At 65.7% G+C, this 47,197-nt stretch carries 30 protein-coding genes and 1 tRNA gene; 11 read left to right on the top strand and 20 right to left on the bottom strand.

The genetic code is table 11. The annotated features are described in order from the left end of the window. Positions 1–404 precede the first annotated feature (404 nt). On the top strand, positions 405–1,160 hold the full coding sequence (locus AC1AYX_RS09585) for a Sir2 family NAD-dependent protein deacetylase (RefSeq protein WP_476503260.1): 756 nt from the start codon (positions 405–407) through the stop codon (positions 1,158–1,160). A gap of 218 nt (positions 1,161–1,378) precedes the next feature. Here AC1AYX_RS09585 and ilvA read toward each other — a convergent pair whose 3' ends face one another. The 5 genes from ilvA to AC1AYX_RS09560 all read right to left on the bottom strand — a co-directional run bounded on the left by ilvA (position 1,379) and on the right by AC1AYX_RS09560 (position 7,937). Then, on the bottom strand, positions 1,379–2,644 hold the full coding sequence (gene ilvA / locus AC1AYX_RS09580) for a threonine ammonia-lyase (RefSeq protein WP_476503259.1): 1,266 nt from the start codon (positions 2,642–2,644) through the stop codon (positions 1,379–1,381). Positions 2,645–2,748: 104 nt separating this feature from the next. After that, positions 2,749–4,587: a glycoside hydrolase family 13 protein gene (locus AC1AYX_RS09575; protein WP_476503258.1), complete on the bottom strand. Its 1,839-nt coding sequence runs from the start codon at positions 4,585–4,587 to the stop codon at positions 2,749–2,751. Positions 4,588–4,794: 207 nt separating this feature from the next. Further along, positions 4,795–5,667, bottom strand: a complete 873-nt coding sequence (locus AC1AYX_RS09570; RefSeq protein ID WP_476503257.1) for a carbohydrate ABC transporter permease — start codon at positions 5,665–5,667, stop codon at positions 4,795–4,797. A 5-nt stretch (positions 5,668–5,672) separates the two neighbouring features. Beyond that, positions 5,673–6,596, bottom strand: coding sequence for a carbohydrate ABC transporter permease (locus AC1AYX_RS09565; protein ID WP_476503256.1), 924 nt, complete (start codon positions 6,594–6,596; stop codon positions 5,673–5,675). Positions 6,597–6,614: 18 nt separating this feature from the next. After that, complete coding sequence (locus tag AC1AYX_RS09560) at positions 6,615–7,937, bottom strand: ABC transporter substrate-binding protein (protein WP_476503255.1); 1,323 nt, start codon at positions 7,935–7,937, stop codon at positions 6,615–6,617. 263 nt (positions 7,938–8,200) lie between these two features. Here AC1AYX_RS09560 and AC1AYX_RS09555 point away from each other — a divergent pair, with 263 nt between their 5' ends. Beyond that, a complete protein-coding gene (locus tag AC1AYX_RS09555; RefSeq protein ID WP_476503254.1) occupies positions 8,201–9,457 on the top strand; it encodes an ROK family protein in 1,257 nt (418 codons plus the stop codon). Here the strand turns inward: AC1AYX_RS09555 and AC1AYX_RS09550 are convergent, their stop codons facing one another. The 6 genes from AC1AYX_RS09550 to AC1AYX_RS09525 all read right to left on the bottom strand — a co-directional run bounded on the left by AC1AYX_RS09550 (position 9,458) and on the right by AC1AYX_RS09525 (position 17,737). Continuing rightward, complete coding sequence (locus AC1AYX_RS09550; RefSeq protein WP_476503253.1) at positions 9,458–11,815, bottom strand: alpha-galactosidase; 2,358 nt, start codon at positions 11,813–11,815, stop codon at positions 9,458–9,460. A 554-nt stretch (positions 11,816–12,369) separates the two neighbouring features. Beyond that, positions 12,370–12,822 carry a nucleoside deaminase gene (locus tag AC1AYX_RS09545; RefSeq protein ID WP_476503252.1) on the bottom strand — a complete coding sequence of 151 codons (453 nt, stop codon included), beginning with the start codon at positions 12,820–12,822 and terminating at the stop codon, positions 12,370–12,372. A gap of 83 nt (positions 12,823–12,905) precedes the next feature. Continuing rightward, entirely contained in the window at positions 12,906–14,978 is a 2,073-nt protein-coding gene (locus AC1AYX_RS09540; protein ID WP_476503251.1) for a Na+/H+ antiporter, read from the bottom strand. 93 nt (positions 14,979–15,071) lie between these two features. After that, positions 15,072–15,932: a sulfite exporter TauE/SafE family protein gene (locus AC1AYX_RS09535; protein ID WP_476503250.1), complete on the bottom strand. Its 861-nt coding sequence runs from the start codon at positions 15,930–15,932 to the stop codon at positions 15,072–15,074. A 204-nt stretch (positions 15,933–16,136) separates the two neighbouring features. After that, on the bottom strand, positions 16,137–16,817 hold the full coding sequence (locus AC1AYX_RS09530; protein WP_476503249.1) for an alpha/beta hydrolase: 681 nt from the start codon (positions 16,815–16,817) through the stop codon (positions 16,137–16,139). Next, positions 16,814–17,737, bottom strand: coding sequence for a hypothetical protein (locus AC1AYX_RS09525; protein WP_476503248.1), 924 nt, complete (start codon positions 17,735–17,737; stop codon positions 16,814–16,816). The genes AC1AYX_RS09530 and AC1AYX_RS09525 overlap by 4 nt, the downstream gene beginning before the upstream one ends. Positions 17,738–18,207: 470 nt before the next feature. Between AC1AYX_RS09525 and dcd the strand changes: the two genes are divergently transcribed. After that, positions 18,208–18,789 carry a dCTP deaminase gene (dcd, locus tag AC1AYX_RS09520; RefSeq protein WP_476503247.1) on the top strand — a complete coding sequence of 194 codons (582 nt, stop codon included), beginning with the start codon at positions 18,208–18,210 and terminating at the stop codon, positions 18,787–18,789. A gap of 287 nt (positions 18,790–19,076) precedes the next feature. Continuing rightward, positions 19,077–21,287: a hypothetical protein gene (locus AC1AYX_RS09515; RefSeq protein ID WP_476503246.1), complete on the top strand. Its 2,211-nt coding sequence runs from the start codon at positions 19,077–19,079 to the stop codon at positions 21,285–21,287. Positions 21,288–21,436: 149 nt separating this feature from the next. Here AC1AYX_RS09515 and AC1AYX_RS09510 read toward each other — a convergent pair whose 3' ends face one another. The 4 genes from AC1AYX_RS09510 to AC1AYX_RS09495 all read right to left on the bottom strand — a co-directional run bounded on the left by AC1AYX_RS09510 (position 21,437) and on the right by AC1AYX_RS09495 (position 28,955). Next, on the bottom strand, positions 21,437–24,403 hold the full coding sequence (locus tag AC1AYX_RS09510; protein WP_476503245.1) for a cation-translocating P-type ATPase: 2,967 nt from the start codon (positions 24,401–24,403) through the stop codon (positions 21,437–21,439). A gap of 321 nt (positions 24,404–24,724) precedes the next feature. Continuing rightward, a complete protein-coding gene (locus AC1AYX_RS09505; protein WP_476503244.1) occupies positions 24,725–26,125 on the bottom strand; it encodes a DUF4032 domain-containing protein in 1,401 nt (466 codons plus the stop codon). 69 nt (positions 26,126–26,194) lie between these two features. After that, positions 26,195–27,190, bottom strand: coding sequence for a 23S rRNA (guanosine(2251)-2'-O)-methyltransferase RlmB (gene rlmB / locus AC1AYX_RS09500; protein ID WP_476503243.1), 996 nt, complete (start codon positions 27,188–27,190; stop codon positions 26,195–26,197). Positions 27,191–27,827: 637 nt separating this feature from the next. Further along, positions 27,828–28,955: an ABC transporter ATP-binding protein gene (locus tag AC1AYX_RS09495; protein ID WP_476503242.1), complete on the bottom strand. Its 1,128-nt coding sequence runs from the start codon at positions 28,953–28,955 to the stop codon at positions 27,828–27,830. Positions 28,956–29,275: 320 nt separating this feature from the next. On the opposite strand from AC1AYX_RS09495, the gene AC1AYX_RS09490 reads away from it, so the two are divergent. Together AC1AYX_RS09490 and AC1AYX_RS09485 are read left to right on the top strand one after the other, a co-directional pair. Beyond that, complete coding sequence (locus AC1AYX_RS09490; RefSeq protein WP_476503241.1) at positions 29,276–29,992, top strand: LytR/AlgR family response regulator transcription factor; 717 nt, start codon at positions 29,276–29,278, stop codon at positions 29,990–29,992. After that, positions 29,992–31,332 (top strand): sensor histidine kinase, encoded by a 1,341-nt coding sequence (locus AC1AYX_RS09485; RefSeq protein WP_476503262.1) that lies wholly within the window; start codon positions 29,992–29,994, stop codon positions 31,330–31,332. Before AC1AYX_RS09490 ends, AC1AYX_RS09485 begins: the two co-directional genes overlap by 1 nt. Before the next feature lie 202 nt (positions 31,333–31,534). Here the strand turns inward: AC1AYX_RS09485 and AC1AYX_RS09480 are convergent, their stop codons facing one another. Together AC1AYX_RS09480 and AC1AYX_RS09475 are read right to left on the bottom strand one after the other, a co-directional pair. Then, positions 31,535–32,035 (bottom strand): GtrA family protein, encoded by a 501-nt coding sequence (locus AC1AYX_RS09480; protein ID WP_476503261.1) that lies wholly within the window; start codon positions 32,033–32,035, stop codon positions 31,535–31,537. Between the two features lie 61 nt (positions 32,036–32,096). Next, the gene (locus AC1AYX_RS09475) at positions 32,097–34,622 is read right to left on the bottom strand and encodes a glycoside hydrolase family 3 C-terminal domain-containing protein (RefSeq protein WP_476503240.1); all 2,526 of its coding nucleotides are present in this window, start codon (positions 34,620–34,622) and stop codon (positions 32,097–32,099) included. Between the two features lie 266 nt (positions 34,623–34,888). On the opposite strand from AC1AYX_RS09475, the gene AC1AYX_RS09470 reads away from it, so the two are divergent. After that, the gene (locus AC1AYX_RS09470; protein ID WP_476503239.1) at positions 34,889–36,304 is read left to right on the top strand and encodes an ATP-binding protein; all 1,416 of its coding nucleotides are present in this window, start codon (positions 34,889–34,891) and stop codon (positions 36,302–36,304) included. A 201-nt stretch (positions 36,305–36,505) separates the two neighbouring features. On the opposite strand, the gene AC1AYX_RS09465 is transcribed toward AC1AYX_RS09470, so the two are convergent. Both AC1AYX_RS09465 and AC1AYX_RS09460 read right to left on the bottom strand, forming a co-directional pair. Beyond that, positions 36,506–37,360: an ATP-binding protein gene (locus AC1AYX_RS09465; RefSeq protein WP_476503238.1), complete on the bottom strand. Its 855-nt coding sequence runs from the start codon at positions 37,358–37,360 to the stop codon at positions 36,506–36,508. Next, a complete protein-coding gene (locus AC1AYX_RS09460) occupies positions 37,336–38,034 on the bottom strand; it encodes a response regulator transcription factor (RefSeq protein WP_476503237.1) in 699 nt (232 codons plus the stop codon). Before AC1AYX_RS09460 ends, AC1AYX_RS09465 begins: the two co-directional genes overlap by 25 nt. Positions 38,035–38,274: 240 nt before the next feature. Here AC1AYX_RS09460 and AC1AYX_RS09455 point away from each other — a divergent pair, with 240 nt between their 5' ends. Then, complete coding sequence (locus AC1AYX_RS09455; protein ID WP_476503236.1) at positions 38,275–39,792, top strand: hypothetical protein; 1,518 nt, start codon at positions 38,275–38,277, stop codon at positions 39,790–39,792. A 226-nt stretch (positions 39,793–40,018) separates the two neighbouring features. Here the strand turns inward: AC1AYX_RS09455 and AC1AYX_RS09450 are convergent, their stop codons facing one another. Further along, on the bottom strand, positions 40,019–42,904 hold the full coding sequence (locus tag AC1AYX_RS09450) for a beta-glucosidase (RefSeq protein WP_476503235.1): 2,886 nt from the start codon (positions 42,902–42,904) through the stop codon (positions 40,019–40,021). Positions 42,905–43,108: 204 nt separating this feature from the next. On the opposite strand from AC1AYX_RS09450, the gene AC1AYX_RS09445 reads away from it, so the two are divergent. The 3 genes from AC1AYX_RS09445 to AC1AYX_RS09435 all read left to right on the top strand — a co-directional run bounded on the left by AC1AYX_RS09445 (position 43,109) and on the right by AC1AYX_RS09435 (position 46,869). Further along, the gene (locus tag AC1AYX_RS09445) at positions 43,109–45,460 is read left to right on the top strand and encodes a serine/threonine-protein kinase (protein ID WP_476503234.1); all 2,352 of its coding nucleotides are present in this window, start codon (positions 43,109–43,111) and stop codon (positions 45,458–45,460) included. Between the two features lie 126 nt (positions 45,461–45,586). Continuing rightward, entirely contained in the window at positions 45,587–46,564 is a 978-nt protein-coding gene (locus AC1AYX_RS09440; RefSeq protein ID WP_476503233.1) for a DsbA family protein, read from the top strand. 231 nt (positions 46,565–46,795) lie between these two features. Continuing rightward, a tRNA-Thr gene (locus AC1AYX_RS09435) sits at positions 46,796–46,869 on the top strand. The last annotated feature ends 328 nt before the right edge of the window (positions 46,870–47,197 follow it).

Raw genomic sequence — 47,197 nt, 5'->3', positions numbered from 1 at the left:
CGGGAATCGGACTGGCAATCATTGACTATAAAGAAGTAAGTAGTACAACACACTCTTGAGTTCTCAAACCACCACCACGCCGACAGGCAGACCAACCCAACCAGAAGAAGGGGAATCAGCCCGCCGCGCCGAGCGGCAACAGACGAACAATCTACATGAACTCCCACCACAACGCAAACCCGCATGACAAAACCACGCCGAAATCGTTGCAACGACGGCGTTCCACCGGCGTGTCGCAACACGCACGAAACCACGCCGGAACCATCCTCCGACGCGCTCCGCGCGCCACCTCCCGCCAGCGGGAGGAAACACACCAACACACCACCCACAGAATAAACCCACGACGAGCGGCCCCACACACACAGTCCACACCACGGACACACCACGGGCGTATACCTGTGGGTATGACGAAGAAGATCGCAGTCCTGACCGGCGCAGGCATCTCCACATCCGCCGGAATCCCCGATTTCCGCGGTCCGGATGGCGTGTGGACCAAGCATCCGGATCAGATGAGCGTGTACGACATCGACGCGTTCCTCACCGACAAGGAAGCGCGCGAATACTCGTGGCGCTGGCAGAAGGAGTCGCCCGTGTGGAACGCACAGCCGGGCGTCGCGCACAAGGCGCTCGTCAAACTCGAGAAGGCGGGCATGCTCACGCTGCTCGCCACGCAGAACTTCGACGCGCTGCATGAGAAGGCCGGCAACAGCCCAAGCATCATCGTGAACCTGCACGGCACCATCGGCACCTCGCACTGCATGAAATGCCATGCGAAGTACAGCACGGCGGACATCATGGCCCGTCTTGACGAGGAACCGGATCCGCGCTGCCACCGCACGCTCAAATATCAGGGCGACATGCCCTGCAACGGCATGATCAAGACGGACGTCGTCTACTTCGGCGAGGCACTGCCCGACGGTGCGATGGAGAAATCCTACAAGCTCGCCTCGCAGGCCGACGAGCTGTGGGTGATCGGCTCGACGCTGGAGGTGTTCCCCGCCGCGAGCATCGTACCGGTCGCCGCGCAGGCGGGCGTGCCGATCACCATCATGAACATGGGCCGCACGCAGTACGACCGTCTCGCCGACCGCCTTATCCACGACGACATCGCCGTCGCGCTGCCGAAACTCGTCGACGAAACGATCGCCGCGAACAGCTGAACCACCGCAGACCGTATATCAACGCGTTTCTTAGGTACATACGACGTTCCCTAGGTAGGTGAATCGGCAAGAGGGGTGTTGCAACCATCACGTTGCAACACCCCTCCGCGTATGGAGCCGGACAGAACCTAGGAAACGGCCAACCTACCTAAGAAACGACATCGCTCCCAGCCAGCTCTCCCCAGTCGGCTCAGCCGACGGCCCAACCGCAATCGCACTCAGTAGATGCGCTTCGGCTGGAAGCCTTCGGCGCGCAACGCGGCGAGGATGCGGTCGATGTGGTCGGGGCCGTTGGTCTCGACGGTCACGCCGAGCGACACCGCGTTCGTGTAGTGGCCGGAAGCCTTGAACTGGTCGTGGTCGAGCGCGATCACGTTGGCGCGTTCGCGCGCGAGCAGCGAGGCGACCTTGACAAGCTGGCCCGGCGTATCCGGCAGCTCCACCTCGAAGTTCATGATGCGGCCGCGGGCGATCATGCCCTTCTGGATGACCGCGCCCATCGTCACCGTGTCGATGTTGCCGCCGGACATGATCGGCACGACCACGTGCGGGCCGGGAGCGGAGGCGAACTTGCGCGAACGCAGGTTGAGATGTTCGAGCGCGGCGAGCGACACCGCACCTGCCGCCTCGACGACCAGCTTGTGCTTCTCGAGCATGAGCAGAATCATCTCGTTGATGTCGCGCTCGGTGACGGTGACGAGATCGTCGAGGAACTCGTTGAGCAGCGCATACGGCAGATCGCCCGGATGCTTGACGGCGACGCCCTCGGCGGAGGTGACGACCTGATCCGCCTCGGTGACTCGGCCTGCGGCGAACGAGTTCTTCCACGCGGGGCTACCTTCCGGAATCGCGCCGATCACGCGCACTTCCGGCTTGAACGTCTTGATGGCGAGCGCGACGCCGGCACCGAGACCGCCGCCGCCAAGCGGCACGACCACGTCGGTCACGTTCGGCACGTCTTCGAGGATCTCCAGACCGATGGTGCCCTGGCCGCAGATGACCTCGTAGTCGTCGAACGGCGGCACGTAGATCATGCCTTCCTTCTCGCTCAGTTCGGCGGCGTGTGCGGCGGCCTCGTCGAAGACGTCGCCGTAGAGGACGACGTCGGCGCCATACGCCTTGGTGGCGTCCACCTTGAGCGGCGGGGTGATGGTCGGCATGCAGATCGTCGCTTTGGCGCCACGTTCGCGCGCCGCGTAGGCGACACCCTGCGCGTGGTTGCCGGCGGAGGCGGTGACGATGCCGCGCGCCAGCTCCTCGTCGGAGAGGGAGGCGATCTTGTTGTACGCGCCGCGGATCTTGAACGAGCCGGTGACCTGCAGGTTCTCCGGCTTGAGCAGAATCTCGTGTCCGGTCATCTCGCTCAGCGCGGGAGACGGGATGATTTCGGTGTGGCGCGCGGTCCCCTTCAACCGCTCGGCGGCCTTCTTGAGTTCGGCCGCATGGTCACGCTGCAATGCTTTGAGGACGTCTTTCTGTTCCATAGTGCGTATTGTAGGCGGGCACACGGCCGGAGCATGGCCGTGTGCCCGCCTAGCGAATCGACGCGAAATCGACGAGGAATCGACGGCGAACCGTCAAAGAACCGTCAGAGCCGCACGACGACGCCTTCCCACGGGTCGAGCTCGCGGTTGGCGAGCGAGACGACGGCGTGGGACGCGCCATAGGTACTGATCACGATGTCGTGCTCGGTGACGCCGTTGTCGACCAAGGCATACGCTTCGGCCGACAAATCGACGGTGCGGCCAGACAGGTTGACGGCGACGAGCAGCGTGCCGCCAGCCACTCCCGGTGCGCTTTCGAGCGAACGCGTGAACGCGTAGACGTTCGGGTCGTCCGCGTCGATCAGTGTCCAGTCGCCGGCCGCGACGACCGGATCGTCGTGCCGCAACGCGATGAGCCGCTTGTAGAACGCGTACACGGAGTCGGGGTCGTCGAATTCGGCGGCCGCGTTGATGCCGACATGGTTCGGATTGACGCCGATCCACGGTTCGACCGGGGCGTCGGGCGTGGTGAAGCCGGCGTACTTGGACGCATCCCACTGCATAGGAGTGCGGGCGTTGTCGCGGCTGATGAGTTCCAGCGACGCCATCATCGATTCGGCGGATTGGATCTTCGCTTCCTCGACGCGCTGACGGAACGCGTTAATTGATTCGAGATCCCTGTACTGGTCGAGCGACGTGAAGTGCGCGTTGGTCATGCCGAGCTCTTCGCCCTGGTAGATGTACGGGGTGCCGCGGTGCATGTGCAGGAGCAGGCCGAAGGCCTTGGCGGAACGCACGCGCGCCTCCTCGCTGGTGTCGTCGCCCCAACGGGACACGATGCGCGGCTGGTCGTGGTTGCAGAAGAACAGGCTGGCCCAGCCGGCGTTCCTGACGGCGGCCTGCTGGTTCGCCAGCACGCCGCGCAGCCACGGGGTGCGGAACGGGACGAGCTCCCACTTGGAGCGTCCTTCGCCTTCGCCCATGTGGTCGAAGAGGAAGAGCATGTCGAGTTCCTTGTTCGCCGGGTTGGTGATGTGCTCGTTGCGTTCCGGGGTGATGCCCGGCGCCTCGCCGACGGTCATGAAGCCGTCGCGCCCTTCGAACACCTCGCGGCGCATTTCGGCGAGGAACTCGTCCTGACGCGGACCGTCCGCGCAGAACGGGTTCGGGCTCGAGTAGCCTTCCTCGCCGACCGGAAGGTCCTCGAGTTCGGAGCCGGCTTCGCCGGGCAGGCGTCCGGACGCGTCGGTGCGCTTGGAGATCAGGGTGATGACATCCATACGGAAGCCGTCGATGCCGCGATCGAGCCACCAGTTCATCATGTCGTACACGGCATGGCGCACAGCCGGGTTCTCCCAGTTGAGGTCGGGCTGCTTCTTCGAGAACTGGTGCAGGTAGTATTCGCCGCGTTCCGGGCAGTACTCCCATGCGGAGCCGCCGAAGTAGGAGCCCCACTGGTTCGGTTCGGCACCGGGCGTGCCGGGCTCGAAGCCCGGACGCGCGGGACGCCACCAGTACCAGTCGGCGTGCGGGTCGTCGGGGTTCTTGGAGGCTTCGAACCACGCGTGCTCGTCGGAGGTGTGGTTGACGACGAGGTCCATCACGATCTTGAGACCGCGCTTGTGCGCTTCGGCGAGCAGCTCGTCCATGTCGTCGAGCGTGCCGAACAGCAGGTCGATGTCGCGGTAATCGGAGATGTCGTAGCCGTTGTCGTCCTGCGGGGACTTGTAGACCGGGGAGAGCCACAGCACGTCGACGCCGAGGTCGGCGAGATAGTCGAGGCGTGAGGTGATGCCCTTGAGATCGCCGAAGCCGTCGCCGTTCGTGTCCTGGAACGAACGCGGGTAGATCTGGTAGACCACGGCGTTCGTCCACCACGGGTTCGGGGTGGCGCCGTTCGTGCGGATGGCGTCGGGCAGGTTCTCACGGTTGAAAGCGGTCATCGTCGACTCCTTGGTAGGTTGCGTTCCTACCGAACAGGATAGGATTCCACGATTTTCATTCCCATCGGAAAGTCTTCCGGGCGCGGCGGAAAGAAATAGCGACAGGGCGTTCATGCGACGATGACCTCTCGCCGAAGAAGTCGGCGAGAGGTCATCGTGGTCTGAGGCGTCGTCCACTCCCGACACCCTTCGATTGCGGGTTCTCCGCTACTTGACCGCTCCACGCATCACGCCACCGATTACCCACTTCTGGGCGAAGACGTAGACGATGATGATCGGAGCCATGGCCATCAGGTAGCTGGAGAAAGCCATCGGATAGTTGGTGGCGAACTGGGAGCTGAAGACGTACTGAGCCAGCGGGATCGTCTGATTGGACTGGTCGGTCAGGACGATGAGCGGCAGGAGGAAGTCGTTCCACGCCCACAGCGCGGTGGTGATGGCGATCGTGGCGTTGATCGGGCTCATCAGCGGGAAGATGATCTTCCAGAAGATGCGCCACGTACCGGCACCGTCAATACGTGCGGCCTCCTCGAGCGAAACTGGAATCGACCGGATGAAGCCCGTCGCAATGAACAGGTTCGTGCCGAGACCCAGCACCATGTACAGCAGGATCAGGCCGACCTGATTGTCGAGATGCCACGAGCCCATCTGCTTGGCGATCGGCAGCATGACGACCGGGAACGGCACGAACATGGCCGCGATGAAGAAGTAGTACAGGAAGCGGAAGAACCGCTTGTCCATGTTACGGGCCACCGCATACGCAACGAACGTGTTGGTCAGAAGGGTCAGCACGACGGCGGCGACGGTGATGATCGCCGAGTTGAGCGCGGCCTTCGGATAGTTGACCTTGGCGGACGCGTCGGCGAAATTGTGCCACTCCCACGTGGTCGGCAGCGAGAACGTGCCGGCCTCGGCGGGGGTCTTCAGTGCGGTGACGATCGTGAAATAGAGCGGGATCAGGATCGTCAGGGACAGGACCGCGACGGCGGCCGTGAGCCACCAGTTGATGTTGTGGTCCTTGCGGAACTTCTCGGACTTGACACCCGACTTGACGGCGGATTCAGACACTGCGGCACTCATGACACTCACACCTTTTCCTTGCTGCCGAAGAACTTGAGCTGGATGAACGCGATGATCGCGAGGACGATGAAGAAGAGCACGGCGTTAGCGGTCTGGTACGCGTACTCGCCACCGGTCAGGCCGCCCTTCCAGATGAGATAGGTCACGGTCTCGGTGGCGGAGTTCGGACCGCCGTCGGTCAGGGCGACCACCTGGTCGAACGTGCCGAGCGCGTTCTTCATGGACAGGACGAGGTTGATGGTGAAGAACGGTCCGATCAGCGGGAAGGTGATCTTCCAGAACTTCTGCCAGGCGTTGACGCCGTCAAGCGCCGCGGCCTCGTAGATTTCGTCGTCGATTGTCTGCAGGCCGGCAAGGTACAGCAGCACGGAGTAGGCGACACCCTGCCAGACGGCGAGGAAGACAATCGGCACCCACGAATACTGCTCGCTGGTGATCAGCGATTCGGACAGCCATGCGATGCCAAGGGTTTTACCCAGGGCCGGCAGCGGGTTCATGAAGATGTACTTGAACACGTAGCCGATGACCAGCACGGACAGCGTGTAGGGCACGAAGAAGATCGCGCGGAAGCCGTTCTTGAACGCGATCTTGCCGTTCAGCGCGACCGCGACGAACATCGCGATGACGTTGATGAGGATGGTGATCGCCACGGCGATGAGGAACGTGAACAGATAGGCGTGGCCCACGCGGTTGTCTTGGAACAAGGCGATGTAGTTCTTGATGCCGATGAAGTCGTAGTCACCATAGCCTTGCGAATTGGTGAACGAATACATCACGCCCTGTAGGAACGGCACGTACAGGAAGATGGCGAAGACGATGGCGGCGGGCACGGCCATCCAGTAGAAAGCGTGGTCGACCTTGCGGTCGGAGAACGCAGAACGCTTCCGCGCGCTCTTCGCGTGGCTGGCGGGTTTCGTTGCGGTTGTCATGTTCTCTCTCCTTCCTTGTCAGTTCGTGAAGGTCCTGGCCTGAACCTTGTCCCATTCGGTCTGCATCTGGTTCAGGAAGCGGTCCGTGTCGCCGCTGGTCACCATCGTCTGCAGGTAGCCTCCGATGTTGATCGAAGACGGGATGTAGTGGTCGCAGAAGTCGGCGACCTTGTTCTTCTCGAAGAACGGGCGCACGGTTTCAAGGGCCTTGTTGCCGAAGTGCGTCTTCTTGAGCGGGGTGATGGCGGAATTCGCGTCGGCGTAGTCGTTGAGCGTCTTCTCACTCATCAGGAATTCGATGAACTTCATCGCCTCGGCCTTGTGCTTGGTGGTGGCACCCATCGTGATCATCACGTCGTCGCCGGCGGTGAGAATCTGCTCGTCCGCATCGTCGGTGGCGGGCATCTGTGCGAATCCCAAGTCGGCATTCTTGTTGATCATGAGAATCTGCGGAATCGCGTAGGTGCCGAGCGGGATGATCGCCGCGGAACCCTTGGCGAAGTTCTGCGTACCCTGCTGATAGGTGATGCCCTTGTCTCCGTCGGCGTACTTGAAGAGCTCCACCTCCTTGGTCACCGTCTCCTTCCACATCTTCTGGAAGTTCGTCGTCCCCTGCTTGAGGTCCGTGTACTCGCTTTCACGCACGAGCGTGCCGGCAAGGGAGGAGAGCGGCGCCTGCGTGGTCCACGCGTCGGCGACGGTGGCCTCGACCGGGTTGATGCCCTGCTCGCGGAACTTCTGCAGCATCGCGGTGAACGCGCTCCACGTGGTCGGCGGATTCTCCGGATCGACACCGGCCTTGCGCCAAATCGCCTTGTTGTAGATGTAGCCGGAAGCGTTGCCGGCGAACGGCAGACCATACAGGCGCTTCTTCGACTGGTCAGTGGTCTGCACGAGGTTCTTCGCGATGTTCACCATGCCGGGGTTGAGCCTCTCGACGATCGGCTCGTCGGTGAAGTCATAGAAGACGCCGGATGCGGCGAAGTTGCCGAAGCTGATGTCGCCGTTGAACGTGATGACATCGGGCACACGGTTCTTCACGAACCTGGTGCGCAGGTCGGTCTGCGCATTGGCGGAGTTGTTGATGTTGATCTTGATGGTCGGATTTTCCTGTTCGAATTCCGTCGCAGCCTGCTTGAACCAGTCGGCCGCCTCGGACTTGAATTGGAAGAAATCAAGCGTGATGGTGCCGGCGGTGTTCGCACCACAACCGGCCAGTCCGACGCCGACCGCGATCGCGCAGATGGTCGCGGCAAGACGAGTGGCAACCATGCGCAGTGGACGCGACAGACGCGACGAACGCATCGATTCCACATTCGAATTGGGGGAATCGCACTTCATTCGTAGACTCCTTAACTGTTCTCTGACGCCTGCGGCTTCAATGCCGCCGGGCATGGCCCCAACGATACGGTTCGAGGTTTTTCATTCCAAGTGCGAGCGAGTCCATCGCCGCTGGAAACTAAACCCACTCGATTTATGTATCCTAGGAATGGAATTCGGGCCGGTCCGCGGCTGGCACGCGCCGGCGCGCACGGCCCATGTCGGAAGGTATCCGGCGAATCTCCCGGAAGGATGGTGTCATGGTCGACGGAACGGGAAGAACCATGCAATCGCAGGATGCCGAGCATACGGACGCGCATACGAACACACGCACGGACGCACAGGACTTCCCCCGATGGTTCGAAGGATCCGAATACATGCATCGGGTGGCGCGCACCATCGCGAAATACGGGCCGATCGCGCGCACCACGCTCGCGCAGATGCTGGGATTGTCGCAGGGGGCCATGTCGCGCATCACCAGCGACCTGATCTACGCGGGAGTCATCGAGGAGATTCCCGGCGACGCCGTCACCACCGGACCGCTGCCGCAGGGATTCACGCCGAAAGCGAAGGAAGGCGCGACGCGACGCGGCCGTCCGCAGACCGCGTTGCGGCTGCGCGCGGACGCACGCACGTTCATCGGCATCAAGGCGCAAGGCGCGTCGGCGATCGCGGCCGTCGTCAACGCGCACGGCGAAGTCGTATCGTCACGTCACGAACGCGCGTTCCCCGGACGCTCGCCGCAGCAGGTGACGGCGGCACTCGCGACGCTCGTACGCGAGTGCCGCGACGACGTGGCCGGAACGCCACTGCCCACGCCGACGGCGGTGGGCGTGGCGGTCGGCGGCCACGTGCGCGACGAACGCGACGTCACGTTCGCGCCGTTCCTGCGCTGGGATCACGACGTGCCGCTCGCCGCGATGCTGGAGGAGACGACGGGACTGCCGTGCACCGTGTACAACGACATCGATGCCCTGCTCGTCGACGCGAGTTGGTTCGGTCCGGGCGTGGGATTGGAGGCGTTCGCCGTGCTCACGATCGGTGTGGGCGTCGGCTATTCGCTTGCGGTGCGCGGCGAGCCGGTCACGTATCCGGATAAAAGCTACGGTCTGCTCGGCCACGTGCTCATCGACCCGGAGGGGCCGCGCTGCACGGCCGGGCATATCGGGTGCGCGCAATGTCTGACCGACGACGCGATCGCGGAACAGTACGCGCAGATAATCGGACATCCGTGCACATTCGAGGATTTCGCGGCGGACGCACGCGCCGGGTTGCCGCTCGCGTCGCGGCTGACGGACCGCACGTGCTTCCGACTGGGGTCGCTGATCGCGACGATCGCGAACATCGCGATGCCGTCGAAGGTGATGGTCGCCGGGGAATCCGCGTTCCTCGCGACCATCGGCATCGACGCGGTGCGCGACGGGATCCGCCGCTACCGGCACAGTCAGGCGGCGCAGGTCGAGTTCACCGTCGTCGACCATGACTGGCAGCTGTGGGCGAAGGCCGCCGCCTCCCGAGCGATCGTGCGCTACATCGGCTGATCACTGCCGCACGGCGGTGAACAGGACCGACTGAGCCGGGTGAAGGCTCGGCGGGCGCAGGCCGTAGGTGGCGAGCGCACGGCCGGTCATGAGGACGCCGTCGGGCGTCCACCAGCCGAGCGGGGACTGGCCGTTGCCGATGCCGAGCGCCGCGAGATCGAGGTCGAGGTGCAGCGGCTGTACGCGGTAGACGGCGTCCGGGTCGAGGCCGGGCAGGCGCACCGGCGAGGCCGGATAGGTGACCGAGGTGGTGAGCTGCGTGAACCGGTAGAACGCGGCGGTTCGGTCCGGCTTGACCATGCCGTCGACGCGCACGGCCGGGTCGGGGGTGTCCGTGTGGACGCACGCATCCACGGCGAACCAGGCGCGGTGCCTCTTGAACTCGGCGACCCATGCGGCGAGTTTGGCCACGTCGGCGTCCGGTTCCTTGAGCAGGTTCCATTCGATGCCCATGTGGCCGTAGAACGCCATCGCCATGCGCAGTTCCTGGCTGGTGGCGCGCTGCGTGGAGTGCGCGGGGCTCGCACCCACATGCTCGCCCATCATGCACGGCGGCACGAGCAGCGACGTGTAGCGTTGGATGTCGGCGCGTTCGACCGGGTCGACGCAGTCGGACACCCAGATGCGGCTCGCGAGTTCGAGAATGCCGAGGTCGACACGGCCGCCGCCGGACGAGCAGCTTTCGATCTCGAGGCCCGGATGCGCGGCTGTGAGGTCACGGAAGATGCGGTAGACGGCGAGCGTCTGCGCGTGCACGGCCGGGCGGCCGGTCAACGGCGAGACGGCTTCGGTGACGAGCTTGTTGTGGTCCCACTTGATGTAGTCGATACCCAACTCGCCGACGAGAGAATCCATGCACCCGTAGATGTACGCGTACGCCTCCGGGTTGGTCAGGTCGAGCACCTGCTGGGAACGGCCCTGCATCGGCAGGCGTCCCTTGGCAGGCGCCAGCACCCAATCCGGGTGCGCGCGGTACGTGTCGGAATCGGGATTGATCATCTCCGGTTCGAACCACAGGCCGAACTCCATGCCCTTGCCATGCACGTAGTCGGCGAGCGCCTTGAGGCTCTTCGTCCCGTCCGGCCAGACCGCGGGCGAGATCTGCCAGTCGCCGAGTCCGGACGTGTCGTCGCGGCGGGAGCCGAACCAGCCGTCGTCGACGACGAATCGTTCGACGCCGGTTTCGGCGGCCTTGTCGGCGAGCGCGGTCAACGTGTCGTAATCGTGCTGGAAGTAGACGGCCTCCCACGTGTTGAGGATGACGGGGCGCGTTTTGGACGCGAGTTCGGGGTGCAGGTCGCGCAGGTAGGTGTGGAAGCGCGCGGCGACCTGGTTGAGACCGTCGCCGGTCGCGCCGTACACCCACGGCGTCGTGTACGCGTCCGTCGCGGCGTCACCATGCAACGTGATTTCGCCGCCGAACAGGACTTCGCCGCCGCCGATCACGCCATCCGTGTACGGCTGGCGTTCGGCGGCGAGCACGCTGTTGCCGCTCCAGCCGACATGCACGGCGTAGACCTCGCCGTGCTCGAAACCGAAGCCGGGCACGCCGGCGGCGAGCAGGAGACTCGCGTCGAAGTCGGGGCGTCCGGCCAGCGAGACCTTCTCGAACCGGCCGACGGTGAGCGGTTGGCGCTGCGGGCTGCGTTCGCGCAGATGATGTCCGGTGGTGGTGAGGATCTCGGTGGCGACGGCGGGCAGCGGGAAGCCGAGTTCGACCTTGCCGATCTCGAGCGCGTCGCTTGCCGCATCGGTCGTGTCGGTGATGGTGGCGCGCTGGCGGATGAGGCCGCCGTGCAGCAGTTCGACGGTCCAGACGAGACGCACGCGCAGTTCGGCGTCCGCGGCGGTGACGGTGACGACCGGGGTCTCGACGGTCACGGTCGGCGCGTTCACGCGTGCTTCGGCGGGCGTGGATTCGGGGGCGTCGACGGCCTGCGTCACGTCGAGCGCGGGGCGTGCGTCGAGCGTCGTGGCGATGTCGGTGACGGTGAACTTCGGGAACAGTTCGATGCCGCCGCGGCGGATTTCGAGGCGTTTCTGGCCAATCCACGATTCGCTTTGCGTGGGCAGGATCGACGGCCACATGGTCTCGTCGAGCGCGCCGGACACGCGCTGCGGCTTGAGGGCGTCGACCTGTGAGACAAGCGTTTCGGGCGCGGCGACCAGCTTGCCCCAATGCACGAAACGCGGTAGTTCGTCGCCGGGGAAGGCGAGTGCGAACGCGACGGCGGAGTCTGGGCGGGCGGTGCCGGACTGCTCGGGGCCGGTTTGTCCGGGGCCGGTTTGCTCGGCATAGATGATGGTGATGGGGGTGCTGTCGGCGCTGGTTCCCGTGAATCGTTCGATACGCGTCATTGCTGCTCCTTGAGATGTGCGATTCCGGCTGGGTTCCGGTTCTCGACCGGTCCGGTTCCGATTCCCGATGGTAGGGCAATCGCCTTTCCTTGCCATCCTCCAGAGTGTCCTTTGCCGCAGGAAAGAAATTACGGGATGGCGGGCAGCAAAAGCTGTAGGAACATCGGCCATGCCTCGGAATGTTCCGACGCATCCGGACTTGGCCGCACGGGAGCGGTCCCGCCATGCTTCGCGTGCCAAACTCATCGAGAGGAATCGGAGGGGATCAGCACCGTTCATGCTTCTTTCTCCGTTATGAGGGGTACATCGCGCCTATTCCGGATGCGTATCTTCGTTGCGAGGGGTATCGCAGCAGGCATATCTCAGGTATGAACGGCACGATATCGCCAGATATACCCGGGATATGCGTCGTGGGATACCCTTTGTAAGGCAGATAGATGTCTGCACCACAACGAATCCACCCCCGCATCGCTTGCATGAACGGTGCCATGAACGGGAGCGGGCAGGAGGAGGCTCGGCGGTTCGGCGACTGGGCGGTTTGTTGGTCCAGCGGCTCAGCGCTTGGCGGCGAAGAAGTCGGCGAGGAGGGCGGCGCATTCGGCTTCGCGCACACCGCCGTGGACCTCCGGTTCATGGCCGACGTGCGGGTCGCGGGGAATGTCCCAGACCGAGCCGCATGCGCCGAGCTTCGCATCCCACGCGCCGAACACGATGGTTCCGATGCGGGTCTGGAGGCACGCGCCCGCGCACATCGGGCACGGCTCCAACGTGACGACGAGCGTACAGTCGGCGAGATTCCAGTCGCCGCGGGTCGTGGCCGCCTCGCGCATCGCGATGATCTCGGCGTGCGCGAGCGGGTCGCCGTCGGCCTCGCGGGTGTTGTACCCACGGCCGATGGTCGCGCCTGTGGCCGTGTCAATCACCAGCGCGCCGACCGGCACGTCGCCGGCGGCCGCCGCGCGCCGGGCCAACGCGAGCGCCCCGCCCATCTCCTCGTCGTATCGCATGGACGCATTCTATCGATGACCGGGGCCGATCCCCTCAGTCCGCTACGCGGACAGCTCCCCCTGAAGGGGGCGCAGGGAAGAGGTCAGATGCCGGAATCGGCATCGACCTGCATGACATAGACGTTGCGGCGGAGTTCTCGGGCCTGGGGGCGGGAGATGTCGCCGGCTTCGAGCATGTCCTGCACGATGCCGAGCTCGATCGCGTAGCTCTGCTTCTTGATCTCGTCGACCTGGCCGAACGCCGCCGCGCTGCCCTCCATGTTCGGACGGGACTTGAGCGAGGCTTCGGCGCGACGGTAGTCGAGGATCAGCGCGGAGCAGAACTCCGTGTTGTACCGGTCGCGGCTCATCTCCTCGCCGAGCTTGCCGATCACGTGTTCGATGGCGTCGACCTGCAGCGTGCGCATGTGCGCGAAGATCTGGTCCTCGCTCACCAGCGGCGTGGTGCGGCGGATCTTGTTGATTGTGCGCTTGACGAGGATCGTGGTGCGATGCTGCCATCCGCGCAGACGGCCGCTCAGCTGCCAGCCGAGACGCCCGCTTTCCGGGCCGGCGGTCGTGTGGCGCAGCGTGTTCATGATCTGGTCGAGCATGCGTTCGCACGCCTCCACGTTGAGCTCCTGCACGGCCTTGTCCGGATCGGGATTGGCTTTGATCGCGGCGAGACGGTCGCGCACGAACTGCTTCTCCCAGTTGAGCGCCTCGATCTGCAGCCGCCCGTACCCCTGCGGGTCGAGTTTGCCGAGACGGTGCTTCAGCCGGCTGATGCGCTTCGTGTACGAGTCGATGACCATGAGCACGGCGCGGCGGTTGTCGGGCGTGATGCGGCTGGTGAGCTCCTCGACGGTGCGCCGCAGCACCTCGATGGTAATCTCGTTGAGCTCGGTGCCTGTATCCTTGTTGCGGTTGGGGGCGAGCAGCGGCAGGAGGAAGTTGGCGAGCAGCAGCGTCAGCACGATCACGCCGGACGCGATGAAGATGAGCTCGTCGCGCATCGGGAACGGCGTGCCGCCGGACAGGTAGTACGGGATCGTGAACATCAGGGACAGCGTGATCGTGCCCTTCGCGCCGCCGAACGTCATCACCGCGGCGGAACGCCAACGTTCCGGCGTCATCCTGCGGCGTTTGCCGGTGGTCACGTCGTGCGCGAGGCGCAGCATGGCCGACACCCACACGAACCGCAACGCGATGACCACGCCGGTGACGAGCAGGATCACGCCGATGAGCAGCTTGTTGCTCACCCATGGGTCGGACCAGCTGGCGGTCATCGCACCGGGCAGCAGCATGCCGAGCAGGATGAACACGGCGCCGTTCAGCGTGAACGACAGCACACCCCACACGCTGGAGGCGACGATGTTCGTACGCGCCACGTTCGGGCCGATGCCGGTGCGGTCGAAGCGGACGAGCAGTCCGGCCGCCACGACCGACAGGATGCCGGAGACGTGCACCTCCTCCGCGCCGAGATAAAGCAGGAACGGCAGGAACAGTTCCATGAGGATGCGCGTGGTCGTGGTCTCCCAGCCGAGCGAGCGCACCGTCTCGAACAGCCAGTTGACGATCATGCCGACGACCATGCCGAACAGCGCGCCGCCGATGAACGAGACGACGAAGTCGCCGGCGGCCTCGCCGACCGCGAATTCGCCGGTCACGGCCGCGGCGATCGCGAACTGGAAGCCGACGATGCCGGACGCGTCGTTGAACAACGATTCGCCTTTGAGCACGCCGCGCTGGCGCAGGGTGAGCGACGCCTCCTTGCCGAGCGAGCTGACGGCGACCGCGTCGGTGGGTCCGAGCGCGGCGCCGAGCGCGAGCGCGGCGGCCAGCGGCATCGCGGGCCAGATCGCGCTCAACGTGAACCCGACCGCCGCCATCGTCGCGATGGCGAGGCCGATGGCGAGCGACAAGCTGAGCTTCAGCGTCTTGAGCAGCGCCGACTTGTCGATCTCATGCGCCTCCAGATAGAGCAACGGCGCGATGAACAGCACCATGAACACTTCAGGGTTGAGTTCGACGCTGGGGAAGAACGGCAGGAGGGTCATCGCCGCGCCGAGCACGATCTGCACGAGCGGCGTCGAGACCTTGGGGATGAACCGGCTCAGGAACGAGGACGACACGACCGCCGCGATGATGCACAAAATCAGTTCGAGTACGTCCATGGGTGTTCCGAATCCTCCCGCCTTCTCTCGCTGTCAAGAGTATAGAAAACGGGTAAGGAAATCGTTTCGCAGGGTATGGCCCAGCGCGAACGCTCAGCGCGAACGCGTCGTCTTCGTCGTCTTCATCGCCTTCATCGCGACGAACACGGAACGCACGAGCAGGATGCCCAGATACACGGTGAACATGATCGCGCCGGCGCGCGGCGTGACGGCCGCCGCCATCCACGTGCCGAGCGGCGCGGTGATCGCGGCGACGACGCCGATGATCACCGCCGCCTTCACGTGCACCATGCGGCGGCGCACGTTCGCGATGGACGTGGTGATCGCGTTCGGGAACATGGCGAGCAGCGACGTGCCGCGCGCAATCAGATCGCTCGCGCCGAACAGGATCGACAGCGCGGGCACGCAGATCGCGCCGCCGCCGATGCCGAGCAGGCCGGCGAGAACGCCCGCGATCACGCCGAACGCGATGAGGCCGATCACCGTGCCGACGCTCATCACGATGCGCGAGTCGCGCGACGGATTCGACATGGCCTGATTGACCATCACGAACAGGAGGAACACGACGAACGCCCACCGGAGCACGATTTCGGGGAGCTTGGACAGCAGCCACGAGCCGATCTGGCCGCCGACGAACATGCCGCAGAACACGATGAGCGCGGCGATCCAATCCACGTCGCCCTCGAACGCGTAGGAGGCGACTCCGGAGACGGCGGTGGGCACGATCGCCATCATCGACGTGGCGGCCGCATGGCGCTGCGTAAGTCCCAGCCACACGAGCGCCGGCACGATGACGGTGCCGCCGCCGATGCCGAACAGGCCCGACAGGATGCCGACGAGCACGCCCACCACGGCCATGATGACGAGTCCGCGCCGGGATTCGTCCAGATGGTTCTCGTCGATGGAGATGGTGGCGATGCGCGTGCTGATGCTGGTGTCGGTTGCTGCGTTCATACCGCCACTCTAGGCACGGCCGGGCCGGCCGCGGCGGCCGGTTTCCACTTGTTGTACGGGGTTCGCGCCTCAACCCCCTCAGTCCGGCCTACGGCCGGCCAGCTCCCCCTGAAAGGGGGCGCAGATTGTCCCCGCGCCCCCTTTCAGGGGGAGCTGACGCGCGAAGCGCGACTGAGGGGGTGCCGAGCGCAAGGAAACAAGGAGTCACAGCACGCCGGAGGTGATGTCGTGGCCGAGGAGCCATTCGCGCAGGTCGGCGAGCTCTTCGAGACTCACGTTGTGGTCGAGCGCGCGGTAGCTCTTCGTGGTGAGCCACGTGCGCTCGTTGAGCCACGCCTGCGCGGCGAACAGCTCGTATTTCGGCACGACCTCGTCGTTCTTGCCGTATGTGTAGAACACGGGGATGTTGTAGCGTTCGATGAGCCCGTCGGCGGGCGCGGTGCCGGGCACGAGCCCCGGTGCGATGTACCCGGACAGGGAGATGACGGCCCGGTACCGTTTCGGGTTGACGCGCAACAGGTGGATCGCGAGCAGGCCGCCCTGCGCGAATCCGAGCGGCACGACCTCGCGCTCGTTCGGCAGGTTGTTCGTCACCCACCGGTCGATCGACACGGCCATCTCGTAGGCGGCACGGTCGAGGTCCTCGCCGAACGGCACCTGCTCGCCGAACCAGGCGAACGCGCCGGGCGAGTACGCGTCGCCGGCGGCGAGGCGGATCGGCCCGCGCAGGCTCGCGAAATCGTTGTACGGCGCGATCTGGCGCATCAGGTCGGCGAGCTCCGCCTCGTTCGACCCCCATCCGTGCAGGCACAGGAACAGTGGGTGCGTGGGATGCGTCGCTCCCCCGCCGCGCGAATACCGTGCGATGTTCAAGTCGATGGTCATGATGATTTCGCCTCGCTGCCTGACGTCTCCACGGTGGCGAGCGTACCACCCCATTCGCTCTGGAGCGCGGTCATGTTCTCTTCGCTGCCGAACGCGATCCATCGTCCGGCGGCGAGCGTGCGCCAGTCGCCCTTCGCGCGTGCGTCGTCGGCGTGCTCGTCGAGCAGTTCGGTGATCTTCGACGTCACGGCACCCTTGTACATGCTCGCGACGGTGTCGGAGTCGAACGTGATATACGCGACGCGCGTCGCGGCGCAGACCGACGCGCTGTCGACGCCCGGATAGCCGCCCACGTCGATATCGTTCCAGCCGGATGTGCAGGTGCCGAGGACGCGCTCGATGCCGAACTTCATGCCGTCGGCGCTGCCGCTCGGCGCCTCGTCGCGCACGGCGGGACGGACCAGGCCGAGCGGGAACAGCACGCCGACGACCACGTCGAGCGCAAGCAGCAGCACGGCGAGGACGAACGTGATGATGCCGCCGGACGCGACGCCGCGGTGGCTGGTGCGCCGCGGCATGGTCGCGCGGGCGGCGACGACGAGGATGAACGTGACGACGATGAACGCGGCGCACGCGCCGGCGATGAAACGGCCCGGTACCTTGCCGTCCGGATCGAGGTAGGCGGGCGCGATCTCGTGCGCGGCGGAGATGCCGCCGAACGCGACGGCGACGAGGCCGGCGAGCAACGCGAGCACGGCGAGGCGACGACTGGTCTTGTCGGGGCGGTCGCCGGCGTGGAAGGTGGATTCGTGCGGGGCGCGGGATGCGGCGGCCGCCGTAGCCGCCGCGTTCGCCGTGGCGTTGGCCGTCGCGTTCGCCGTGGACGCCGCGTCCCGACGTCGGGATTTTCGCGGACGATCGCGCCATTCGTCCGGCCCGTCGTCCCTCCCCTCGAAGAAGTCGTATTCCTCGTCCTGCATGATGTTCCCCTTCGTGCCGACTGTCCGTAGGCTATTCGTACCACCTTGTCGCCGGGCGTCCGTCGCCCGCTTCGCCCAGTCTACCGCGCGGCGGTTCGCCGATGCGTCATCCTCCGGGATGGTGTTCGTCACGGATGGTGTTTGCCGCGCCCCCGTCCGGGCAAAGGAAAACCCCGGTGGAGGGAACCACCGGGGCCAGAGAAAGGAGAGAGAAGAAGAAAGGTTCAGTTGTCGGGGCTTGCGCTCCATGTCAGCTTTCGTTGACAGTTCATAGATAACCATGCGTTTCTGGGTTTCCCGATGTGTTTCCCTGTGAGGTTGCTGAGAATCGGGGCCGCAGATTCCGCAGGGCCTTGCGCGCACCCCGCACGAGCACCCCGCACGAGTTCCCCGCACGACCCGTGTTTTGGGTGGGCGCTACGCTTGTGGGCGATATCACATCCGTCCTATTTCGTCTGTGAGGAGCTTTCATGCTGCTGTCCGACCATGACATTCTGGCCGCGCAGGCCGATGGGCATATCTCGCTCGACCCGTGGACCCCGGAGATGGTCCAGCCGGCCTCGATCGACGTGAGGCTCGACCGGTTCTTCCGTCTGTTCAACAACCACGCCTACACCTACGTCGACCCGTCCGAGAACCAGGGTGCACTCACCGAGGAGTTCGCCGTCGACCCGGACGAGCCGTGGATTCTGCATCCGGGCGAGTTCGCGCTCGGCGCCACGTGGGAGTACGTCAAGCTCGACGCGACGATCGCCGCGCGACTGGAGGGCAAGAGCTCGCTGGGCCGTCTCGGCATCCTCACCCATTCGACCGCCGGATTCATCGATCCAGGCTTCGAGGGGCATATCACGTTGGAGCTGTCGAACGTCTCGACGCTGCCGGTGAAGCTGTGGCCGGGCATGAAGATCGGTCAGATGTGCTTCTTCCAGCTGAGCTCCCCCGCCGAGCATCCGTACGGTTCCGCCGGCGTCGGCTCGCACTATCAGGGTCAGCGCGGCCCGACGCCGAGCCGCTCCTACGAGCATTTCTACCGCGCGCACATCGACGACTGAGTCGTCCGGACGCACGTCCCGCGGCGCCGATGCCGGCGCGTGCGGGACGTGCGGTGAGTCCGGTGCCGTGCGATGCGCGTGATGCGTACGCAACGTGCGGGACGTGCGAAATGTGCGGTTCCGGCGTGGGTGGTTCCGGCGCGAACGCGACGATGTGCGCGACGTCCGGTCCGGTCGTGATGGCGCGTGACCGGATGATCGTGATGTGACGGGCGATGACGGCCGTCGTTACTATGAATGATTAGAGAGACAGCGATGCGAGACAGATACGGGATTGAGGAGACGCGATGACCGATCCGAGCGGTGAATTCCAATTCGACTTCCAGAAAAAGAGCGCACAACAGCAGCCGGTGCAGCCGGGCGCGCCAACCGCGCCGGCGGTGCCGTCCACGCCTCGGGTGCAGCCGGACGCGGCGTTCGCCCAGCCGGTCGCACAGCAGCCGATTGCGTCACAGCCGGTCACGCCGTCGATGGCGCAACAGTCGACGATGATGCCGACGCAGCCTGTGCAGCAATCCATGCAGCCGATGCAGCAGCCGGCTCAGTATGCGCAGCCCGGCGGGCAGCCTGTCCAACCGTCGCAGCCTGTGCAGTTCGCACAGTCCGTGCAGCCGGTGCAGCCGGGCCAGTACGCGCAAACCGTGCAGTCCCAGCCGACGCAGGTCCCGCAGTTCACGCAGCCGGTCCAGTATGCGCAGCCGGTCCAATTCGCGCAAACCGATCAGCCCGGATTCGCGCAGGCCGACCAGCCGGCATTCGCCGACCCCGCGGGCGCGAGCGTCCCGCGCCACGGACGTCATTCCTCGCCGGCGGCACCCGCCTTCGACAGTGGCACTTCGATTGGAGAATCCACGCAGGCGTTCGACCCGCTGAAGGAGTTCGACGAACCACTGCCGTCTCAGCCGGTGCAGCCGGCGCAACCGCAACCGGCGCAGCAGCCCGTGCAGCCGACCGCCCAGACCATCGCGCAGCCGGTCATGCCGCAGTCCGTCGGGCAGCCGATCACGCAACAGCCGGTGATGCAGCAGCCGATCACGCAGCAACCCATGCCGACCGTACCGACGATGCAGCCGACGCAGGCCACACAACCGGTGCAAGTGACGCAGGCCACGCAGGCCTTCGCGCAACCTACCCAGGCCTTCGCACAACCGATCATGCCGCAATCCACGTCACAGCCGACGCAGGCGATGCCGATGGCCGCGGCGACGGGCTCGCAAGCGCAACCCGTCGACCAGCCGACGCAGGCGTTCAACCCGTTGCAGCCGCAGACGGACCTCGCGCAAACGCAGGCCACGCAGGTCTACGGACAGCCGCAGACTCAGCCGGTGGCGGGTCAGACCGAGGCATTCGGCGATCAGGCCACGATGGCGTTCCCCGCGGCGCAGCCGTATGGCCAGCCACAGCCGCTCGCCGGCACCGATTCGCTGGCGGCCGCGGACGACGCGCAGGCCGATCCGACCGAGGCGGCCACGCAGGTGTTCACTCCGGAGATGATGGAACAGGCCGGCCAGGAGGCGCGTTCGGCGCAGTCCTCGCCGGAGGCGATGCCGCCGGCCATCGCCCCGGACGATGACGAGGACGATGAAGACGACGAGGACGACGGCAAGGCGTCGAAGAAGGACGGCAAGGGCCGGAAACTGTCGAACGGCAAGATCGTCGGCATCGTCGTGGCCGTGATCGCCGTAATCGCGCTGATTGTCGGCGGTGTGCTGTTCTACCGCGCGAACAGCGGCAAGATCCTGTACGCCGCGTGCACGAGCGCGCAGGACAAGGCCAATGACGAACTGAAGACCCTCCAGTCCAAGGTGACCGCGGCGCAGCAGACCGTCTCGTCCACGACCGGCAGCCAGGTGGCCGACGCGAACACGCTCACCACGCTCAACCAGACGATCACCGACGCGCAGAACGTCAAGACGGACGCCTCCTGCTCGGCGGACATGTCCAAGGACGATCTGAAGTCGAACACGCAGAAGTTCAAGGATACGCGCAAGCAAGCGAAGGAGATGGAGTCGAAAATCGACGACGCCGAGAAGGTCGTGAGCGACAGCAAGGGCTCGCAGACCTCGAACACGTTGAAGTCCGATCTCAACAGCTCGGTCTCCACCGCGCAGAGCCTGCTCAACAACTCCGCCGGCCAGGTGGCCGACGAGAGCACGCGCACCGCGTTGCAGAACGCCATCAACAACGCGAACAACGTGGCCGGACAGTCGAACCCGTCCGAATCCGACGTGAACAACGCGAAGTCGCAGCTGGAGAAGGCGATGTCCGACGTGAACGCGTCGATGTCCGCCAAGCAGCAGGCCGACGCCCAGGCGCAGCAGCAGGCCCAACAGCAGCAACAGCAACAACAGCAGAGCCAGCAGAATCAGCAGAGCCAGAACGATTCCGGTTCGGGTTCCGGTTCCGGCAGCGACTCGGGCAGCGATTCCGGCTCCGATTCGGGAACCGGCAACAGCTCCGGTGATTCCGGCGCCACCGTCGGCGGCTCGAACAGCTGATCGCCGGATAGCCCGAACAACGACCCCCTCAGTCCGGCCTCCGGCCGGCCAGCTCCCCCTGAAGGGGACGCAAAAAATTCCTTGCGCCCCCTTCAGGGGGAGCTGTCGCGCGAAGCGCGACTGAGGGGGTCAATCGTAGTATCCGCCGCTCAGCGCTTCGCCATCGCGCGCAGGACGCATTTGCGTAGTTCGGAGGCGACGAGGACGAAGGCGGCGAGGCCGATGCATTCGAGCCAGGCCAGCGGGCTCAGCGGCGTGGTGCCGAACGCGGTGTTGAGGAACGGCACGTAAATCACGACGAGCTGCAGCACGACGGACAGACCGATCGCGCCCCACAGCCACTTGTTCGAGAACAGCCCGACGAACACGCTCTGCAGGTGGGAACGCGAGGCGAGCGCGTTGAACAACTGCGCGAACACGAGGATCGTGAAGCCCATCGTGCGCGCCTCGGTCATCTGCGCCTCGTGGCCGAGCGCGTCCACCGAACGGTCGGTGAACAGGCCGCCGGCCAGGTGCATGTCCATGCCGATCAGCGTGACGGCCGCCATGATGATGCCGATGAAGATGATGTCGCCCCACATCGAGGCGTCAATCACACGGTCGGTGATGCGCCGCGGCCTGCGGTTCATCACGTCCTCGGTCTGCGGGTCGACGCCCATCGCGAGCGCGGGCGCCGCGTCGGTGAGCAGGTTGATCCACAGCAGCTGCGTGGCGAGCAGCGGCACGGTCACGCCGGTGGATTCGGGCTGCGTGATGCCGAGGAATCCGGCGAGCACGACGCCGAAGAACACGGTGAACACCTCGCCCACGTTGGAGCTCAGTAGGTAGCGCAGGAACTTGCGGATGTTGTCGAAGATCACGCGGCCTTCGCGCACGGCGGCCACGATGGTGGAGAAGTTGTCGTCGGCGAGGATCATCTTCGCGCTCTGCTTGGTGACCTCGGTGCCGGTGATGCCCATCGCGACGCCGATGTCCGCGGTCTTGACGGCCGGGGCGTCGTTGACGCCGTCGCCGGTCATCGCGACGATGTTGCCTTGCCGTTGCAGCGATTCGACAATCTTCAGCTTGTGTTCGGGCGCGACGCGCGCGTACACGGACACTTCGGACGTGGCCTTGTCGAACGCGTCCCTGTCGTCGCCGAGCGCGTCGAGCTGGTCGCCGGTGAGCGCCCTGCCGTCCTTCTCGATGATGCCGAGGTCGGAGGCGATGCGTGCGGCGGTCAGCGGATGGTCGCCGGTGATCATGACGGCGCGGATGCCGGCGCGATGCGCCTCGGCCACCGAGTCGCGCACTTCGGTGCGCGGCGGGTCGATGATGCCGACCATGCCGTTCCAGATGAGGTCGGTCTCGATCGCGTCCGACTGGTCGGCGATATCCGCGACCTGTCCGGCCGCGTTCGCGCGCACGCCGTCCACTTCGGACAGGTTCGCAGTGCCGAGCGGACGGTACGCCTCGCCGAGCGTGCTGTACGCCTCGCCGGACAGCCGTTCGACGGTCGCGAGAATCGTCTGGCGGTCGCCTTCGGTCAGCGGGCGCACATGGCCGCCGACCGCGATGCGCGAGCAGTACGAGAGCAGCACGTCGGGTGCGCCCTTCGCGAACACGGTGAGCTTGCCGCCTTCCGTCGCGTCCTTCGCGATCACGGACATGCGTTTGCGCTCGGACGTGAACGGCACTTCGGCGACGCGCGTGAACTGGCCGTATCCCTTCATCGCGCCGGTCTTGCGCGCGGCCACGATGAGCGACACCTCGGTCGGGTCGCCGACGACCTCCCATCGCCCGTTCTCCTCGCGCAGGTCGCCGTCGTTCGCGATCGTGCCGGCGGCGAGCGTGGCGAGCGCCTCCGCCTTGAGCGACGGGTCGCCGGAGAGCGGCGAACCGTCGGCGGCCGTCATCTTGCCTTCCGGCGTGTAACCGGTGCCGGTGAGATGCACTTCGCCGCTGGGCGTGACGATGCGTTCGACGGTCATCTCGTTGCGCGTCAACGTGCCGGTCTTGTCCGTGCAGATCACGGACGCGGATCCCAGCGTCTCGACGGAATGGAGCTTCTTCACGATCGCGTTGTGCGCGGCCATGCGCTGCACGCCGAGCGCGAGCACGACGGTGAGGATCGCGGCGAGGCCTTCCGGCACGGCGGCCACGGCGAGCGACACGGCGAGCAGCAGCGAGTCGATGACGTCGTGGATGTCGTTGAAGCCTTCGAGGAACGCGAGCGCGGCGAGCACGACCACGGCGATGATGACCACAGCGATGCCGAGGATCTTGGAGACGTAGTCCATCTCCTTCTGCAACGGGGTCTGCTCGTCCTCGGTGGCGGAGAGCATGCCGGCGATCTTGCCGACCTGCGTGGCCATGCCGGTGCCGGTGACGACGGCGCGGCCGGTACCCTGCGTGACGGACGTGCCGTTGAAGATCATGTTCGTGCGGTCGCCGAGCGCCTTGGCCTCACGCAGCGTGTCCGGCTTCTTGCCGACGGGCACGGATTCGCCGGTGAGCGACGCTTCGGCGATGCGCAGGCTCGCCGCGGTGATGAGGCGGCCGTCCGCGGAGACCGAGTCGCCTTCCGCGAGCACGATGATGTCGCCGGGGACGACGTCGACGGTGTTGATGCGCACGACTTTGCCGTCGCGCAACACGGATGTGGTGGGGGCCGTCATGCCGGCGAGCGCTTCGACCGCGGCCTCCGCCTTCGCCTCCTGGATGTAGCCGAGCACGGCGTTGACGATAAGGATGAGCACGATGACGATCGCGTCGAACGGCAGCGCCTCGCCGCCTTCCGCCCCGGGCACGGCGTTCGCCTTCTCGATGAACCACGCGATTACGGAGATGACGGTGGCGGCGAGCAGCAGGTAGACAAGCGGATCTTTGAACTGGGCGAGGAACTTCTTCCATTTCGGCACGGGCGGCGCTCCCGCCAGCTCGTTCGGCCCGAACCGCTCCAATCGGCGTGCGGCCTCGGCCGAGCTCAGGCCGACGTTCGGATCGACGTCGAGCGCTTTGGCGACGTCGAGCGCATCGGTCAGGCTCGGATCGGCGTCGTTCGGCAACCCCTGCCGGGTGGGCGCGCCCTCGATCGTTGCGGACGCGGCGGATTGATCCTTCGTGCGATCAACCATAATGGTCTCCTTGGTATAGCCGCGGAGTAGTCAACACACGAACGCCGGTTGTCTCTCCGACGGCCCGCGTGCTGCGCGGTTATGGGCGCCGACGCGACTGCCGCCGACGCATGTGGCCCCATTATTCCACACGTTTTCTCCCGCCGTCATAAACAGGCCCCCGCCCGTTGCCTACCGCGTGTCGCTCCCCACCCGTCACGCTTTACCCCTCTACCGCAACGTTTCACTCCCCGAATATCACAGTTCCCTCCGTGGTCCGCCACGTTTTTCCGCAGCAAACCACGGAGGGAACCGTGAACAGTATGGGGTGAACCCGTCCGCTCAGTGGCTCCAGACCGCCGCGTCGGGGTCGAAGTCGGGGTTGTAGCCGTCGTCGGGGTCGTTGTAGGTGTACTCGTCGTCGACGACGCCGGAATCGGCCTCTTCGAGAAGGGTGTCGATGTCCTTCTTGTCGAGCATCTGGTCGGGCAGGACGTTCTTGATGTAGCTGGTCACCGCCTCGCTCATCGGCACGTCGTGGCCCGCCTTCTCGGCGAGGAACCAACGGTGGGTGAGCACCTCGTGGAAGAACTGGGCCGGCTCGATCTGCGAACGGTATTCGCGCGGAATCGAACGCACGGTCGGCTCGAACACCTCGCGCATCCAGTCGGTGGCGACGATCTCCAGATCCTCGCCCTCGCGCCACGTGGAGGCACGGTAGGCATCGAGGTCGTTGAGCAGGCGGCGGGCCTGGTTCTCCTGCACGTCGAGGCCGGTGAGACGCAGCAGCTTGCGGTTCGCATAGCCGGCGTCGACGACGCGCGGACGCACGAGCACGCGCTTGCCGTCCTCGTCGGTCTTCATCTCCAGCTCGTCCACGTCGAAGCCGAGATCGTTGAGCTTGTTGACGCGCTTCTCGATCTTCCACATCTCGTCCGGACCGAACTTGTCGGTGTCGGTCAGCGCGCTCCACAGCGAGTGGTAGCGCTCGACCAGACGGTTGCCGACCTCGATCTCGTCCACGTCGCTGGGCAGCAGCTGGCCGGAGCTCAGATCCATCAGTTCGCCGATGATGTTCGTGCGCGCCAGATCGATGTCGTATTCGCGCTGGCCCTCGGTGAGGTTCACCTGCAGATCGCCGGTCTCGGCGTCCACGAGGAACGCGGAGAACGCGTCGGCGTCACGCAGGAACAGCACGTTCGACAGGGACACGTCGCCCCAGTAGAAACCGGCCAGGTGCAGGCGCACGAGCAGCACGGCCAAGGCGTCGATGAGACGCTCGGCCGTGTCCGGGCGCAGGTTGCGGGCGAACAGGGCGCGGTACGGCAGCGAGAACTTGAGATGCTTCGTCACGAGGATTGCCTCGAGCGGCTCGCCCTCCTTGTTGTGACGTCCCGTCACCACGGCGACCGGGCGCACGGCCGGCAGCTCGAGCTTCTGCAGACGACGCAGGATCTCGTACTCGCGCTCGGCCATCTGGCGCGTGATCTCCTTCATCGCGTACACCTCGTCGCCGACGTGCACGAAACGCACCACGTGGCGGGAGATGCCGCGCGGCAGATTGGCGAGCAGGTCCTCCGGCCAGGTGGCGAGCGGCTTGTGCCACGGCAGGGTGAACATCTTCGGATTCGAGCTCGCCGCCGTGATGTTCAGGGCCCGGGGCTCCGCGTTACCGGGGGTCTCGGCCTCGGCGAGGACGCTTGTCGCCTTCGCCGCGCGCGGATCCAGTTTCGACAGATTCATCGATGCTTGCATCGTCGTGCCTACCTACCTTGTTGCCTGCTTATGTTGCCTGCTTGTACCTGTTTGTGCTTATGCCTGCTCGCCGGCCTTGCGGCGCGCGTTCGCGACCGCGTACAGGCTGATGCCCGCCGCGACGGACGCATTGAGCGATTCGACCTGGCTGGAGATCGGGATGCCGGCGACCGCGTCGCACGCCTCGCGCACGAGACGGCTCACGCCCTTGCCTTCCGAACCGAGCACGACGACCAGCGGATCCGTCTCGAAGCCGGTCTCGCCGACGAGGCTGCTGCCGCCGCCGTCGAGCGCGACCGCGTAGTAGCCGCGTTCCTTCAGGCTTTCGATCGCCTTCGTCAGGTTGACGACGCGGCACACCGGCAGGTGCGCGGCGGCGCCTGCCGACACCTTCCACGCGGCGGCGTTCACCGACGCGGAACGACGTTCCGGCAGGATCACGCCGTTCGCGCCGAACGCGGCGGCGGAACGGATGACCGCGCCGAGGTTCTGCGGATCGGTCACGCCGTCGAGCGCGATGAACAGCGGACGCGCGGCGATGCGCGCGGCCGGCGAGTTCGCGGCCTCCATCGCTCGGGCCTTCTTGTCCGCGCGGTCGGCCAGCTCGGCGAGCGAGGAGTACTGGTACGGATCCACCTTGAGGATCACGCCCTGATGGTTGCCGGAGCGGGCGATGCGGTCCATCTCCAGACGGTCCGCCTCCATCATGTGCAGGCCGCGGACGCCGGCAAGCTTGACGATCTCGCGCGTGCGGTCATCGTGCTCGATGCGCGAGGCGACGTACAGCGTGTTGCTGGGGACGCCCACACGCAGCGCCTCGAGCACCGAGTTGCGGCCGAACACCAGATCGGAGGTGTCGTTCGTCGAGAACTTGTCGGCGCGACGGCGGGCCGCGAGACGCGGATCGGCCATCTGGCGGCGCATCGCCGCGTTCTTCATCTTGTATGCCTTGTGGTATTCGCGGTTCTCGGCCTTCGGCGTCGGTCCCTTGCCGCGAAGCGCGTTCCTGTGCTTGCCACCCGACCCCTTGGTCGGTCCTTTCTTAGTAACCATAAGGGTCATTGTCCCAGCACCCCGCCCCAACGCCCGCCGCCACAGGCGAAATCACCCCCAACCCGTCACGGTTCGATCGGCTTGGAACCCGTGGTCGAGCGGATATAGCGACGCCCACGGGTCTTCCCCTCCACGAGCAGCATGCCGGCATCGACCATGGCCCGCACCGCACAGCCGGCCGCGCAAGAAAACCCGGGAATCGGCCCTTTCGTCCGGGAATATTTGCACTGAGTCGAGCTGAGCACAAGAAATCCCGGAACAAGCGGCAGTTTCCCGGGAAAACTTGCGCTGGGAAGTGGTCAGTACAAGAAATCCCGGAACAAGCGGGGGATTTCCGGGAAAACTTGCGCCTCCGGGCGGGAACGAGCCGGGAATGAACCAAGAATGACCCGGGGAATAGAGTGGGAAACGCCCCGGGAAACGGAGCTGGCGACGACCCGGGAAAACAAACTGGGAAACCGTCACCGTCTGCGGACGTGCCACGAAGTTGGCGTAGACAAAGAAAGCCCCGCGGCGTAGCGGGGCTTTCTCCAACGAGACGGAATAGAGAGGAAGAGAAACGTCTCGTTGACATGGTTGGCCGAATCAGGCGGCACATTCGCCGCAACCCGACCAAGTCTTTATAACCGGAACCGCGTCAGTTGATGCGGAGCTCGGTGGACGGGGCGAACAGGTGCATCTTGGCCGGATCGATCTTGATCTTGACGGTCTGGCCGACCTTCGGCAGCGCACGCGGGTTCACGCGAACCGTGGTGAGCTTGTTCTGGTCGGACATGACCTGGGCCTCCTCGGCGGCGGAGCCGTCGGTGATGATGTTGCCGTAGATGTAGCCGTCGGAGCCGAGATCCTCGACGTTGACGACCTTCAGGGAGAAGGCGTTCGGATCGTCGGCCGGGGCCAGAGAGGCGTCCTCCGGACGGAAGCCGACGACGATCTTGCCGCCGTCCTCCGGGGTCAGCTTGTCGACGGCGTCGGCCGGCAGGTCGACGGTGTCCTCACCGATCTGGGCCTTGCCGTTGACGACCGGGTGCACGTTGATGTTCATCGACGGGGAGCCGATGAAGCCGGCGACGAAGACGTTGGCCGGGCGATCGTACAGCTCGGTCGGGGCGCCGACCTGCTGCAGGACGCCGAGCTTGATGACGGCGATGCGGTCGCCCATCGTCAGGGCCTCGGTCTGATCGTGGGTCACGTACAGGGTGGTGACGCCAAGCTGACGCTGCAGGGCGGCGATCTGGGTACGGGTCTGGACGCGGAGCTTGGCGTCGAGGTTGGACAGCGGCTCGTCCATGAGGAACACCTTCGGCTTACGCACGATGGCGCGGCCCATGGCGACACGCTGACGCTGGCCGCCGGACAGGGCCTTCGGCTTGCGGTCGAGGTACTCGGTCAGGTCGAGGATCTTCGCGGCCTCTTCGACGCGCTTGCGGATCTCCTCCTTCGGGGTGCCGGCGATCTTCAGGGCGAAGCCCATGTTGTCGGCGACGGTCATGTGCGGGTACAGCGCGTAGTTCTGGAAGACCATGGCGATGTCGCGGTCCTTCGGCTGCATGGTGGTGACGTCCTTATCACCGATGAGGATGCGGCCCTTGTTGACTTCCTCGAGGCCGGCGAGCATGCGCAGCGTGGTGGACTTGCCGCAGCCGGACGGGCCGACGAGGACGAGGAATTCGCCGTCCTTGATGTCGAGGTTCAGATCATCCACGGAGGGCTTGTCGTTGCCCGGGTAGATACGGGTGACGTGGTCGAAAATGACTTCAGCCATGGTTGTTCAATCCTTTCAGAGGCAGGTACGTGCCTCACGATCCGTTGTAAAGGGATTATTCGGTTGGTTGCTGTGCTTTGATCCGTTCGTCACCATCCATCGCATCGCTGCAACGTCGGGCGATCTGCAAACCTCAGCGTTTACTTATCCGGACCGGCGGAATCGTTTCCGTCGAACCTTCGGCTCACTATACACGTTGTTCGCGCTCACGCAAGGAAAGCGCTTTCGCATTGGCGTTTCCCGCGCGGCGCGCGGCCGGCCGATACAATCGGGAACCGGAGGCCCGCACGAGGTGCCCACGCGAGACAGGGAGGTTGGTCATGCGCGACATCAGAATCGGGGTGGTCGAGGACGACGCCTCGGCCTGCCAACAGGTCTTGGACTATCTCAACCGCTATCAGGCCGAGAACGACGGCATCCGCTTCACCGTCTCCGTATTCGACGACGGCGCGAGGATCGTCGAGAAATACGCGCCCGTCTACGACATCCTCCTGCTCGACGTCGAGATGAAGGAGATGGACGGCATGGAGGCGGCGCGGCGCATCCGCGAGCGCGACAAGACCGTCGTCATCGTGTTCATCACCGCGGCGCCGCAGTACGCGATCAACGGCTACCAGGTGGGCGCGCTGTCGTACCTGCTCAAACCGGTGCCGTGGTTCGCGTTCAACCAGGAGCTGAAACGGTCGATCGACATGGTGCACCGGCGCGGCGACGAGTCGATCCTCATCGACGTGGGCGGCGCGCAGCAGCGGCTGGAACTCGCCGACGTGCTGTACATCGAATCGATCCGGCACACGATCGTCATCCATACGCTCGGCGGCAAACTGTCGGTGACGGGCACGCTGAAATCGTTCGAGGAGCGGCTGGCGGAGAAGGATTTCTTCCGATCGAACTCCTGCTATCTGGTGAACCTGCGTCACGTGACCGGCATGGCGGACCAGGACTGCGTGCTGTCGAACGGCGAGCCGTTGCGCGTGAGCCGTCCACGCAAGAAGGCGTTCATGACCGCACTGGCCGCGTACATGGGAGGCGTGTGATGGGCGGTCTCGGCGCGACGATCACGAACGCGATGCCGGACATCCCGCGGCTGTTCACCGCGATCTGCGAGTGGGCGGCGTGCGTCACCTATCTCGCCGTGATCCACCGCCGCGTGGCCTTGCGGCGCACGGCGGCGGTCGCGGCGATCGGATTGGCGGCGATGATCGGCGTGCAGTATCTGGCCGGAGCGATGCCGCTGTGGTTCTGGACGCTCGGCATGCTGCTCGCGTTCGGCTGCATGTGGCTGATCGTGTGGCGCGGCAGCGGCGGCGGCAAACGCGAGTGCCTGTATGTGACGGCGCGTGCGTTCGTGCTCGCCGAGCTGGTCGCGTCGCTGCACTGGCAGCTTTCGACGTTCCTCACGTACGGCGTGGACCTGCCGCCGCGCCAGCCGTTCGCGACGTTGATCCTGGTCGGCGTGTACACGGTCTGTTTCGCCGCGGCGTGGGCGGTGGAACGGCGCAACTTCAGCCAGTCCGCGCCGACGACCGTCAGCGCGCAGCTGGCCGTCGGCACGGTGGCGATCACCGTGGTGACGTTCGCGATGAGCAATCTGAGTTTCGTTTCGACGAACACGCCGTTCTCCGGCAAGATCGGCCAGGAGGTGTTCTACATCCGCACGCTCGTCGACTTCTGCGGGTTCGCGATCCTGTATGCGCAGCAGGAGCAGGCGCGGCGGATGGAGGCGAGCGCGGAGCTCGCCTCCATCAACGCGCAGTTGGAGAGCCAGCATCAGGAGTATCTCGCGTCGAAGGAGAATCTGGAGTCGATCGGGCGGCTCGCGCACGATCTCAAGCATCAGATCGCCGCGTTGCGCGCCGAGGTCGATCCGGAACATGCGGCGGCCGGTTTCGAGCAGTTGGAGCGTTCGGTCGCCGAGTACAGTGCGCAGCAACATTCCGGCAATCCGGTGCTCGACGTGATTCTGACGACGAAGACGCGCGTATGCGAGGAGCGTGGGATCACGTTCACGGCGGTCGCGGACGGTGCGCTGCTGGGCGCCGCGAACATGAGTTCGATGGACATCGCGACGCTGTTCGGCAACGCGTTGGACAACGCGATCGAGGCGACGTCGCGATTGGACGATCCGGAACGACGGTTGATCCGTCTCGCCCTGTACCGGCAGGGCGCGTTCACGGTGATCCGCGTGGAGAACTACTACGACGCCGTATTGAAGAAGGATGCGGCCGGCAATCTGCGCACCACGAAACGCAACGCGACCGGCCACGGATTCGGCGTCAAATCGATTCGGCACATCGCCGCCCAATACGGCGGCGAAGTGTCGATCAAGGCCGAAGACCACTGGTTCACGCTCACCGTGCTGATTCCGGGAGCATAGAGCGGTGATGCGATAGGCCTCCCTCTGACGAGGGAGGTGGCCGCCGAAGGCGGACGGAGGGAGAGACGTCGCCGCAGGCGGCAATACGGAATCGGCCGAAGGCCGATGCGGTTTCCCCGCGACCTCATGGCCGCTCCACCTCTCTCCCCCAGTCCGCTACGCGGACAGCCCCCTCGTCAGAGGGGGCCGATTCAGAACGCCGTCACTTGTTCTTGGGCATGATCCAGAACTTGAGGAGCGGGTAGCTGACGACGACGGCGAGGAGCGTGTTCACGACGGAGGCGATTGTGCCGGCCAGCCCCGCGTTCATGCCCCAGCCTTGGCACAGCGCGGTCACGTAGCCGGGCAGCACGAGGTTCACGACGACGATCACGACGGCGAGGATCGCGTACTTCCACGCGGCGTCGTGGAAGCTGGAATCGGACTTGAACACCCACTTCATCTGCACGAAGAAGTTCACGACCTGCGCGATCACCTCGGCGAAGAGGAAGGTGAGGAAGCCGCCCACGCCGTTGCCGGATTCCGGGTAGTTGAAGATCAGGAAGTGGAACGGCGCGGTGAGCCCGAGCGCGGCGACGAACACGGCGGTGCCGATCCATGTGACCACGAAGCGGGCGATCGTGGAGATGTTCGACAGCACGTTGAACAGGATGAACTCCCAGATCGTCGGATGCGTGGCGATCCAACGGCGGATCGGGCCCATCTTCGCGAGCTCCTCGGCGGTGGGCTTGGCGGACGTAGCGGTTTCGGCGGTCTTCGTCGCGTCAGTCATGGTTGATCTCCTTCGCGGTGCGCTTGTTGGCGGATTGGTTGCGGAAGTATGCCCCGATGAGCGAGCCGAGGCCCCGGAACGTGTGCCCGTTGCCGATCTCGACGATCGCGTCGACCATGGCCGCATCGACCATGCCCTGCGTCATCTTGCTCATCGCCCGCGGCGGCATGTTGAGGATGAACAGCGTGTTGAGGTCGGGCGCGCCGGTCTTCTCGCGCACGCTCGCCTCCCGCTTCTTGAGCGTGTTCGCGACGGTCTTCGCGATGAATCCGCGCGAACCACTCCAGCTCGAGATCGGATCGTTGACGCCGAACGTCGTCGCCCCGTTGCGGCCGGAGCGCGCGATCACGTCGTAACCGAACAGCGCGGCCGTCTCGGCGTCGGTCACGTGCTTGACGTCGCCGGTCAGATAGTGGCCGAGCGCGGGGTCGGGGCCGGTCGCGTCCACGTCGCCGGCGACGGCGAACGACTCGCTCAACGGCAGCGTCTCGGCGTCGAAGCCGACCGACAGCGTCCACACGCCCGACTCGGTGCGCCACGCGCCGGCGCCGTCGCGCGCGGCGGCGTCGAAGTGGCGGAACGTGTACCGGTCGAAGTCGATGCGCACGTCGCGCGTCTCGTGCGCGGCGAGCGTCACCTTCGCGAATCCCTTGAGCTCGCGCGCGGGGCGCAGCACGCCGGCGGCGCCGGAAGCGCCGTCCGCGCCGGCGTGCGCGCCTGCCGCGCCGCGCGACGGGCCGCCCACGTACAGCTGGACGACGGTCGCGCCGGCCACGTCGGAGTCGTTGGAGACGGTCACGGTGACGCCGGTCTCGTCGGCGACGAGTCCCGTCATCGTGAACGCGGCGTAGGACAGGCCGTAGCCGAACGGGAAGCGGACAGGCACGCCCGCAGTCTCGTAGTAGCGGTAGCCGACGAACGGCCCCTCACGGTAGACGGCGTCGCGGCCGGTCGCCGGGTACCAGCCGGCGGACGGGCAGTCGTCGTAGCGCATCGGCCACGTTTCGGCGAGATGGCCCGACGGATTGACCTTGCCGGTGAGCGCGCGCACGGTGGCGGACGCGCCCGCCTGTCCGGACAGTCCGATGTAGAGGATCGCGGCGACGTCGTCGTGCCACGGCAGTTCGACCGGGGAGCCGGCGACGAGCACGACGACGATCGGCTTGCCGGTCGCGGCGAGCGCGGCGATCAGATCGTTCTGCGCCTGCGGGATGGCCATCGTCGCACGGTCGAGGCCTTCGGATTCGCTGCGTTCGTCAAGGCCGACGACGGCGAGCGCGACGTCCACGTCGTCGCGCGAGACAAGGTCGACGGCCTCGCGCACGAGTTCCGGCTTCACGGCTCCCTGACGGTCGTAGCCGGGCGCGTAGCCGGCGACTTCGGCGACGTCGGACTTGCCGAGTTCGTCGAGGATGTTCTCTTCGCGCGTGGCGTTCACCTTGGACGAGCCGGAGCCTTGGAATCGCGGGGTCTTCGCCATGTCGCCGACAACGGCGACGCGCGCGCCCGGGCGGAACGGGAGCGCGGGGGCGCCGTCGGTGCCGCTGGTGCCCACGGACGCGTTCTTCAGCAGGACCATCGAGCCTTCGGCGACGCGGCGCGCGACCTCGTGATGCGCCTTGATGACGGATTCGTCGAGCAGGTCGTCGCGGCCGACGCCGTCGAGGCGCGTGCGGCCCGCGACCTTCGCGACTTCGCGGGCGCGGGCGTCGAGGTCCGCCTCGGAGAGCGTACCGGCGGCGACGGCGCTTTCGAGTTCGCGCACGGACGTGAATCCGGGACTCGGCATCTCGAGCGAGCCGCCCGCCTTGACGGCGGCGACGGCCGAGTTGGAGCCGCCCCAATCGGAGACGACCATGCCGTCGAAGCCCCATTCGTCGCGCAGGATGTCCTGCAGCAGATGCTTGTTCTCGTGCGCGTAGACGCCGTTGATCTCGTTGTAGGAGGTCATGATCGTCATCGGCGCGGCCTCGCGCACGGCGATCTCGAATCCGGTCAGGTAGATCTCGCGCATCGTGCGCTCGTCGATGACCGAGTTGGAGGCCTGGCGGCGCAGCTCCTGGCTGTTGACCGCGAAATGCTTCGGGCAGGCGGAGACGCCGTTCGACTGGATACCGCGGATGAGGCCGGCGGCCATGCGGCCGGCGACGATGGGATCCTCCGAGTAGTACTCGAAGTTCCGGCCGCATAGCGGGTTGCGTTTGATGTTGAGGCCGGGACCGAGCAGCACGTTCACGTCGAGGTCGTGCGCCTCGCGGCCGAGGGCCTCGCCCATCCGTTCGGCGAGCGCCGGATCCCACGATCCGGCGACGGTGCCGGCGGTCGGGAAGCAGGTGGCGGGCTTGGAGGCGCCGAGGCCCAGATGGTCGCCTTCGCCGAGCTGGCGTCGCACGCCGTGGGGGCCGTCGCTCATCACGAAGCTGGGCACGCCGGCGCGGTCGTTGCCGCGGGAATCCCATTCGGATCCGCCGGACAGCATCGCCGCCTTCTCGGCCACCGAAAGCTCTTCGAGTTCCATGTCACTCTCCCTTGCAGTGATTGGCTTGTTCGTTCGATTTCTTCATCGTTGTTGCTTCGATTCAATCAGGATTCGCGGGCGCGTGGGGCGGCGTGCACACAACCTGTCGTTTCCTCCGCACGAATGGCACGCAGGCTCTTACGGAACGATCCACGCATACCACTTCTCAAAATTCTTAAGAAGTTCACTGTATTACTTCTCAAAATTTTTAAGAAGTGATACCGTAAAGGTTGCGACGATAAACGTATGAGAGGAACGAGGCGACCATGGTTCCGGACAATCCGCGCGAATCCTATGCCATGCTGGTACGCGAGGCCATGCGCCTCGACATCCCCACCCCCTCGCGCCGCGACGAGGTGATTCGTCAACTCGACAAGCCCGCCATGTTCAACATCGTGCACATCATCACCGGCATCCGGCGTTGCGGCAAGACGTTCTACCTGTTCCAGAAGATCCATGACCTGCTGGCCGCCGGAGTGCCGCGCGACCGCATCCTCTACTTCAATTTCGCCGACGACCGCCTGCTGCCGATGCCGGATGACGTGCTCGACGACGTCGTCAACGAGTACTGGCGTCAGGTGCCCGAAGCGCGAAGCGAAGGCGCGTACCTGTTCCTCGACGAGGTGCAGGAATGTGCGAACTGGCAGGGATTCTGCCAACGCATCACGGAACATGAGAAGGTGACGCTGGTCATCACCGGCTCATCATCGAAACTGTCCAGCGAGGAGATTGCCACGAACTTCCGTGGTCGATCGCACGCGCACGCGATGATGCCACTGTCGTTCCGGGAATACTGCACGTTCCGCGGCATCGCCGTGCCGGATGCCGTTCCGGACGGCCACGGCGAATCCGATGATGCTTCCGCAGTGATTAAAGTGATTAATGAGGCGTTCTCGCCACAGGAGATCACCGGATTCGAAGGCGCATACGAACGCTATTTGGTCGAAGGGGGATTCCCCGGTGTGCAACGGCTGATCGAGCCGGATCGCGTCGAGATGCTGCAAAGCTACATGCGCGACGTGGTGGCGCGCGACGTCGCGGAACAGTTCGGACGAGAGAACATCGCGATGGCCACGCAGACCGCACTCTACCTATTGCGCAACACGGCGTGCGAGCTGTCCGTCAACGCACTCGTCGCCGCATTGAAAGCCACCGGCTGGAAAGTGTATTGGGACAAAGTCAATACGCTGCTGGAACTGTTCAAGCAGGCGTATCTGGTCTACGAGCTGCCCGAATACCGCACGGCGCTCAAACCGGGCAGCACCAGCGTGCCGAAGATGTACGCGGTCGATCAGGGCATGGCCTACGCGGTTTCCCGCGCGAACCAGCAGGATCTCGGCAAACGATTGGAGACGGCCGTGTTCTGCGAACTGCACCGCCGGACCGCCGGACGCAGGACGGAGGCTGTGACGTCCTACACCATGCCCGGCCCCAAGCAGGAGAAGGTCGACTTCCTGGTCGGCGACGCCCTCGCCGCCGAACCATACGCGCTGTATCAGGTGACCGCGGACATGACCGCCACGAAGACGCGGAACCGCGAGATCGGCTCGTTGGCCGCGGTCATGGCACGCACTCACCTCGGTTCCGGAAGCATCCTGACGTTGCATGATGAGGAGACCGTCGCGGTCGAAGCCGGCACGATACACGTCATCCCCGCATGGAAGTGGTCGCTGATGCGGTGATGCGGTACGTCAGACCGGGAAGGCGGCGAAACGATTTGGCCAATCGTGGCGGAGATGGATGGACTTGGAGCCCTGTTCGCGGCCCGTACCCGAACAACTACGAGAAAGGCCCCTATTGCCATGCTTTCACCTCTCTACGGAAATACAACGCAATCCGATTGAGCTGATTGAGGCGCCGTCGCATTCCGTCTCCGTCCCCGACTATCGAGGTAACCGGATGCGGATGCGCCAGGTTCCGTTGCGGGTTTCGTGGGATAGGGTGCCGCCGTGGCGCTCGACCTGTTCACGCAGGAGGGCGAGGCCGAAGCCCGATCGCAGAGTCCGCCGGCCGGCGTGTGCGGCGGTGCCGGCGGGCACGCCGCCACCGTCACGCACGCCGTCACCGGCGGCATGGTCCGTGACGCCGTTGCTCTGCTCGATGATGATGGCACCGCCGTCACGACCGCCGTCACGACCGTCGTCGCGCCCGCCCTCGCACCGCACCGTCAGCCGGTACGGCACGGTCGAGTCCGCATGACGGGCGATATTGGCGCATACCTCCTTGCCGCACGTGCGGATCAGTCGCGCCATGCCCGGAGCGATCCGGCGGCCGTCGACGTCCACCGTCATCATCCCGCGGAATCCCAGATTCCGTAGCCGCCGCTCCTGCCGCCCGAAATACCGGGCGACATCCGACGCGGCCGCACCCGCCGCAGCCGCCACACCCTCCGCACCCGCCGACGTCCCATCGGCCTCGGACAGCAGACGGATGACCTCATGGGTGTTGTCCAAAGCCGCGAGGGACAGCCGGTTGATGTCCCTCATCAACGCACGGCCATCCCCCGAATCCCCCGAATCACCGGAATCACCCGAACCAACGGAATCACCCGAACCAACGGAACCAACGCGACCACGCGCACCATCGGCACCGCCGTACTCCCCCTCTCCCGCGCTCTGCGACAACAGCGCGATCGCGGACAATTCCCCGGTGACGGCGTCGTGCAGCGCACGCCATCGCATGCCGTGGACGGCCAGATCGTCGTCGACCGGCCTCAGCGCCGTTTCGCCTGATTCCATTTGACCAGCGCCTCCCCCAACGTCCGTGCGTTCAGTTTGATGCGCGCGTGCCGCGCGTGGGATCGTGCGGTGGGCGGCTGGATGCCGAGCCGTCGCGCAATCTCGTTGAGGTTGAGCCCCTGCGCGCTCAGGTTGAGCACTTCCATCTCCGGCCAGGTCAGCGTCGCCGCCGGTTCGGCGGGCGTGCGGCGGATGCGTGGGAACGCCGTCCCGGCGTCGTCGAACCGCACGTCGGGCGCGGCCTGCGACGGCACCGTTCCGCCGGCGGCCACGATCCGTATCGCCCGTTGCAGGTCGCGCATGTCCGTTTTGCCGATGATGCCCTGCGCTCCCGCCTCAGCCGCGTCCGATGCGTACAGTTCGATCGGGTATGAGGTGATGGCGAGCATCGGCGGGCGCGGCGCGGCGGACCGGATGAGACGGCACAGCAGCGGGCCGGGCATGTCCGCAAGCCCCATGTCGACCAGCAGCACGTCGGGGCGGTCGTCGTCCTCCACGCATCTGACGAACGCCTCCCGACCGGCCGTCGCCTCCCACGCCAGCCGCATGCCCGCCATCCGCGGGATGATCGCGCGTAGCGCGTACAGGGTGATGGCGTCGTTGTCGACGATGCCGACCGAGACGATCGTCCCGCCGCCGTCACCGTTTCCACGCACCTCATCGGACCGTTCCATAATCCGCAGTGTATCGCCGATTCCCACGCGGCGACGGGCGGCGGCACCGTGCGCGCGACGGTTCATCATCAAACGTTGACGGGACGCTTCGATGCGGGCGACGCCGGCCGCCGTCACGACAAACGTTGATGCCTTCGGGCGTATGCGACGACGTCGCGGAACGCCACGGATACGCTGGAATCACGGATACGGCATCCGACGGAAAACAACGGAAACGACGGACGATGAAGGAGTCCTCCCATGTTCGGCCATGACACGCATCTTCCGGCGACGGCGCGCACGCTGATGCGCGCCATGCTCGCCTTCTGCACCGCGGTCGTGCTCTGCACGGCCGCTCCTTCCGCGGCATCGGCGCTCGACCGCACCGGCACGCTTCCCGTCACGGCGCTGCGCGACGCCTCCTGTCTCGGCAGCGATCCGATCGCGCTGGCGTCCGCTCCCGGCGGCCGGTTCCTGTTCGCGATCGACAAAGGCGGCACGGTCTGCCGAATCCGCATCACGGACCTGTCCGCGGACGGCACCGCACAGGTGGACGGCGGCTTCGCCACGTCCCGACCGCACGTCGAGTTCACGCCGGATGGCAGGACGATGCTCGTCAACGGCGCGAACGGCATCGCCGCAATCGGCGTCGACGATCTCACGGTCACATTGCATCCCTCGACCGGAAGCGACTACATGCTGTCGCCGGACGGCGCGCGTATCGGCGTGATCGAACCCGATGTCACCGGCGGCGACGTTGCGCCGCGCTCGTGGACGTTGCACACGTTCGCGGCGGCAGGCGGCGAGAACGTCGCCGCCGTCCCGCTGCGATACGCCGACGACGGCGACGCTGGTACCGCCGCCGCGATCCGCGACGTCACGCCGTACACGACGAACTCGGCCGGGACAGTATGGTTCGTCGGCGTCGATGATGCGGACGGAACCGACGATACGGGCGATGGCGGTGATACGGGCGACGACGACGCTGCCGCCGGACGGTCGTTGCGGCTGATGGCGGTCGACGTCGCCACCGGCGTGATGGACGATATCGCGAACGACGTGTCGCCGACCGTCTACGCCACCGGGACCACGGACCGCCACGCGCTGTACGTGGGCACCGCCGATTCGCGGGTGCTGGCGATCGACGTCGACGCTTACGAGCATTCCGGCTCGGGCTCGGACACCGGCTCGGGCAAGACGACGGTGGTGCACACGATGTTCGGACGGCACCTGCCGCTCGACCGCATCCTGCTCGCGCCGAGCGGCGCACGCTTGCTCGTCGGCATGACGAACGGCAGACTCGTCGTCGACGAAGGCACCATGCAGTGGCTGGAGACGGGCGATCTCGTCTCGGCCATCAATCCGGACGGCACGCTGCTGTACTCGATCGACCACGGAAACGGTGACGCGATCGCACTCCGTGTGAACACGTTCGACAGGAACGATCCCACGGTCACGCGCACGCTGACGTTCGAGACCGCCGACGGCACTGGTGATTCCGGTCTTTCCGGTGCGGCGACCGGCCATGCGGCAGGCTGGACGTTCTCGCAGGACGGCGGCATCTGGTACGTGCTGCTCGCCTCGGCAACCGATTCCGCGCAACCGGCCGCGCTGCTCGCGATGGACGTCTCCCCGTTCACCGCGGAATCCGTGAGCCGGTCGACTACGGAAGGCGACGGGCGGCGGCCGCTCAGCACGACGACGATCGCCATCGTCGCCGCCGTCGCGGCGCTGCTGGTCGTGGCGATCATGATCGTGCGCCGGCGAACGGACTGGTGAGACGTAGCACGCGAGAGAACGGCCTATGCACACAACTTCTCAAAAATTTTGAGAAGTTTATGGCGTAACTTCTCAAAAATTTTTAGAAGCAACGAAGCGGCCGCAGGCGGCGGGAGCGCATCGGCCAGTAACCGATACTGCGTCTCCCGCGGCCTGCGGCCGCTTCTCTCTCCCGGTCAGCCTGTGGCTGACAGCTCGACCGTCAGAGGGGGCCGAGGGCTGCTGACTACTTCGTGGCCTTCACGGCGCGGCGGGCGAGGTAGCGCTTGATGGTGAGGACCTCGAGTCCGATCGCGAGGACGGCGGTCACGCCCCAGACCACGTAGGAGATGGTCTTCCAGATCGGGGTGGCGACGTCGGGCTCGCCGTTCTCGTACAGCCAGCTGTTGGCGGCCGTGTAGAGGATGTTGTGCGAGGCGGTGCGCATCGCCTTGACCGAGGTGGCGGACTTGTCGGTGATGTGGTTCGTCACGTCGGTGGTGGCGAGCATCAGGTCGTTGCCGCCGCGGATCGCGCGGTCGCCGCTCTGGTAGCCGTAGCCGCCGAAGTAGTCGGTGAGGACCATGCCGCGGAAGCCCCACTCGTCACGCAGGACGGTGTTGAGCAGTCCGGAGTGCGAGCCGGCCCACTCGGTGCCGATGTAGTTGAAGGCGCTCATCACGGCGCCCGCGCCGCCTTCCTTCACGCTCATCTCGAACGGCTTCAGGTAGATCTCGCGGATCGACTGCTCGTTGGCCCAGGTGTTGAGCTCGCTCAGTCGGTTCGTCTCCTGGTCGTTCAGGGCGAAGTGCTTCATGAAGGCGTACACGCCCTTGGCCTGCGCGCCGGCCACCTGCTGGGAGGCCATCACGCCGGACAGGTAGCCGTCCTCGGAGAAGTACTCGAAGGTACGGCCGGCGAACGCGTTGCGGTGGATGTTCATGGCGGGGGCATACCAGCCGGCCACGTGCATGTCGTGGGCCATGTCGCCGATGCCGTCGCCGAACTGGCGGGCCAGATCCTTGTTCCACGTGCACGCCACGGAGGTGGAGGACGGGAAGCCGATGGAGCCGACGCCGGTGAAGTTGTTGTTCAGGGAGGCGGGGCCGTCGACGTCGGTCAGGGCGATCTTGCCGACGGAGTTCACGGCCTGCGTGCCGTAGCCGCCGAAGGCGATCAGGTTGTCCATCTGGTCGAAGGTCAGCTGGTCGAGCAGCTTGTCCCACAGCGGATCGTCGTAGTCCTTGCCGGTGAGGTCGGCCAGACGCACGCCGTTCTTCGCGCCGGTGGTCGGCATCTGGTCGGAGTCGTCGTTCGTCTCGGACGGCTTGTAGTTCGACAGGTTGCGGAACTTGGCCTTGAGGTCGGCGGACAGCGTGTAGTTCGTCGGCTTGGCGGTCGCCTGCTTGTAGTTGGCGAAGTGGTCGGCACGGGACAGGTAGGTGATGCCCTGCTCCTCGCCCTCGGCGTCGTCGAACACGTTGGTCGCGACGGTCTTGTCACCCGAGTGCGTGTTGGACTTGGAGTCGTAGGTGATCGTCTTGTCGACGGTCACGGTCTTCTCGTCGATCGTGGTGTGCGAATCGGACTGGATGGAGATGCCGTAGTCGCCCGCCTCGAGCACGTAGGCCTTCGCGGTCTTGGAATCGTAGGAGGCCATGTCGTCATCGTCGAACGAGATCTTCACGGTCTCGGATTCGCCGGGCTTGAGCTCCTTGGTCTTCTCGAAGGCGACCAGGTTGGCGCTGGCCTTCTCGATGCCGCCGTTGGTGTACGGCGGGTCGAAGTACGTCTCGACGACGTCCTTGCCGGCCTTGTCGCCGGTGTTGGTGACGGTCACGTCGAAGGAGACCTTGCCGTCGGAGTACGTCACGTCGCCCATCTTCTGGTCGAAGGTGGTGTAGCTCAGGCCGTAGCCGAACGGGTACTGCACGTAGTCGTCGTAGTCGATCGCGCCTTCGTCGGCCGCGGTCTCCCAGTACTTGTAGCCGACGTAGATGCCTTCGACGTAGTTGACGAACGCCGGGGAGGTCTTGCCCTCCTCGAAGTTCTCGGTGGCGAACTCCTTCATGTTGTCGTACTTGAAATCACCGGCGTTGTTGTAGCTCGGCTGCTGGGTGAGGTCCTTGACGAAGGTGTCGGAGGTCCTGCCGGACGGGTTCACGTCGCCGGCGAGCACCTCGCCGAGCGCGGAGAAGCCGGTCTGGCCGGCGGGCGGGCACCACAGCACGGACTTGATCTGCGGGTAGTTGTCGACGAAGCCGAGCTCGAAGGTGTTGGCGCCGTTGTAGACGACGGTGACCTTGTCGAAGTTCTTGGTGACCAGGTCGATCATGTCCTTCTCGGTCTGGCTGAGCTCGAGGAAGCTGCCGCCCTTCTGGAAGTCCTTGTAGTCCTTGGAGTTGTCGTGGTAGGTGATGCCCTTGGCGGTCATGTCCTTCGGCAGGTCGGCGCCCTCGCCGCCGACGCGGGTGATGACGACCACGGCCTCGTCGGAGAAGGCCTTGGCATCGGAGATGAGCTTGCTCGAGTACTGCTTGGCCGGCACTTCGGGCAGGGTCCAGTCCTGCTCGGCCATGGCCACGACCGGACGGTCCTTGCGGTAGTCGGTGTACAGCTTGCTCAGTTCGGTGTTGGTCTCGACGCCCGCCTGCTTGAGGCCGTCGAGGATGGAGGTGGTCTTGTAGGACTGGTTCATCGAGCCGGAGCCGGTGCCGCCGTAGACCGGGTTCGTGGAGCCCCAGCCGAACACGTTGACCTTCTTCGAGGCGAGCGGCAGGTTGGAGTCCTCGTTCTTCAGCATCGTGATCGCCTCGGACTGGATCTCCTTGGCGAGCTTGTTCGCGTTGGAGATCGTGGTCTCGGACAGCGTGTACTTGGTGGCGGTCGCGCTGTTGAGCAGCGAGGCCAGCGGGCCGAACAGCATCATGGACACGGCCACGACCACGGCGACCAGGAACACGATCCACGATTCGGAATGCACGAGTTTGCGGGTGGCGACGTTCTTCACCGTCTTCTTGTTCACGCCGATGGTCAGCGCGAGCGCCAGCACGAACACCACGCCGATGGCGATCAGCTGCGGCGCGATCGAAGCGATGACGTTCATCACGTCGCTCCAGTTGATGCTCAGCATCGTTCTCCTCCTTGATTCTGCTTTCATCCGACACGTCGTCGATGTCGTTATCCCCGATTGTGCACGACCGCCGCGGGCCACGCCGCCCGCTCACCCCATCCTGTCGTTTCGCATGCATATTCTGCACGCCCGCCCATTCCCCGCACGCATGGGCGGCACGGCCGACCGGCACATATATACCGGCATGCCAGGCCCAAGGATAGGATGGGCGGTATGAGTGATCTGACGGCGTTGAATCTGGAACCGGGCGAAGTGGTGGGCGGCTATACGCTCGTCTCCCGCCTGGGTTCCGGCGCGATGGGTTCGGTATGGCGCGTGCTCGACGACGGCGGTCAGGTGTACGCGATGAAGATCCTGCGCGATTCGCTCGCCGAGGACGGTTCGTCCGATGATCTCTCCGGCGATGGCGCGGCGGCCAGTCCGGGCGCCCCCGGCTCCCCTGCCTCCCGCCGCCCCGCGCAGGACCCGAACCTCAAGGAGAACGTGACGCCGCGCGAGCGTCTGCGCCGCGAGGCCCTCGCGTTGAAGAAGGTGAATCATCCGGGCGTGTGCGGCATCGTCGACATGGAGCTCGACGACGCCCTCGCGTTCATCGTCACCGAACTCATCGAAGGCAGGAATCTCAAGGACGACGTCGCCGCGAACGGCAAATACGTGGGCGACGATCTGGAACGGCTCGCGCGCAAGCTGATGGAGGCCGTCAAGGCCGTGCACGCGGCCGGCATCGTGCACCGCGACATCAAACCGACGAACGTGATGGTCTCCGCGTCCGGTCCGGTGCTCGTCGACTTCGGCATCGCGATGGGCGAAGGCGAAAGCCACGTGACGCGCACGGGCCTCGTGATGGGCACGCCCGGCTTCATCGCGCCGGAGATCATCGACGGCGCCGATTCGAGCGAGGCGACGGACTGGTGGTCGGTCGCCTCCGTGCTCGCGTTCGCCGCGATCGGCGAACCGGTGTTCGGCACGAAGCCGCTGATGGCCGTGCTGGAACGCGAGGCGAGCGGCAACGCGAACCTCGCCGGGCTGCCCACGCACACGCTCACCGCGTTCCGCAGCGCGCTCAATCCCAATCCGCGCCGCCGCTGCACTCCCGACCAGCTGCTCCACGCGATCGCGCTGGACGCGCTCAATCCCGTGAATTGGGATGACGACGGCTTCGGCGGCGATTCCGCGACCGATGCGACCGGCGCGACCGGCAACGGCGCGACCGAGGTGATGCGCCCTTTTGACGGCGGCCCCAACGCGGCGACCAGAGTGCTCGGCGCAGGCGGCACGAACGGCACCGGCGACGCGACCGGGACTCCCGGCGCGAGAACGCCCGGCGCGACCGCCACATTGCCGGCGACGTCGGTGATGCCGTCGTCGATGCGCGGTGCAGGCGTGCCGTCCACGTCGCCCATGCCACGCACGGCCACCGGCCGCGCGGCATGGCGCGACGACGCGGACGACGGCGTCGACGCGACGCGCGCGCTGACGCCGGACCAGTGCACGGTCACGCTGCCCAGCGACGTGCTCGGTCCGGGCGACGCGGCGAATCCGCCGCTCATCCCGGCCGCCGGTGCGGGTTCCGCCGCAGTCGCCGGCGCGAATCCGAACAATCCGACCCAGAACACGAACCCGAACCGCACGCCGCGCACGGCCACCGGCCGCGCGACGGCGGCGCGCGTGGCGGCGGCCGGCGACGACCAGTCGCCGCTGCAGCGCGTGGCGGACGCCTCGAACCGTACCGGCTCCTCCCTGCCTCCCGCCTACGTGCCGACCTCCTCGCGCGACATTCCGATCGTGACGCCGAAGCCGAAGGGCGACGTCCCGGCGTTCCTGCGCGACCAGCCGGACGCGACGGCGGTGATGCCGCAGAACATGCAGCCGCCGGAACCGCCGCGGCCGCCGGCCGAGCTGCTGCCGCCGCAGTACGAACCGCCGCAGCCGGAATACGTCCAGCCGGATTTCGCGCAGCCGGGGTACGAGACGCCCCAATCGCAGTACGGCCGCAACGCGGCGAATCCGAACGCGCCGCAGCATCGCAACACCGCCGACTCGCGGCGGGCGCAGTACCTCGAGCAGGGCGTGGCCGTCCTGTGCATGATGGCCGTCGTACCGGCGGTCGCCGCGGTGTTCCAACCGCTGATCGGCCTCGCCGTGGCGGCGGCGCTGATGTGGCTGCTGTTCACCGTCGGGTACAGCACGGAGGCGCAGATCGAGCGCGAAAGCCGCCGCGGCGGCATGCGCAAGGGCTCGGATTCCGCGTTGCGCGTCGTGCAGCTGCCGTGGCATCTGCTCAAAGGGCTGCTCGCCGCGCTCGGCCGATCCGTACAGTTCGCGATCATCGACCTCGCCGGCGTGGTCGCCGCGACCGCCGCCCTGCAGCTGCCGTGGGCGATGACACCGCTGCCGGACGGCATGTGGCCGTACGAACTGCCGTGGCTCACCGACGGACCGTTCACGACGACCGGATTGGCGCTGGCCGGCATGGCCGCGATCGCATGGATCCTCACCACGCTCTGGCCGAGCAGCGGCATGCTGCGCCTCGGCGCGGGCGCGATACGGCGGTAGCGCGGCCCCGCAGTTCATATGGAGTTCAATCAGCGACGGGCGTATATGTCGATTCGTGGGCTAGACTGACCCTCAGATCAGTCATCAGAGATCAGTCATTCAGTGGTTGGGAAAGGATCGTCTCGCATGGCCACGAAAGCGAACAACACCAAACAGCGCAAGACCCGCGCCGCCCGTCGCGCAGCCGAGGAGGCCGCGGCGAAGGCGCGCGCCGAGCAGGCGGCGAAGGAGCGCAGGCAGCAGACCATCATCGGCGCGATCGTGATCGCCGTGGTCGTCGCGCTCATCGCCGTCGCCGGCATCGCGATCTGGCGTTCGCACGTCGCCTCGCAGAACTCCGGCGCGAACCTGACCGTCGACCAAGCGTACGCGAAGCTGCAGGAGGTCTCCGACAAGCCGTCCGTCGCCGACAAGAAGGGCGGCGTCATCGTCTCGAAGGACGGCGTGGGCGAGAAGGTCGACGGCGTGCCGACCGTCGAGGTGTACATGGACTTCATGTGCTCCGGCTGCGGCAACTTCGAGCGCGCGTCCGGCGCGACGCTGGAGAAGCTCGTCGAAGCCGGCCAGATCAACCTCGACCTGCACCCGATGTCGTTCGGCGACACCTGGAGCCCCGACAAGTACTCGACGCGCGCCGCGAACCTGCTGCTCACCATCGCCGAGCAGGACAAGGACGCTTCGCACATCCTCGGCTTCATCCAGAACATGTACGCCGCCGACTTCCAGCCGGCCGAGAACTCCGGCGTGAAGACCTCCGACGACAAGATGCGCCAGCAGGCGATCAAGGCGGGCGTCTCCAAGAAGGTCGCGAACGCCGCGAGCGTCGACAAGTACACGGCATGGCTGGACGCGATCGACACGTACAACCCGAAGCGTTCCGAACTGTTCAACGTGTCCGGCAGCTACAAGGGCCAGATGACCACGCCGACCGTGCGCATCAACGGCAACTACTGGGATATGAACCAGCTGTCCACCGCGGGCATGACCTCCAACGAGGGCCTCGTCGCCGCGCTGGGACTCACCGACGACCAGGTCGGCGTCGAAGGCCAGCTCCCCTCGATCGGCGCCAGCGGCAAGCCGATCTCCATCACCACCGGCAAGTAAGCCAAGAGGACTAGGGCGGGCCGCTTCCGGCACCCCCTCGGTCCCGCTTCGCGGGACAGCTCCCCCTGAAGGGGGGGCGCGGGGAGACGAGTGCACGAAGTGCATCCGCTGTTCTTTGCTCCCCCTTTCAGGGGGAGCTGGCGGCCGCAGGCCGACTGAGGGTGCTGGCGCTCGTCCGCTGGTAACTGCTATGCTGGGTTTCCGCGTGCGCGACACACTGTTGCGTGCCACGCCTCTTTAGCTCAGATGGCCAGAGCGGCCGCCTTGTAAGCGGCAGGTCGTCGGTTCGATCCCGACAAGAGGCTCGTCATGCGTGAAAAAGGCGTATACTGTGTGATGCGCCGGGGGCGCGCAGGAAATACTTAACACGGGTAAGTCGTCTAGGAGCCTTCCCCCGATTATGGCTTCCTGGACAGGGCAGGAGAGTCCCCCAACCATCTCCTTGCCTTGATAATAGGGGGCGGGAACTTCCCCTTCTCTCCCGCCCCCTTTTTCTTTTTCTTTGCAGATGGTGCGCTAGGGTTATAGGAACCAAACGTGGTGTTTTAGAAATCCCGGGCGTGGTGTGGATGCTGTCGCAGGATTTCCGTTGTCTTCCTTTCCTTTTGCATCCAGGCCGAAGCTCGATGGATG

Source organism: Bifidobacterium sp. LH_419 (genome assembly GCF_056356955.1).
The sequence above is the reverse complement of the archived record's forward strand: the minus strand, read 5'-3'. Positions and strand labels throughout refer to the sequence as shown.

Coding starts and splice junctions, on each gene's coding strand:
- AC1AYX_RS09480 (WP_476503261.1), bottom strand. CDS start 32,035: ATGGGCCCGATCCGCCGTTGGATCGCCACGCATCCGACGATCTGGGAG.
- AC1AYX_RS09570 (WP_476503257.1), bottom strand. CDS start 5,667: ATGAGTGCCGCAGTGTCTGAATCCGCCGTCAAGTCGGGTGTCAAGTCC.
- AC1AYX_RS09555 (WP_476503254.1), top strand. CDS start 8,201: ATGCAATCGCAGGATGCCGAGCATACGGACGCGCATACGAACACACGC.
- AC1AYX_RS09585 (WP_476503260.1), top strand. CDS start 405: ATGACGAAGAAGATCGCAGTCCTGACCGGCGCAGGCATCTCCACATCC.
- ilvA (WP_476503259.1), bottom strand. CDS start 2,644: ATGGAACAGAAAGACGTCCTCAAAGCATTGCAGCGTGACCATGCGGCC.
- AC1AYX_RS09535 (WP_476503250.1), bottom strand. CDS start 15,932: ATGAACGCAGCAACCGACACCAGCATCAGCACGCGCATCGCCACCATC.
- rlmB (WP_476503243.1), bottom strand. CDS start 27,190: ATGGTTACTAAGAAAGGACCGACCAAGGGGTCGGGTGGCAAGCACAGG.
- AC1AYX_RS09450 (WP_476503235.1), bottom strand. CDS start 42,904: ATGCTGAGCATCAACTGGAGCGACGTGATGAACGTCATCGCTTCGATC.
- AC1AYX_RS09440 (WP_476503233.1), top strand. CDS start 45,587: ATGGCCACGAAAGCGAACAACACCAAACAGCGCAAGACCCGCGCCGCC.
- AC1AYX_RS09530 (WP_476503249.1), bottom strand. CDS start 16,817: ATGACCATCGACTTGAACATCGCACGGTATTCGCGCGGCGGGGGAGCG.
- AC1AYX_RS09475 (WP_476503240.1), bottom strand. CDS start 34,622: ATGGAACTCGAAGAGCTTTCGGTGGCCGAGAAGGCGGCGATGCTGTCC.
- AC1AYX_RS09540 (WP_476503251.1), bottom strand. CDS start 14,978: ATGGACGTACTCGAACTGATTTTGTGCATCATCGCGGCGGTCGTGTCG.
- AC1AYX_RS09455 (WP_476503236.1), top strand. CDS start 38,275: ATGTTCGGCCATGACACGCATCTTCCGGCGACGGCGCGCACGCTGATG.
- AC1AYX_RS09460 (WP_476503237.1), bottom strand. CDS start 38,034: ATGGAACGGTCCGATGAGGTGCGTGGAAACGGTGACGGCGGCGGGACG.
- dcd (WP_476503247.1), top strand. CDS start 18,208: ATGCTGCTGTCCGACCATGACATTCTGGCCGCGCAGGCCGATGGGCAT.
- AC1AYX_RS09515 (WP_476503246.1), top strand. CDS start 19,077: ATGACCGATCCGAGCGGTGAATTCCAATTCGACTTCCAGAAAAAGAGC.
- AC1AYX_RS09505 (WP_476503244.1), bottom strand. CDS start 26,125: ATGAATCTGTCGAAACTGGATCCGCGCGCGGCGAAGGCGACAAGCGTC.
- AC1AYX_RS09545 (WP_476503252.1), bottom strand. CDS start 12,822: ATGCGATACGACGAGGAGATGGGCGGGGCGCTCGCGTTGGCCCGGCGC.
- AC1AYX_RS09550 (WP_476503253.1), bottom strand. CDS start 11,815: ATGACGCGTATCGAACGATTCACGGGAACCAGCGCCGACAGCACCCCC.
- AC1AYX_RS09445 (WP_476503234.1), top strand. CDS start 43,109: ATGGGCGGTATGAGTGATCTGACGGCGTTGAATCTGGAACCGGGCGAA.
- AC1AYX_RS09525 (WP_476503248.1), bottom strand. CDS start 17,737: ATGCAGGACGAGGAATACGACTTCTTCGAGGGGAGGGACGACGGGCCG.
- AC1AYX_RS09495 (WP_476503242.1), bottom strand. CDS start 28,955: ATGGCTGAAGTCATTTTCGACCACGTCACCCGTATCTACCCGGGCAAC.
- AC1AYX_RS09490 (WP_476503241.1), top strand. CDS start 29,276: ATGCGCGACATCAGAATCGGGGTGGTCGAGGACGACGCCTCGGCCTGC.
- AC1AYX_RS09510 (WP_476503245.1), bottom strand. CDS start 24,403: ATGGTTGATCGCACGAAGGATCAATCCGCCGCGTCCGCAACGATCGAG.
- AC1AYX_RS09485 (WP_476503262.1), top strand. CDS start 29,992: ATGGGCGGTCTCGGCGCGACGATCACGAACGCGATGCCGGACATCCCG.
- AC1AYX_RS09465 (WP_476503238.1), bottom strand. CDS start 37,360: ATGGAATCAGGCGAAACGGCGCTGAGGCCGGTCGACGACGATCTGGCC.
- AC1AYX_RS09470 (WP_476503239.1), top strand. CDS start 34,889: ATGGTTCCGGACAATCCGCGCGAATCCTATGCCATGCTGGTACGCGAG.
- AC1AYX_RS09575 (WP_476503258.1), bottom strand. CDS start 4,587: ATGACCGCTTTCAACCGTGAGAACCTGCCCGACGCCATCCGCACGAAC.
- AC1AYX_RS09560 (WP_476503255.1), bottom strand. CDS start 7,937: ATGAAGTGCGATTCCCCCAATTCGAATGTGGAATCGATGCGTTCGTCG.
- AC1AYX_RS09565 (WP_476503256.1), bottom strand. CDS start 6,596: ATGACAACCGCAACGAAACCCGCCAGCCACGCGAAGAGCGCGCGGAAG.